This is a genomic window from Ruegeria sp. CF5 (assembly GCF_056537325.1).
In genome coordinates this window covers 222,595-279,285 of the sequence record NZ_JBQFRI010000002.1, presented here as the reverse complement: position 1 = coordinate 279,285, position 56,691 = coordinate 222,595, and the positions used below count along the sequence as shown (strand labels likewise).

Sequence of the window (56,691 nt, the reverse complement as noted above, 5' to 3'; positions counted from 1 at the left end):
CGCGCCAGATTCGAGCGCGTAGATATAGGCATGCGTCAGGTAAAAACCCCGCGCAACATCATCGGAAGCCGCGTTTGCGGCTTCCTCGTAAAGCCTGATCAAGGCTGCCTGGTCGGCAGCCTCATGCGCACGTAGCAACCGCGCGTCCAGATCGCTCATTCAGCCGCCTGCGGCGTTCGATGGGTCTGCAGTTTCCCGGCAATCCAATCATGAAACAGGTGCGTCGGTCCGTCCATCACCGGTGAGAACCGGCCGCCATCAAAGCCTGGAGCGGCGCGCCCTCGCTGCATGCCCTCGACCACAAAAACATCTTCTTCAAAGACCAGCTTCCACTGTGCCGAGTTCTTCTGGCGCAGTTCCTCGTCGGTGTCGGCGGTCGCGTAGAATAGGTGAATATGTTCGGAAGTGCGATCCTGTGCCTCGGGAACAAGAATGATCGCAAACGCATGATCGCGATGGACGCCCAGCAGGACATTCGGGAACACCGAGATATATTCGGCGGCAGTGTCCCAATGGTCGCTCAGATTTTCGAAGTCGGGGAACACACTGCCATCTTCGGCTTTCAATTGACGATAGACGAGCGTTCCCTGACCAGAATACAGGCCCCGCTCTTCAATGTGGTAATGATCTTCCAGCCGGGAATAGCTGTTCAGACCGGGATGTACCCAGGGCAGGTGATAGCTTTCGCAGTAGTTCTCCACTGCCAATTTCCAGTTGCAGTTCACGTCCAGCCGAAAGGCGCTTTCCGGACCACCGTGATACAGTGGCTTGTCAAACTCGGCCCAACGCTTGATCAGATGCTCGTTCTCCTGCTCAAATTCCGGTGCACTGCCCGAGATGTTGACCCATACGACCTCGCGCCAGATATGACTGCGCACTTCGATCAGTCCAAGTTCCGAGCGCTTGATGCCCTCATGTGAGTTCTGTCCCGGCCCGCCCACATGCGGTGTCGCGACCAGTTTGCCTTCGGTTGAATAACACCAGCTGTGATACGGACAACGGATTGCACCTTCGATCTTGCGCGGTTCTTCGACCAGTATCATGCCCCTGTGGCGACAGATGTTCTGGAATACCCGCACCTGACCCTGACGATCGCGAAGCAACAACAGGGGAATACCAAGAAATTCAATGGGTTTGGCGTCGCCCGGTTCAGGCACATCCGCTGTCACCGCCAATCCGGCCCAGCCATCTTTTAGCAGAACCTGACATTCCTCGGAATGAACGGCTGCGTCGGTATAGTGTTCATTCGGTAGCCCATGAGCGTTCTCGATTGGCTGCCGGACATCTGACAAACTGGTGGTGCTATCGGACAATGCTCTCTCCTCCATACGAAGGATGCTAGCCACATCTGACAACCCGGCGCTTGGATTTCCGCGACTTTGACATTTCTCACAGCGACAAATTTGTTTGCGGTAATCGAATTGTCCCAAGCTGAGGGGGCACCTTGGTCACGTTTGAATACGCGCGCCAAATGCCGAGTATTTGCCGAAACCAAAAAATAGATGGCGCCACTAATTGGGATTAGCCGCCTAAGCCCAATCATTGCTGCTGAGGCGCCGGGAAGCCGCGCTGGCCCGGCGCCGCAAGGCGGCAGCCGGGCGTGTAATGTTTGGCTATTCGCCGCGCAACAACGCGGCAACGCCAGTGCGTGCGATTTCCACCAATCCAAGAGGGCGCATCAAGTCCGCAAAAGCATCGATTTTGTCTGGTGCACCGGTGATTTCAAAGATGAAGGAATTCAGCGTGCTGTCCACAACATTGGCACGGAATATATCGGCCAGACGCAGCGCCTCGACCCGTTTGTCTCCTGCGCCGACAACCTTGATAATGGCCAGTTCGCGTTCGACCGAAGGGCCTTCAACGGTCAGGTCATGTACGTCATGGACGGTTACAATCCGACCCAGCTGGGCCTTGATTTGTTCGATAACCTGCGGTGTGCCCTTGGTGACAATGGTGATCCGGCTGAGGTGGCCGGTATGGTCAACCTCGGCCACGGTCAGGCTTTCGATGTTGTAACCGCGGCCGGAAAACAGGCCGATTACACGGGCCAGAACGCCCGGTTCGTTTTCTACCAGAACGGCAATCGTGTGCTGTTCCTGCACATCGGAAAACGTTGGACGTAGGTTATAGGCGGAATGGCGGGTGGAGCCTTTTTTGATATGTAGGGCAGACATTTATGTCCCTTTCATCATCCTGAGAGTGTCGGGCGCATCGGGCGCCCGACAAAATTCGTCGAATTTTGTTAAACCAGAACCGCGCCGCCGGACTGAATCACGCCCTGCGTTTCGGCCTCGCCCAGAAGCATCTCGTTATGGGCTTTGCCTGACGGGATCATCGGGAAGCAGTTTTCATGCTTTTCAACCAGACAGTCGAAAATGACCGGACCGTCATAGTTGATCATTTCCATGATGGCGTCGTCCAGATCAGCCGGATCGCTGATGCAGATACCCTTGGCGCCAAACGCTTCGGCGAGTTTAACGAAATCCGGCAAGGCTTCGGACCATGAATGCGAATAGCGCTCGCCATGCAGCAGTTCCTGCCACTGGCGCACCATGCCAAGGCGTTCGTTGTTCAGAATGAACTGCTTCACGGGCAGGCGGTACTGAACGGCGGTGCCCATTTCCTGCATGTTCATCAACCACGAAGCTTCACCAGCGACGTTGATCACCAGCGCATCCGGATGTGCCATTTGCACACCGATCGAAGCCGGGAACCCATAGCCCATGGTGCCCAATCCGCCCGACGTCATCCAGCGGTTCGGATCCTCGAAACCAAGAAACTGCGCCGCCCACATCTGATGCTGCCCAACCTCGGTCGTGACATAGCGGTCATGACCTTTGGTCAGCTCTTCCAGCCGCTGCAAGGCATATTGCGGTTTGATGGACTTTTCGCTGTTGGTGTAGGCAAGGCAGTTCACCTTGCGCCAGTCCGCGATCTGCGCCTGCCATTCCTTAACGCTGGTCGCGTCGGTCTTGCGTCCGCGCGATTTCCAGACCTTCAGAATGTCCTCAAGCACATGTGCAACGTCGCCGACAATCGGGATATCCACACGGATCACCTTGTTGAGCGAGGACGGATCGATGTCGATATGCGCCTTCTTCGAGTTGGGTGAAAAGGCGTCGATCCGGCCGGTAATCCGGTCGTCGAAACGGGCGCCGACGTTGATCAGCAAATCGCAATCGTGCATCGCCATATTGGCCTCATACAGGCCATGCATTCCCAGCATACCAAGCCAGTTTTCGCCCGATGCCGGATATGCTCCAAGCCCCATCAGGGTTGATGTGACCGGAAAACCGGTTGAGTCTACAAGCTCGCACAGAAGCTGGCTGGCGGCCTTGCCCGAATTGATCACGCCGCCACCTGTGTAGAACACGGGCTTCTTTGCCGTTTCCATGGCCGCGACAAGTTCGGTGATCTCTTCCAGGTCACCTTTGACGACTGGTTGGTAGTGCGAAACCGACGGCTTCGGAGAGGAGTATTCGCCGGTCGCGAACTGTACATCCTTGGGGATGTCGATCAGAACCGGGCCGGGTCGACCTGCGGTTGCCACGTGGAAAGCCTCGTGAAGCGTCTCGGCCAGAGAGTCGGTGTCCTTAACCAGCCAGTTGTGCTTGGTGCAGGGGCGGGTAATGCCAACGGTGTCCGCCTCCTGAAAGGCGTCGGACCCGATCATGAATGTCGGAACCTGACCGGTCAGAACCACGATCGGGATCGAATCCATCAACGCGTCGGTCAATCCGGTCACCGCATTCGTCGCGCCGGGGCCGGATGTCACAAGCGCCACGCCGGGTTTGCCGGTTGAGCGGGCATAACCTTCGGCTGCGTGTACCGCACCCTGTTCGTGGCGCACCAGAATGTGACGGATGTCGTTTTGCAGAAAGATCTCATCATAGATCGGCAGCACGGCGCCACCGGGATACCCGAATACCGTGTCCACGCCCTGATCCTTGAGGGCCTGAACCACCATCTTTGCGCCGGTCATCTCACGTGTCATCTGCTTTGCTCCGTTCGCGACATGTGTCTTGCATTCAGCATAAAAAAAAGCCCCCGATTTTTCGGAGGCGCATGGGTTCGATTATGGTTCACCGTCACCGGCCCATGCGCGAGGTTCCTACGATTACGACTAGCGTGTTCATCGCCAGAGGCTCCTTTTTGCTGGAGGGGACATTATGAGCGGGGGCAGGGGGCGTCAACCGTCAATCGTGTAAATTTCCTGTCTGGAGCGGTGGATTTTGCGACATTTTATTGCGCAGATTGCCGCATGCTGGGAATATCCGGGAAATGACCCCTCGTAAATTTGATCCGGGAATGCCGCGATGGTTCAAAACCGTCAGCGCAATGTCCGAAATTGACCTGAAGTTACCGCTCACACAGTTCACGCTGATCCGAGATTGGTTGAATATGGAGTGCGGATTATGATGCAGGACCTTATTGATTTGGGGCGTTATCCAATCGACAGGCTAGGTTCGCCGGCCTATGTCAGGCTGATCGCTGACCTGAGACGCGAACTGGAAGATGATGGTTGTGCTGTATTGCCCGGTTTCGTGCATGAAACAGGTGTCGGGCAGCTAGTCAAAGAAGCCGACGCTGTCGCGTCCAAGGCGCATCGATCTTTCAACCGGACCAATGCATATTTCAGCAAGGATAATCCATCGCTGGCGCCATCCCATCCGGTGCGCCAGTTCTTTGACCGTTCAAATGCTTTTGTTCCCGCAGACAATTTCCCGAAATCCAGCCCGTTGCGGCGAATCTATGAATACGAAGGCTTTATGCCGTTCATCCGCACCGCGCTGGATGAGCCCGAAAACCGGTTCTTTCGATATGATGACCCGTTGGCGGATGTCATTATCAATGTCGTAGAAGAGGGGCAGGGGTTTCCGTGGCATTTTGATACCAACAACTTCACCGTGACACTGGCGATCCAAAACGGAGAGGAGGGGGGAGAGTTCGAATATGCCTCAAACCTGCGCAGTTCCGAGGACGAGAATTTCCCTGGGGTGACCTCGATCCTGCAGGGAAACATGGCAAAGGTGCGCCAGCTGACCCTGAATCCCGGCGATCTGCAGATTTTCAAGGGCCGCTACGCGCTGCACCGGGTCAAGCCGGTTTCCGGCGCCCAAAAGCGGTATGTTGGTATTTTCTCGTTTGTTGAGACGGAAGGCATGTGTGGCGGGGTCGAGAGGACCAAGCAGCTTTATGGTCGCGTGCTGCCCCATCATTATGAGCGTGAAGGGTTGCGCGGAGATCAACTGTTGGATTGAGCCGCGTCAGCCCGTCACTGATCGTTGCTGTGAAGTGCAGGCGAAGGTGTCGCTGTTGATTGCCAAACGAATGGGCGGGTCAGAATCCAACGCCTGTTCCCTGAAGCATTCCGTGCTCCATCGCATAGCGGGTCAGACCGGCCGTCGAAGAAATGCCCAGCTTCCGCTTGATGTTCTTGCGATGGGTTTCGACGGTACGCACCGAGATATCGAGTGCATTCGCCACTTCCTTGTTGGATTTGCCCTGTGCCAGTTGCAGCAGGATCGTCTGTTCGCGGCCCGTCAATGCCTCGCGTGTGCTGTCGCCTTTGGGTTCAAGTGAGCCGCTGGCCCCGGTGCACAGGTACCGCTCGCCCTGCATCACTGCATCAATGGCCTGTTTGATTTCCTCGGTAGGAACGTCCTTGAGAACATAACCTTTGGCGCCATGGCTGAGCGCGGTCGAGATATATTCGGGACTGTCGTGCATCGACAAAATCAGGATGCGCGTGTCGGGCAGGCGTTCAAGGATGATCTCGGTCGCGCTAAGGCCGCCAAGGCCGGGCATGTTCAGATCCATCAGGATGACGTCCGGGCGCAGCGCCTCGACCTGATCCACCGCTTCCTGACCGGTGCCAAGGGTTCCGACGACCCGGATGTCATCATAGCTTTCCAGTATCGACTGAATACCCTCGGCCACCATCGGGTGGTCATCAACGATAAGGACACGAACCGTATCGGACATCATGAACCGGCCTTTCCTTTGGGTGTGGCATCTTCCTGCGGCGGCAGAAGGCGGCTTAGCGGCAGGCTGGCCTCGATTACCGTACCACTTTGCGCGCCGCGTGATGACAGAATGCGCAGCGATCCGTCAAGCTGTTCGATCCTTTCCTGCATGTTTCGCAGGCCGATCCCCGGAGTGATTTCTCCCAGCCTGCGGCGTAACCCGCGGCCGTTATCGGTGATCCGCATGGTTGCGCCCCTTTTGTGGCCGCGCAGATCGATCGTGACACGGGTGGCGCCAGAGTGACGTTCGATATTCGTCAGCGCTTCTTGTGCAATGCGGTAGAGCGCAATCTTGGCGTCCTGATCCAGCCGGTTGCGGAATACGACGGTAGTGAATTCGGTTTCGATCCCGGTGCGTTCGCGAAAATCGTCGGTCAGCGCCTTCAACGCAGGACCCAGTCCCAGATCGTCCAGAACGCCGGGACGCAGGTCGCGGCTAATGCGGCGCACCTCGGTGATGGCCGAGCCCAGATTGTCGATCCCCTTGTCGAGAGGGTCACGCGCACCACCATCGTCCCCGCGCTGTAGTCTGCGGCGGGCATTGTCCAGCGCATAGCGTACGCCAACCAGAATCTGGCTGATGCCGTCATGCAATTCACGGGCAACGCGGCCCCGTTCTTCTTCCTGCGCATCAAATACGCGCTGGGTCAGTTCCTTGAGTTTGGCGTCGGCCAGTCTGCGCTCGCGGAAATTCAATAGCATTCCCGAAACGAACACGATCAGAAGCGCGGCCAGAACGATGCCGCCGATATAAAGGAACGTGCGCCGCACCCGCGCCTCGACCTCGGCGCGGGCATTAGCCACGGTGGCCACGATGTCGTCGATGAAAACGCCTGTCCCTACGGCCCATCGCCAATCCTGCAACCCCACCACATAGGCAATCATCATCGCCTCGTCCCCGGTCGAGGGCTTTTGCCACATGAAGCTGTGCCAGCCTGCGCCTTGCCGTGCCAGACGAAGAAACTCATCCACGACCGGTGTACCGTTGCTGTCGGTCAAACCTTCCCAGTTGCGGTTGATGAATTCGGTCTGGCGGGGGCTGACAAGGTTGGTGCCGTCATAGTCGTAGACAAAAAAGAACCCGTCCTTGCCATAGATCATCGCCGAAAGGATTTGCGTGACAAGGTTCTTGGCGATCTCATCATCCGGCGCGGCGCGACCATAGATATAGGCAAACCCATTGCGTGCCTGGGTCACATAGTTTCGCAATTCTTCTTTCTTGGCTTCGATCAGCCTGCGTTCCAGCGCCTTGATTTCGCGGTCAGCAGTGGCGCGGGCTTCGTAGGTCACCATCACAGCGATGGCAGCCACCGCAGCCACCAGCGGAATCGCAGCCACAAGCGACAGCTTCTGGGCGTATGTGAGTGAAATCATATCGCGGAGTGGACGCATGTCCGAATCGTTACGCAAGCCGGGGCGAAATTGCAAAAGGAATAGATCACGGCGACCATTCCGCGTGAGTGTTGCATCGTAAGTCCGGGAAAAATGGACATGGTTCATTCGTTTCTGTCAAAAAACCGATCCGTCTACGCAGTACTTGGTATTCACATTCACGACTCCGTCATTAGGCTGGCGCGCACTGGAAACGACTGACCCGGAGCACATCCGGGCAATAGAATTGTGTAGGGGAGGATCACTCACATGGATCGTCGTTCATTTTTGAAAACATCCGCAATCGGCGGCTCGGCTGCTGCGGCGACCTCGCTGGCCGCTCCGGCGTATGCGCAGGGTAAGCGCACGCTGACCATGGTTACGTCCTGGGGTCGTGGTCTGGCCGGGGTGTTCGACAGCGCGCAGCGTTGCGCCGACAGCATCACCACCATGTCGGACGGCAACCTGACCGTTGATATCAAGGCTGCAGGCGAACTGGTTGGCGCGTTTGAAGTGTTTGACGCGGTGTCGTCGGGCCAAGCGGATATGTATCACGCGGCCGACTACTACTTTGTTGGTCAGCACCCGGGCTATGCCTTCTTCACCGCTGTTCCGTTCGGCATGACCGCGCAGGAAATGGTCAACTGGTACTATCATGCCGGTGGTGCAGAACTGCATGATGAACTGGGTCAGATCTTTGGCCTGAAATCATTCCTGGCCGGTAACACCGGTGCGCAGGCTGGCGGCTGGTACTCGAAAGAGATCAATGGCCCCGAAGACTTCAACGGCCTGAAGTTCCGTATGCCGGGTCTGGGCGGCAAGGCACTGGGCAAACTGGGCGCGTCGGTTCAGAACATTCCGGGTTCGGAAGTGTATCAGGCGTTGTCGTCCGGCGCGATCGACGGAACCGAGTGGATCGGTCCGTGGGCCGACGAAAAAGCAGGCTTCCAGGAAATCACCAAGACCTACTACACCGCTGGCTTCCACGAGCCGGGTGCAGGTCTGTCGCTGGCGACCAACCGCGAAGTATTCGAAAGCCTGACACCTGCTCAGCAGAAGATCATCGAGATCGCGGCTGGCGAATGCCACCAGTGGAACCTGGCACAGTTCCTGGCCAACAACGGTGCAGCCCTGCAGCGTCTACAGGCGGGCGGCGTCAAGGTTCTGGAATTCCCGGACAGCGTCTGGGATGCGTTCGGCAAGGCCAGCCAGGAAGTTCTGGACGAGAACATGGGCGACGAGCTGTTCAAGAAGATCAACGACAGCGCCATGGAATCGATGGCCGCGTCGTCTGCTTGGCTGAACATGTCGTCGGGTGTTTATACCGGACAGCGCGACCGCGTTCGCGGCTGATCGCCGATCTTGTAGCACTTTGGTTCCCCCGCAACCGCGGGGGAGCTTTTCCTGTTGCACATGCACGGATTGGAAAAGTCCGCTAACATAAGCATAGCAACTGACGAACCGGGGACAAAATGCAGGACGATAACGGTATCTCCTTCTTCGGCGCCCTATGGAACGGACTGATCTGGTTCGTTCAGAACATCGCCGAGGCCTTCTATAATTTCGGATACGCCATCACGCATCCGCAGCTCTGGCTGAACTGGTCGGACAAAGAGGCGATCATGCGCTTTGTCTACTATGGCGGATCTGTCGAGTTCTTCTTTGTGGTCTTCACCCTGTTTCTGGTTCTGACGGCCATCGGCCTGTACTATCGGAATTTCATGTGGGGCATGGTCCGCGGGCTGGAAGGATTTGCCAACACCACCGGCCGCTTTTTCGCATGGGCGGGCCTGTTGATGGTGATCCAGCAAATCGTCATCGTTTTCATGCAGCGTGTTTTTGCCCGGCCCGATATGGCATTTGGTCTGGGTATTCCGTTCCAAATGGACATCAGCTGGTATGCCGAAGAACTGAAGCTGTACAATGCCATGGTCGTTTGCCTGTGCGTCACCTACACCTTTGTTCAGGGCGGCCATGTTCGCGTCGACCTGATCTATGCGGGGCTCAGCCACCGGGGCAAACGGGTGGTCGACATGCTGGGGTCGGTGTTCTTCATGATGCCCATGGCTGTGCTGACATGGATGTACGGTTGGTACTTCATGTGGCGGCACCTGATTGTGCCGAAACCATCCGCAAGCGATACCCTGGACCGGCTGGTTATGAAGTCCCGCGCGTTGCGCTGGAACGTCGAAACCATCGGGTTCAGCCCCAACGGCTTTAATGGCTACTTCCTGTTCAAGATACTGCTGGTGGCGTTCGCCGGCATGGTGTTCCTGCACGCAATTGCGTTCCTGTACCGGTCGTATCTGGAATATGTGGAAGGGCCCGAAAGTGCCGGTAAATACCTCGACAAGGATAGCCTTGGCGAGGGCGAAGAAGCCTATGAAGGCGCACATTAAGGACGGAGACCAAGACAATGCTATTCGGACTTGATGGCGTCGAAATCGGCCTCATTATCGTATTTTTCTGCCTTTTCGGCGGTATCCTATCCGGGTTCCCGGTGGCTTTCGCCATCGGCGGTGCCGGGATCATCTCGTTCGGGATTATCGCTGCACTGGACAGCGCCGGGCTGCTTATACATCAGGCGATAGACACGAGTTCGCAGGCCTATCGGGATGTTGTGAATTCGGGCGTCAAACCAGATGTCATATCCGTGTTCCGATACCCGGATTTGCCAAGAATAGCCGAACCGGTATTCGTGTCGGGATGGGAAACCGCGCTGGACCGCAACGTATCGTTCATCGTGAACCGTATGAACGAACGGGTGCTGGCAGGGCAATCCATCGAGACACTTTTGGCGGTTCTGATGTTTGTTCTGATGGGCATCACGTTGGAACGGTCCAAGATCGCCAATGATCTGCTGACGACAATGGCGCGTGTATTTGGCCCGCTGCCGGGCGGTTTGGCCGTTTCCATTGTGGTCGTGGGCGCGTTCCTTGCGGCATCGACCGGCATCGTGGGCGCGACCGTTGTCACGATGGGTCTGTTGGCCCTGCCGACGATGTTGCGCAACAACTATTCACCGGAACTGGCAACCGGGGTCATTGCCGCGTCAGGTACGCTGGGGCAGATCATTCCACCGTCCATCGTTATCGTTCTGCTGGGGACGCTGGCAGGCGATCTGTATTCGACGGCGCAGGAAACCCGCGCGGTCGAGGCGGGATGTTCGGATGCGCTGACCTATCTGGGTGAGCCTGCGGTTGTGTCCGTGGGTACGCTGTTTCAGGCCGCGCTGCTGCCGGGCATCATGCTGGCACTGCTTTATGCGCTTTACGCCTTTGGCTATGCGATGCTGAACCCGGAAAAAGCACCGGCAGTTGCCATGTCCGGCGGCAGTGGTGAGCCGATCACCCGCGCCGAAGGGCTGACATGGTTGCTGGCTGCACCCGTGGGCCTGATCGTTGGCGCAGTTCTGATGGGCAGTGTCGGTCTGATCGGCAGTCAGGATGTCTCGGTTTCGGGGTTCTCGGACATTTCCGAAGGGGCATCCCTGCGCACGAACGTATCCGCTGAATGTCAGGCGTCCATGATCGAACTGCACGGTCAGTCGGCCTGGGATCAGGCCGTGGCCGAGCAGGAACAGATCGACGCGGCGGGCGGAGTGTCGCAATCGCAGAGACTGAGCGAGGAAGAAATCACGGCAGCCCGTGAGGCAAAAATTGCCGGAGCCGCACCGATTGGCACAGGCGTTGCCGTCTTCGTCGTATTGCTTGGTCTGACGCTTGTTCTCGGCCGTGGCATCGCCCCTTCGCGTTCACCGCAACCGCTTATCTTGGGCGGTATCGGATTGTTGCTGGTCCTGCTGGCCGACATTCTGCTGGTGACACCGCTGACATCCTCGGGTGCTACGTTCGTTATTCTGGCGTTGCCTGCCCTGCTTGCGCTTTATGGCTGCAGGGAAGCCGCAGCCCGTTGTGCAACGAATGATCTGATCCGTGTCGTCTTTCCGCCACTGGTCCTGATCATTGCCGTTCTGGGGTCGATCCTGGGCGGTATCACCAATCCGACGCCTGCAGCGGCGCTTGGGGCAGGTGGGGCCATCATGCTGGCAGCGTATCGCAAGCTTCAGGATCAGGGGCGTTCGGGCAAGGTCATCATCTGGTCTACATTCGCCATCATCATCTGCTTGCTGATCGGGGTGAACTTTGACCTGCGGATCAATCAGGGCGGCGTCACGGTCGAAACGTGGATCGCGTTCGTACTGGCCTATGCCACATATCTGTACGCTTTGTTCGGGCTGATCTTCGGGTGCTGGGTGCTGTTTGCAAGTGGTGTTCTGACGCCGGTCGTACGTGAAACCGCCAAGGTCACGTCGATGGTCTTTACCATTCTGATCGGGTCGCAGCTGCTGAACCTTGTGGTGATCTCTTTCGGGGGAGAGCACTATATCCAGCAATTCCTGAAGAGCTTTGACAATGAGTTCACGGTTTTCCTGATCGTGATGCTCGTGCTTTTTGTCCTTGGCTTCGTGCTGGATTTCCTCGAGATCATCTATATCGTCATCCCGATTGTGGGACCGGTCATCTATGGCGGGTCGTTTGATCCGAAATGGGTGACGATCATGGTTGCGGTGAACCTGCAGACTTCGTTCCTGACACCACCGTTCGGGTTTGCGCTGTTCTATCTGCGCGGTGTGGCACCCAAAGAGGTCACGACCGGGCATATCTATCGAGGGATCATTCCTTTCGTGATCATTCAGGTGGTCGGGATCGCGATCCTGTGGTTGTTCCCGACAATCGTGACGATCGTTCCCGAGTTGATTCCGAACTGATCTGGGATCGCTGATATCAAATTGAAAAGGGGGCCAGATGGCCCCCTTTTTTTTCGTTTGGGCGCGAAGGGGCGCTGCCCCTTCTTGGCCTGATGGCCAATTCATCCCCGGGATATTTTGGGCGAAAGGAAGAGTTTCAGGCGAACTGGATCAAATCCCAACGGTTACCGAAAGGGTCGCGCCAGACTGCGACCGTACCGTAGGGCTCGTGGCGCGGTTCCTCCTCGAAATGAACACCTTTGGCCAGCATCGTAGAGTGATCGCGGGCGAAATCGTCAGTGGACAGGAAAAAACCTACGCGCCCTCCGGTTTGATTTCCGATGGCTGCCTGCTGATCAGCCCCGTCAGCCAGTGCCAGGATCAACGAGCCATTGCTTGATCCCGGCGGTGTCACGCGGACCCAGCGTTTGCCGCCGCCAAGGTCCAGATCCTGATCCAGTGAGAAATTCAGTGTCCCGACATAGAACGAGATCGCGTCGTCATAGTCCGGCACTACCAGAGTGACGGCGTAAAGGCTTTGCTGCATGCGGGATCAGCCTTTGGTTGGATGTCTGTCAGGGAGTTGTATGTTGGCGACCTGCTCGGCAATAGGTGCCGTCGAGAGCGGGTGGCTGGAGGTGCGGGAAAACCTTTCGGGATTCGGGACGCTTTGCCAGGCGTTGTTCATATAAACTTCAAGCCCGGCGAACTTTGCCTTGTAACCCATCTTTGGGCTGCCGGGCACCCAGTAGCCCAAATAGACGTACGGCAGCCCGGCTTCGCGGGCGATGTCGATGTGGTCCAGGATCATGTAGGTGCCGAGTGAATTCTGCGGCTGTAGCGGGTCGTAGAAGGAGTAGACCATGCTGAGGCCGTCCTCGAGTACATCGGTCAGACTGACGGCGATCAGGTCGCCGGTTCGGGTGTCGGAATACTCCACGACGCGGCTGCGGATTGGTGTTTCTTCGATCATTGCAGCGAACTCGAACACGTCCATATCCGCCATTCCGCCGTCAGCGTGGCGGACATCTAGATAGCGACGGAACAATTCGAACTGATCATCGGTGGCCCAAGGCGATGTTGCGCGCCGTTCCAGATATGCGTTGCGTCTGGCTGCGCGTTTCTGGCTTTTGGTGGGGCGGAATTTGGACACGTCAATCCGGGCGGACAGGCACGCCGCGCAATCTGCGCAGGACGGGCGGTAGAGAACATTCTGAGATCGTCGAAACCCTTGTTGCGACAAAGAGTTGTTCAGTCGTTCCGCACCTTCGCCCTGTAGTGCCGTGAACAGCTTTCTTTCCATCCGGCCCTCAAGATAGGGGCAGGGCTGTGGGGCCGTCACATAGAATTGTGGCGCTATTGGCAGCGTGTGTCGCATGCAGATCCCGTGTTTCCTGTCAGGATGATAACAACGGTTTCGGGACCCGCCAAGTGATTCACATGCCGGTTCAGGCTATAGCGCGTTGATTTAACATGACGGTACCAAGGAAGGCGTCTGTCAGCCCCTGGCATCGCGCGCTTGTCATCATCATGATCACCGAGACCACCTGAATGACGGGAAACGCCATGCTGATAAAATACCCGGCAGTGTGAGCGATGGCCTTGCCGGTGTCCATGCGAGCGCCAAAGGCGTCGCGGAGTTCGATCCCCATGAACCGCATACCAAGCGTTGCCGAGCCATTGGCAATGGTAACAACGCGATAGGTGAAACTAACAACCATATAGATGAGGGCTACGAAAAACAGGCCCAGCCCTACGGTCATGATGACGGCCACCACGCAGAGCAATGAGATGAACGCGACATCGAAAATCCAGGCGAAGAAGCGTTTGAACGCGACAGACTGGTAGAATTCGGGCTGGCGATCGGGGTCGGGCAAATGCCTCATGTCAGATAGTCCGGTTCTGTATTTGGGAAATGCCCTGCACCGGGGCGGGGCAGGGCGACTGTTTATCAGGCGTCGTCTTTGCGCTCACCTTCATCTTCGTGGTTCGCACGCGCGCGCTCTTCCATGAATTCGTCGAATTCGGCCTTGTCCTTGGCTTCACGCAGACGGCGCAGGAACGCTTCGAACTCCTGTTGTTCGCGCTCGAGCCGGGCCAGAGTATCCGACTTGTAGGCGTCAAATGCGCTGTTGCCGGATGGCTTCATGGCGCTCATGTGGCTTTGCCAGGATTTGCGGCGGCTGCAGGACTTGCTGAACATACGTTTGCTCCAGATCATATAGGCAAGAAGGGCCAGACCGACGGGCCAGAAGAATACAAAGCCGAGGACCATCGCGGCGATCCATGCGCCTTTGCCCTTGCTGTCAAGCCAGGCTTCGGAACGATAAAGCCATCCCGGATTTGCAGGAGTGGCAGGTTCGGACAGTGCGGTCATTGGGTTTCTCCAGGTTGATGTAAATGCCTTTCACATTGATCTAGATGGGGCGCGTGGTTTCAGGTTGCAAGGGGTAATGTGAAAAAGATTTACATTGTGGAATGGCGCAGCTTTGACCAGAGCTGGCAGGGATCGGGTGCATTTTTGCCGGAAGTAGCGCTGGGGCTTCTTTCAAAACCTGATACCGATGTTTGCAGCCAGCCAGTTCAGAATTCGAATTTAGTCTGAACAGGTGGCGTATATTGTTCCAGCAATTCCTGGCCTTCCGCACCCGATTTGATCGGCTTTACAGTATGATACTCGAACCGGCCTTCGTATTTCGTTCCAAGTGTTTCCTGCGCTTCCGTTGGGGTTGTGACGCCTTTTAGCCAATTTTCTATCTCTTCGGGCGTCAAAATGACCGGCATCCGGCTGTGGATGTGAGCGATCTGAGAACTGGGCTTGCGGGTCATAATGCTGCAACTGTGGCTACCGTCCTTTGTCCGATAGAATCCCGCAAAGAACATCGTAGGGGAATTGCGCTTTACTGTTACGAACACAGGGCAATCGTGGCCCTGATCCTTTGGCCATTCATAATAACCAATTGCAGGGATGAGGCAGCGACCGTTGTCCCAGTAGTCACGCCAAAATTCAACGTTCTCGATTTTGGAATTGATCAGGGGCTTCTTGCTACGAGGGTCTCTGATTTGCCAGCGGGCCGATGTAAGCTCGGCGCTATTGCCATCCCAGCGGACCATACTGACCTGATTGGTGGGCGAAACATTGTATCCTCCTGAAGGAGGGGGATTGGGCAGATGAGGAGAGATTTTCCCGTCCAGAAAATACTCCAAAATCGCCAGCATTTCGCGCTGTGTCAGGTGTCCGGCTGCATACTTTCCACACATGAACAAAGCCTATGCAGATTGGGGTGGTTGAACAAGAAGCAGGCAGAATATTAACAGACAAATGGATCGCACTTTGGCGTTTTACCGCGCTGGCAGGACAGACACTCAAGCCATCCCATATAGCGTTGTCTCCAAAGAGACGGCGCGAGGTCTTCAAGCAACCTCTGCTGTAGTTTCCTCAATGATCTGTTTGTCCCGGGATTTGCATTGTTCGGGCCTATAGATATTCCGATATTCCCGATAACGCCGGTTTAAAGGCCATTTGAAACGCAATAGGTTGAATGAGGCTAGAATCGCAGGAGTTTCCGTTGAAACCTTATCGTAAACACCCGCCTGCGTGCTTCCTACATCATCCGGCCTGTTCAGGGTTACTGTAACAATAGGTGTCAAATGACAATGGATATCAGTGACTACAAAACCGCCCCGTCAAACGACGAAATCCTCAAGCTTGAAAAGCGGGTGTGGAGGGCGCTGGTCGAAGGGGATGCGACCACCGATCGTGCCTTGCTTAGCCCTGATTTTCTGGGTGTCTACCCCAGCGGGTTCGCCAACAGGGACGAACATGTAGGGCAGTTTGCCGACGCGCCTACAATGGCCGAATTCCGGTTAAGCGAGACAAAACTGAGGGTCCTGTCGGCAGACGCCGTACTTTTGTCTTACCGGGCGGACTATCTACGTCCGGGTGCCAGTGAGTGGGAAACCATGCTCATTTCCTCGCTTTGGGAACGACGCGGAGAGCATTGGCTGAATACCTTCAGTCAGGATACGCCCGTTACCGAAGGATGACAGGTTTGCCCCATTGACGTTGCAGTCTGGCAATGCACAACCTGCGGGCATGACCGGATATCTTGCCATTTCCCGACTGCCGCGCCCCTTCGATGTCTCGCTGGGAGAAGACGCGCGCAAATTGGTACCAAATCTGACACCCGAGCAGAGTGAACTGATAGCTGGTGCAGCTGGATCAAGCCCATACCTCAAAGGACTGATCGAGCACGAGGCGGCGTGGCTGCCCGAAGCTTTGGCGCAGCCGGACTTGGCCATGGCGGCGGTTATGGAAGCGGCCCGGGTGTTGCCGCCGGAGCAGTTGAAACCGGGGTTGCGTCAGGCGAAACGTCGGATGGCATTGCTGACGGCACTAGCGGATTTGGCGGGTGCATGGCCGCTGGAGAAGGTGACGGCGATCCTGACTGATTTCGGGGCCTTAGCGGCGGATGTGGCAGCCAAATCCGAGATTGCGAACCTGATCCGGCGCCGCAAGTTGCCCGGTTTGACCGAAGAAGATGTCGATACTGCGGGCGGTATGGTGATCCTTGCCATGGGCAAGATGGGCGCGCATGAGCTGAACTACAGCTCGGACATCGATCTGATCGTGCTGTTCGACGAGACCCGGTTCGATCCCGATGACTTTTACGAAGCGCGGCAGGGCATGGTGCGTGCGACACGCAATTTCTGCGCAACGCTAAGCGACAAAACGGCTGATGGTTATGTATTCCGCACTGATCTGCGACTGCGCCCCGATCCGGCAGTAACTCCGGTCTGTCTGGCGACAGAAGCAGCGGAACGTTACTATGAAAGTCTTGGGCGAACATGGGAACGCGCCGCCTATATCAAGGCGCGCCCCTGCGCGGGTGACCTCGCGGCCGGGGCGCGTTTTCTTGAGGCACTGCGCCCGTTCGTATGGCGTCGGCATCTGGATTTTGCAGCCATTCAGGATGCTCATGACATGCGTCTGCGCATTCGCGAGAACAAAGGAACCGGCGGGGCGTTGTCGATACCGGGCCACGACATGAAGCTGGGGCAAGGCGGGATACGTGAGATCGAGTTCTTTACCCAGACCCGCCAGTTGATCGCAGGAGGCCGCGACCCTGATCTGCGCGTCCGGGGGACCGTGGACGGGCTGGCTGCGCTGGCCGGAAAGGGGTGGGTGCCGGAAGACGTTGCATCGAAGCTAACCGATCACTACCGCGCTCATCGCGAGGTCGAACACCGCATTCAGATGGTGCACGACGCGCAGACGCACAAGGTTCCACAGTCCGAAGACGGGATCGAACGGATCGCGTGTTTGATGGGCACCGACCGGGAAAAGCTGATAACCGATCTCAAGCATCGTTTGACCGAAGTTCATGAGCTGACAGAAGGCTTTTTTGCCCCTGGTCCAGGGCCCACACCCATTCCGGCGCAAGAGGTGACCTTTGATGCAAGCGTTCTTGCGCGTTGGCCAACCTATCCGGCCCTGCGTTCGCAGCGTGGCGCGCGGATATTCGAACGTCTGAAACCAGAGTTGCTGTCCCGGCTTGCAAAAACCGCAAAGCCAGACGAGGCATTGCTGGCCCTTGATGGCTTCCTTGCGGGGTTGCCTGCGGGGGTACAGCTGTTTTCACTGTTCGAGGCCAACACGCAACTTATCGACCTGCTGGTCGATATCGTGGGAACCTCGCACGCACTTGCGGCACATTTGTCACGCAACTCGTCTGTCTTCGATGCAGTGATCGGCGGTGGATTTTTTGCCGATTGGCCGGGGCAGGTGACCTTGCAGTCCGAGTTGTCCGAAGCACTTGCCGCAGAACAGGACTACGAAACCCAGCTGGATATGGCCCGGCGCTGGTGCAAGGAATGGCACTTTCGCATCGGTGTGCACCACTTGCGCGGGCTTATCGACGGGGCCGAGGCCGGCAGACAATATGCCGAGCTTGCACAGGCCGTTATTGCTGCTGTTCTACCCTGTGTGGTTGCCCAATTTGCTCGCAAACACGGGCCAATGCCTGGTCGCGGGGCCGCGGTTCTGGGAATGGGATCGCTCGGGGCCGGGCGGATCAACTCGCAGTCCGATCTGGACATGATCGTGATTTATGATCCGCTGGATCAGGATATGTCGGACGGTCCGCGCCCGCTTGCAACAAGAACCTACTATGCACGGTTCACCCAAGCCCTGATCACGGCGCTTTCGGCGCCAATGTCTCAGGGGCGGCTGTACGAAGTCGATATGCGGCTTCGTCCGTCCGGCAATCAGGGGCCAGTTGCAACCAGCTGGGCCAGCTTTACCCACTACCAGCAGGAAGAAGCCTGGGTTTGGGAACATCTGGCCCTGACGCGGGCGCATGTGGTCGCCGGGGATGAGGGGCTTGCATCGGATATCGAAGAGTTCCGCGTCAGATTCCTTTCGCGCACGCGGGACAAGCATAAGGTTCTGCGCGAAGTGGCCGAGATGCGCGACCGTCTGGCCGCCGCAAAATCGCCGGCAGGGGTTTGGGATGCCAAAACCGGCTCTGGCCGCTTGCTGGACATCGAATTGATCGCCGAAACCGGAGCCCTGTTGGCTGGCCGACCCGAACGTGACGTTCATTCCGGTCTGGATGGTGCGGTCGCAGCCGGGCTGTTTGACGTCGCACAGGCTCAAACCCTCAAAGACTGCTATGATCTATGTTGGTCGGTACAAAGCGCGGCACGGCTTTTGTCCGGCAAGGTGATCGAGGCGGACAAGATCGGCGAAGGGGGGGCGGCCTTTTTGTGCAGGGCCACCGGCTTCGAACGTATCGAAGAGCTTCAGGTGGCGCTGCAGGACAATTATACCACGGCGGCCTCACTGATTGAGGCAGCGGTTGAGGAGGGCAGAAATGGCGCGCAGCAATGATCCCAACGATCCCAAAGGGTTGATCCGCGAGGCTTATCGCATCGAAGGAATCGGCGCGCCCGAGTGCCGCAGCATTTTTCTGGACTGGGCGCTCAGCCTGCCGGATGACCGGGATCAGTCCTCTGCCCTGAAGGATCTGCATCTGGCCTATTCCGCAGAGGCGCCGGACCATCCGATGACGCAGGTTCTGAGTGATGGAATGCAATCGGCCAAGGCCCCAAAACGTCGGGGTGGATGGCGATCGCGCCCGCGTGGTTAGTAGCGTGACCCAAGCAGGGGGTTTCGCATCGGCTGCATCAGGACTATGAGAGCGGCCATGACCGAAGCACCTTCCATCGAACGCCCCCGAGTCCGCCTGAAACCCAAGGCCAACGCGCGCGGTGTGCGCCATGGCTTTCCGTGGGTTTATGCAAACGACATTGTGACGGATCGTCGAACGCGCAAAATTCCGGCGGGTGCGTTGGCTGTGCTCGAGGACGACAATCGTAATCCCGTTGCGCTCGTTGCCGTGAATCCGACATCCAAAATCATGTGCCGCGTTCTGGACCGTGATCCGGCCGCAATCCTTGATGCCGACTGGTTCGAGGCTAGGCTGGCGCGGGCTTTGGAAATGCGTGAGCGCTTGTTCGACGCGCCATACTATCGCTTGATACACGCCGAAGCAGATGGCTTTCCGGGCGTCATCATCGACCGCTTTGGGCACGCGTGCGTGATACAGCCCAATGCAGCATGGGCCGAAACACATCTTGAACAGATCGTAAACGCACTGGTGAAGGTCACCGGGGTGACCGTCGTCCTGAAAAACGCATCGGGACGAACCCGCAGCCTGGAAGGGCTCGATGACCTGAGCTTGACCCTGCATGGGCAGGCACCACAAGAGCCGCTGCCGGTCCCAATGAACAGAGCGACATATTTGGCCGATCTGACAGGCGGCCAAAAGACGGGTTTGTTCTACGACCAGCGTCCCAACCACGCCTTTGCCGCAAGGCTGGTGCAGCCGGGTGCGCGGGTGCTGGATGTTTTTAGCCATGTGGGCGGGTTCGCCCTGGCCATGCTGGCAGGCGGTGCAGGGCAGGCGATCTCGGTAGATGGATCTGCCGCCGCACTGGAATTGGCCAACAAAGGCGCCCAGGAGTCTGGTTTTGCCGATCGTTATTCCACCCGACAGGGCGACGCGTTTGATGTGCTTGCGGCATTGGCAGACGAGGGCGAGACATTCGATGTCGTAATCTGCGACCCGCCTGCTTTTGCACCATCCAGACAGGCACTGGACGCCGGCCTGCGCGCGTACGAACGTATCGCGCGCCTAGCCGCGCCGCTGGTCAAGCCGGGTGGATATCTGGGGTTGTGTTCCTGCTCACATGCCGCGGATCTTGGGCGTTTTCGCGATGCCTCATCTCGGGGTATCGGTCGGGCTGGGCGTCAGGCGCAACTCCTTCATACCGGGTTTGCGGGACCTGACCATCCTCAACTGCCGCAGCTGGCGGAAAGCGGTTACCTCAAAGCGGTGTTCTTCCGCCTGTGAAAGCCGTTCTGGATACCTGTGTCATCTATCCGACCGTCATGCGGGAAATACTGCTGGGTGCGGCTCGACAGGGCTGTTTCACCCCCATATGGTCTGCCCGTATCCTCGAGGAGTGGGCGCGCGCAGCAATCAAACTCGGGCCCGAGGGCGAGGCGCAGGCACGGGCCGAAATTGCTCTGATCCGCGCAAACTGGCCTGAGTCCGAGGCTAAACCCAACCCGGGTACCGAGGCGCGCCTGTGGTTGCCTGATCCCGCCGATATCCACGTTCTGGCTACGGCCGTCGCAACTTCGGCAGATACGATCGTCACGGTGAACGCCAAGGATTTTCCACGCCAAATCCTAGCCGAAGAAGGGCTGAAGCGGATCGACCCGGATACATTGCTTCACGGCTTCTGGCTGCAAGAGCCTACAAAAATCGCAAGCCTGGCCGATCAGGTCCTGTCCGAAGCCAACCGTTTGTCCGGCGATCAATGGACCATACGCGCCTTACTCAAAAAGGCCCGCCTGCCGCGACTGGCCAAGGCACTATCTGCCTGACCCATTTTTCCTCTTGCTGAAATATCCCGGGCAGTGCGAAGGGTTGACCCCTCGCCACGTGCTTTCAGACCTTGCTCCAACGCTGCTCAAGCTTTTCCAACGCGGCAATCCGCTCATCCGTTTTCGGGTGGCTCATCAACCAGGCGGGAACGACGCCCGCGCGCTGTTGAGTCAGATCTTCGAGCTTGTGAAACAACGACTTCTGCGGGCCGACACCAATTCCGGCTTTGGTCAACAACGCGGCGGCGTATTCGTCGGCCTCGTATTCATCCGCCCGCGACAGGCGCGAGGCAAGCAGCGCTGTCAAACCATTGGCAATCCAAACGCCAATTAGCGGTATGAACCGGTTCAGCAGGATGATGAGCGCAGTTCGTAAGGCGTTCTGACCAGAAAAATCAATCATCCGGCGGCGCGCGTGACCCAGTGCAACATGCCCAAGCTCATGCGCGATGACCGATGCCATCTCTTCGGCCGACACTTCACCACTTCTGAATTTGCGATAGAATCCGCGGGTGATGAAAATCCGACCATCCGGGGCCGCCAATCCGTTGACCGGATCAATCTCATAGATGTATACCGGTATCCGGGCGACATCCAAGGCCGCCGCAAGACGGTCTGTCATGCGTTTCAAGGCGGGGTCAGCAAGCTCTGTCGACTTGGCATCCAGTTCCCTGTGGGTGCGCCAGACGGAAATCCGGTACATCACCACAGCGTATAGAACCGCCAGAAGTATCGGAGTGATGCGCAACATAAGACAGATATGGGGCGCATCTGATGGAAGGGCAACCCATGTCACACGCCATGTGTCTTTGAACCAAGATATGGCGTCAATTTCTTGACAAATCGTTGGGCCACTTCAAAAATTGAAGCAGAGGTTTTTCGGGGTTTCAGAATGAATTTTCTTTTCAGGGGTACAGCTTCGGTTTTTGTACTTACCAGTACCGCTTTCAGCACTTCTGCACAGGAGCGCATTGAAATTTCCGAAGGAGGGATGACGATTTCGGCACCGTCCTCTGTGTCCTGCGAAAATCCACCCGAATTCACGCTAGAAGGCGCCGGAGGGGCGCTGTTCTCCAGCGAACGTTCGGCCGTAAACTCCATCGTTTCTCGAATGGCAAAGGGGTTGGCACAAAGCTGCCCCGACGTTGATACCCTTATGGTTTCCGGCGAAGACCGGGGCATTCGCTTTTCTTTTGAAATTCTGCGCGACAACGAGTGGATGCTGGATGCGCCATCGGAACCGCCAAAAGAACCCGCGAAGGAAGAAGAGGTTTCACAGGATCAGGTGGCCGCGAAAAGCCCAGCGCCAACGCCGCCTCCTCCGGCACCGCCAAAGCCTGAAATCAAACCCGGTATACCGATTGAACAGTTCATGCAGATTTTTGGGCCGGTTGCCACAGTGCGCGGGTACCTGCCATTGGACAATCGCGAACTCTGGCCGCGGGTGCTTGCGGCGCGCGCATTTGCCGAACGGCCGGAACTGCTGCAGGACGATGTCATCGCGCTAGAGCTTGTCGAACAGTTGCTGACGCCGGTGGAAATGCAGCAACTCAAGGGACCACTGGCCGGCAAACACATGAACCAGTGGTCGGTGTTCGAACGCAGGGACCTTGCCAACAGGATCCGCACACAGCTAGCGCCCGGACTAGAGGGGCGCCGCCAGACCGGACCCATCAACGTGTATCATTCCGTTCCGATCCAGCTCGGTGAATATGACTTCAGCACAAGTTCCTTTCCGCTCGATTCGGAAAGGGTGCGCCAACATCCGTCACCCCGATGGAAAAACGTACAGATCACAAACGCATTTGACTCGATCGTGCTTCCTACCAGTCTTGCGGCCAGTGTCGAACAGGCCAGACAACTGGATAATTATCTGAGGCAGCGAAACGACAACAGGTTGTACCTTGCCGTTTTTGCCGAGATTGATCCGGGTGTTCCGCCATCGATCACGCATCATTCCAATCAGGGAAAGATGAACGGGCGGCCTAAGGTGAAGCAGATCGCGCTTTTCGCTGATCAGGGGTTAACGCAGATACTGTTCGACTACACCCCGGTTCTGGCCGATCTTCAGGCCGAGGCTGATCTGGCGTTCGACTACTTGCAGAGCCCGATTTCCGGAGGCGAGGATTTCGTGCGCGCAATCGGTACTCTGAATGACAGCGACGCAGCGGCGGTTGCGATGGCATTGGCTTACGAGCGCAGTGGGCATCATCCGCCCAAACCGGCGGCTCAGGTGCTGGCTGAATTTGGTGAAGTTAAAGGGCCGACACGGCTGAAGTTTGGGGGTAACGCCAGTTTCGGAACCTATGATCCTGTCCGAAAGGTCCTGCCGATACAGAACTATTACCCTCAACACGGGCAGTTTCAGACCATGGATATGGGGTTTAGCGCCGAGGCCGGGTTTTTCCCGCAAGTGACGGAAATACCTATGTCTCAGGAACAGGCCAATGCGATTCAGCAGGCGGCGGCGCAGTATCACCAGTTGGAGCTTCGGCTTGAGGCGGACATGACCTCGGGCAGTCACATGCCTCAGTCTGTTGATTATCTGCAGCTCAATACGACGTTCCGCCCGCATCGCATCGTTGTGTTCTCGGGTCGCCGTGGAGAGCCATCGGCCAAAAGACTGGTATTGGCCGACATCGTTCTGCCCGAGACCAGTGGGGCGGTTCCATCACTGATCGAGAGTCTGAGAATCGACCAGTGATGGAACAAAGGCCTGAGGGCTTAGCCTTCAGGCGCGTACCATATCGGTGAAGTATAGGCGCGCTCCTGTCCGGTCAGGGTAGCACCTTCGGGGATTTCGGCACCCAGACGCAGTTTGTCATAGAGAACCCAGCGCGGTGTCGGAATCTCCAGAACCCGTGCGTAATAAAAGGCCTGCTGGTTGGCATCAAAGGCAGGGTCGCTCCAGACAGCGGCCAACTCGGATGCGCCGATTGTGTTCGTAAAGTTGGCAGCGTCCAGGTCTACCGTGTTGCCAACCGCAGGTATCTTGCCGTCAGCATCCAGTTCGCGTGCGTCTGACCACGCGACATCGAAGACCTTTTCCTGCAGGTTGCCATCGCCATCGACCCAACCTTTCACGATCTGGATGCGGTCCAGATTGGCGCCAATCGGATCGCGCAGGGCATAGACCATGAACGTGGGCGCGTCTGACGCAGCTCCACCAAGATCGCCACCCATCGGCACACCTTTTTCATAGCCCACGAAGGCAGGCTGGCGGGATCTCAGATCGTTTTCGTTAAACTCCCAGCCACCGAAAAATCGCACGGCAATGCGCGGGCCGGTTGTTGCGTAAACCTCGCGCCGCACCATGGCGTCCCACAGGGCCTCGCGCGTGTTTTCCTTGGCCCACACGCCTGTGTATCCTGATGCAACCAACGCCCATCCGGGAAACTCGCCTTGATCGGTTTTTGTAAAGGGATGGGTTGCACGGGTTTGAGAAGGCTCTGCATTAGAGGCCTTGCCAAAATAGTTGTCGCTGTCAGCGGTGGCCAGCGACGTGTGACTGTCCGTGGCACCGGAAAACCCGAATTTATACGGGTTTACGCCAAACTTCTGTTCCAGCAGCATACCTTGCTTCAGCGCCTCGCGGGCGTACTCGCCCTTGAGCATGTCGTCCGTTTTGGCGGCTGTAAGATCAAGGTTTCCGGCGTCCCAGCTCTCGTAATCGGCAAATTCGTCATCCGGGGAAAGCAGGGGATGTGCCTCGCCATCACCCTTGATCTGGGTGATTTCGTACAGCGGTTCCCACTCCGCCCGGGCCATTACATAGTCTTCGTCGACCGGGTCTCCGGTAAAGCGGGTCTGGGTCGGAAACATGACCCCGTTGGAGAGATTACCGTTATGGGCCAGTGCAAACACCTGACCGCCGGTGGTGTCCTCGTAGTTCTGCATCCACTCGTACAGCTTCATCGGATCGTTGCTGCCGACAGGCGGCTGCGTGACCATCGGCTGAACCTGCAAGGCGCGATCGGCGTTGTCACGGAAAATCACGTTGCGGTGCAGGTTGTTGCCTTTTTCCAGCGAGGTCCATTCGTAACCGATAAATGCGGTAAAGCGCCCCGGTTCGTTGAAGGTTTCTGCGGCATCGACCAGATCCTCCCAAACCGAACCGTAAATCGGCGAACCTGGCGAATAATCCTTGATCAGGTTGGGGTCCATCGTGCCTTGCGAGAAATTCGTGATCAGGTCCAATGCCGCCTCGGCCGACGCGTCGCCCCCTTGATTGATCGCCTCGCTCCAGCGCTTGCCCTGTTCGGATTTCAGGATGTTGGGCGCACCATCCTTGAGGTCGAAGATCATGCCCATACCATCGGAATGCTCGGTCAGGACAAGCCAGTCCAGCGGGCGGGCCAGCTTGACCGGTTGGCCTGTGGCCGATGTCACTTCTTCGCCGCGCGCGAATTTATACGCGATATCCGGGCCTGTCGTATTACCGAACAGCCCTGCGTCCATGGAGTATCCGGTGTGCAAATGAGTATCGCCCCAGAAAACCTGACTGGGAAACGCGCGTTGAGCGTAGGGTGAATACGCCTTGCCGGGGTACAGGCCGCTCAGGGATTCACTGGACGGGACAAACTGTGCAAGTGCAGGAGAGGCAAGGGAAGCAGTAAGCGCAACAAAGGATACCGTGCGTAGCATGAGGGTGACTCCGAAATTTATTGCAAATATTCGAATTCACTATTGCATCATGTAACGGTTCACCAAAGTGAATTTTTTCAGCGCGTAAGCTCTCGCATGCCCTGTTCCAAACCCGCCAGCGTCATGGGAACCATGCGGTTCTCGAATATTTCGCGGATCATGCCGACCGAGTGCGTGTAATCCCAGTATTTTTCCGGCACCGGATTGATCCACAAGTTCGACGACCATTGCTCGCGCGCGCGCTGCAGCCAGACCTGACCGGCCTCCTGGTTCCAGTGCTCGTTAGCCCCGCCGGGATAGGCGATCTCATAAGGGCTCATCGACGCGTCGCCCACGAAGATACATTTGTAGTCGGGGCCGTAGGTGCGCAGCACTTCGAGTGTTGGCGTTTGCTGGTCCCACCGTCGCAGGTTGTCGCGCCAGACGCCTTCGTACAGGCAGTTGTGGAAGTAGTAGTATTCCAGATGTTTGAATTCGGCGCGTGCTGCCGAAAACAGCTCCTCGACAACCTTGATATGCGGATCCATCGACCCGCCGACGTCCAGAAACAGCAATACTTTCACAGCGTTATGGCGTTCGGGTCGTGTCTTGACGTCCAGATAGCCATGTTCGGCAGTTGCGCGGATCGTGCCGTCCAGATCCAGTTCTTCTGCCGCACCTTCGCGCGCCCAACGGCGCAGACGCTTCAGCGCCACCTTGATGTTGCGGGTGCCCAGTTCGACCGTGTCATCCAGATTCTTGAATTCGCGCTTGTCCCAGACTTTGGTAGCGCGCTGGTGGCGGCTTTCCTTTTGCCCGATCCGCACCCCCTCGGGGTTATATCCATATGCTCCGAAGGGCGAGGTTCCGGCGGTTCCAATCCACTTGTTTCCACCCTGATGGCGGCCTTGCTGCTCTTGCAGGCGTTCGCGCAATGTCTCCATCAGCTTTTCAAAGCCGCCAAGCGCCTCGATCTCGGCTTTTTCCTCATCCGACAGGTGTTTTTCCGCCATTTTCGCCAGCCAGTCGGCAGGGATATCCACGGCTTCGAGAACCTGTTCGAAACTGATCTCTTCCAGGCCTTTGAAACTGGCGGCAAAGGCGCGGTCAAACTTGTCGATGTTGCGTTCGTCCTTAACCATCGAAACGCGGGCGAGGTAATAGAACGCTTCGACGTCATAGGTGGCCAAACCCTTCTTCATCCCTTCCAGAAAGGTCAGGTATTCGCGCAGCGAAACCGGAATGCCTGATTTTCTGAGGTTTTCGTAGAAGGGTAGAAACATGAGGTCACACCATCGTTCTGTGCAGCAACAACGTCGCGATCATGCCAAGCAACCCGAACGCGATTGCATATACCACCGCGTACTGAGCGATATCGGCGCCCGAGCCCTTTCTTTTACGCGCAGTCAATCCGCCCAAAATTGCACCCAGCAGAGCCATCGCCACAACTATCATTCCTACGTCATCCGCCTGTTCTGTTGCGGGGGTTCAGCAAGGCAATGTCCTGCATTACCGATCGAACCGCCCAGTCCGATCCGAACCCGTAGCGCGCCCATCCGATACTGTCCAGCCTGACCGAACGTGCCTGTTCGGGGCGTCCGGTCAGCTCCAGCGCCTCGGCCTTAAGCAACATCAGAGTGGACAGCATGGCCGCATTTTCTGCGCGCGTCATCGCGTCGATGGCGGGGTTGATCTGTCTGAGCGCCGAGGCCCCGTCACCGCGCGCTACGGCGTAGGCTGCGGTTTGCGTGGTGACATAGGCACGATGCAACTCGGTTCCGGGTGTGCGGGACAGATAGTGCAGGGCAGTGCCGAAATGCTTCTGAGCTTCTTCCGGGTCCTCAAACTGCGTCATGCGGCCGATTAGATAATGGGGGAAGGCACGGCGCTGGTCGGTCCATCCATGGCTTTCCCCGATGCGGGCGGCCTTTTGGACAGCCCGCTGGCGCTGAGCCACGTCCGCGTTTGGCCCCAACGATCTCTGAATGGCATCAATCCAATTGCGAGGAGTCTCGGATACGGGCTGCGCTGCGATTGCATTGCCCCGCGGATTGTACCGGCTGAGAATACCGGGAATCACGGCAGCCACCTGTGGCCGCGTCATACCGTTTCGAAGCTCTGGTGAGTAGGTTGCCCGCAAGATCAGCATGTCGAACCCGGTCAGAACGGTGTGCACGTTATCATCGTTGAACACCGAATCTGGCAGACGATACAGATCGTTGAGCGGCCCTAGCGCCTGTGCCAGTTCCTCGTGCAGACAATCCCGGATTTCCTGTGGGCTTACGTCATAGGGAATGAAAATTCCCAACCGTTCACGGCTGCGCAAAAGCGACCAGTTGCTTTTGCTTTTGCGTCTGTCACGACGGTACTCGGCCAGACTCGAGGCATTGGGAACCACAAAGCAAGCGGCCTGCGGCAGCGTGCGACGAATCTGATCGCGGCTGACCGCCTCGATGGTAATGTTGGCGTTGTCGGTCGAAACCTGCTGAATGTCGATACCAGCCTCGCGCCGCAATCTTGACAGCAACCGGCTCAGATCCGCCTGCATCGTGGGCGGCGGCGTGCCGGTCAGCCGTACGGTGATCGGCATTTCGAACCGGGTGAACACCTGCAACTCGCGGCCGCTTTCCAGTTCGAAATGCAGCGACAGGAAATCCGCAGCGATATTGGCATTCGACCGAACCGGCGGCGAGGGCCGGGCGGTGGTGAAGGTTTTCATCGGTGGCAGCGCAGTTTCGGAAAACTGTGCGCGCGTCGGCACTTCGACCGTTTCAACGGTTGTGCAGCCAGCCAATGCCAATGCGAGTATCAGCGCGCCTATTCTGATCATGGCCTATTGTACCTGATGAATGGCGTCAACTTTCCGATGCGATCATAAAGCTTACGCGCCGCATGATTGAAATCCTGCGTCAGCCAGTAGACACCCGGTGCGCCCATGCGATCAGCCTCGGCATAGACTGCCTCGATTAGTGCGCGGCCAACGCCTGTTCCGCGCGCTTCGGGACGGGCAAACAGGTCCTGCAGATAACAGACGTTTTCAACTTTCCACGCGTGACGATGGAACAGGTAGTGCGTCAGTCCGATCAGTTTGCCATCCAACTCGGCCACAAAGCACGAAAAATCCTGCGGATCATCGCCCAACAGGCGGTCAAAGAGGGTGTCATAGACCTCATCCGTGACAGAGGTTTCATAAAACGCCAGATAGTCGCGCCACATCTCGGCCCATTCGGGCCTGTCCTCTGGGCGCAAACCCCGGATGACAACCTTGTCACTCAACTGACTATCTCCTGTTGCGGCAATCGTACATGCGGGTTGGCGAGCAATCGAACATTGCCCACATGGTTACACTCAGACCTGATCAAAGCAAGCAGCGAGCTGTCCGTAACTGAAGACCGCTTGTGTCACCTCAGCGTTTGCCGCGTGCCATGAAGGCAAGTCTTTCGAACAGATGCACATCCTGTTCGTTCTTCAACAGTGCCCCATGCAGTTTCGGCAATGCGGATGAACCGTCACGCTTGAGGTCCTCGGCCGTCAGGTCTTCTGCAAGAAGAAGCTTGAGCCAATCCAGGACTTCGGATGTGGACGGTTTCTTTTTCAGCCCCGAGGTTTCGCGGATTTCATAGAACTGGGTCAGGGCGGTCGTCAGCAGTGCTTCCTTGATGCCCGGATGGTGGACGTCAACGATTCTGCGCATCGTCGCCTCATCCGGGAAGCGGATGTAGTGGAAAAAACAGCGGCGCAGGAATGCGTCCGGCAGTTCCTTTTCGTTGTTCGAGGTGATGATAACGATAGGGCGGTGCTTGGCACGGATCGTTTCGCCGGTTTCGTAGACGTGGAACTCCATCTTGTCGAGCTCCTGCAGCAGGTCGTTGGGAAACTCGATATCGGCCTTGTCGATCTCGTCAATCAGCAGAACGACCTTTTCGTCCGCTTCAAACGCCTGCCACAGCTTGCCCTTCCGGATGTAGTTCGACACGTCGTGCACGCGCTCGTCGCCCAGCTGGCTGTCGCGCAGGCGGCTGACGGCATCATATTCGTACAGTCCCTGCTGCGCGCGGGTCGTAGATTTGATGTTCCACTCGATCATGGTCAGGCCCAGTGCACCGGCTACCTGTTTGGCAAGCTCGGTTTTACCTGTGCCGGGCTCACCCTTGACCAGCAGCGGCCGTTCCAGCGTCACCGCCGCATTCACTGCAATGGTCAGGTCGTCTGTTGCGACATATTCGGCGGTACCTTGAAAACGTGCGGTCATATGAGTCTCGGGCCATGGTGTTGTCGTTGAAGCTGTGCAGACGGGTTATATATGGGGCAAATAAATGGCAAGTAAGCCGCTGCGTCGTCCGATTTTGAAATTATTCAATGACAACAACCGGCTTGGCATGATTCGCGGCGGCGGCACTCTTCTATTGGTTGCGCGCTGCCTTAAAATGGCCCGGTGAATTTCACAGAAAAACAAGGTTTTGCTGAATAAAGTCTCTTATTTAGACTAGTTAGAGCTTTGATCTGGCGGGGCTACGTTTGTGTAGTGACATTCGCGGTCCCGTCGGATAAACGCTCCGCAGAAGGGGGTGCCGAATGTCAGGTGAAACAAGTGCGACCGACGTTTCAGGCCATACCGAGGGAGCAAATATGAAGCAGGAAGTTTTTCTGCCGGAGGATTATCGCCCGGCCGAAGATGAACCTTTCATGAATGAACGACAGCTTGAGTATTTCCGCCGCAAGCTGATTGATTGGAAAAATGAACTTTTGGCGGGAAGCCGCGATACGATCGAAGGGCTTCAGGACAATACCCGCAACATTCCCGATGTCGCCGACCGCGCGAGCGAGGAAACCGACCGGGCGCTTGAATTGCGTACGCGGGATCGTCAGCGCAAACTGGTTGCCAAGATCGACTCGGCGCTGCGTCGGATCGACGAGGGCGAGTACGGGTATTGCGAAATGACGGGTGATCCGATTTCGCTGAGACGTTTGGACGCCCGCCCGATCGCGACCATGACGCTTGAGGCGCAGGAACGTCACGAACGCCGCGAAAAGGTTCACCGCGACGATTGATCGCTGGATCAAACGAAGAAATTGGAAACGCCGGGCCTGTCGTCCCGGCGTTTTTACGTTAAGCCGTTCCCATGAATATCGACGGTCTGAAGTTCTGCGTAATTGGCGCGGGTATCGGTGGTTTGGCGGCGGCATTGGCGCTGCGCCTGAAGGGGGCGCAGGTCACACTGTTGGAACAGGCTCCGGAAATCACCGAGGTTGGCGCCGGATTGCAAATCAGCGCCAACGGGATATCCGTTTTACGTGCGCTTGGCGTGGTCGGTGATGTGCCCGAAACGGGGCAAAGGTCATACGGCACCATTTTGCGAGACTACAGAAACGGACGGTTCATCAGCCGTATTTCCGAGCCCGCCGCGGGACCGACCTATTATTACCACAGGGCAGACCTGATCGATCTTTTGCACAAGGCTGCCATTCGGCAAGGCGTCGACATTCGTCTGGGCGCGCAGGTGCAATCAGTGGCGGATAAGGCCGATTGCGCGGTTGTTGATCTGAGCAATGGCGAAACCTTGATTGCAGATTGTGTTGTCGCGGCAGATGGCGGTCGCAGCAACACGCGTCCACAGTTGAACGGTGAAGAACTCCTTGGCTTCACCCAGCAGGTCGCCTGGCGCGCAACAATTCCCTGGACCCGCAAATCCGACGAGCCGAAGGCGCATCTGACAATGGGGCCGGGGCGGCACGTCGTGACCTATCCGCTGCGCGACCAAAGCCTTCTGAATATCGTCGCGATCGAAGAACGCTCGGACTGGCAGCAAGAGGGGTGGCGCCTGAAGGGTGATCCCAACGATCTGCGCGCGCGGTTCGCGGATTTCGGCGGCAAGACTGCGGAGGTTCTGCAGGATGTGACCGAAACACATCTCTGGGCCCTGTTCTTGCGCCCTGTGGCGCGTAAATGGCAAAACGGCCGGATTGCGTTGTTGGGGGACGCGGCGCACCCGACCTTACCTTACATGGCGCAAGGGGCCTGTCTGGCGCTTGAGGATGCATGGGTTTTGGCGCGTTCCTTTGCGGATCCGGATGTTCTCAGCGCGCTGAGTGCTTACGAAGCGTCCCGGCTGCCTCGTGCGGGACGTGTCGTCGCCGCCGCTTCGGCAAATGCACGCAATTTCCATTTACGCGGACCGATGCGGATTGCCGCTCAGATGGCGCTTACTGCAATCGGGCCGAGGCTGGGACGCCGTTACGAATGGATTTACAGCTATGATGCAACTGCCGAAGACTGACTAAACGTCCAGCTCAACCCAGACCGGGACGTGATCCGAGGGCTTTTCAAGGCCGCGCACGTCGGCATCAATCCGGCAATCCCGCATCAGATCGGCGGCCTGTGGCGACAGCAGGAAATGGTCGATGCGAATGCCGTCATTCCTGTTCCATGCACCTGCCTGATAATCCCAGAACGAGTAATGTCCTGACCCCTGGGTTTGCGCCCGAAAGGCTTCGGTAAAACCCAGGTTGAGGATTTTCCGGAATGCCGCACGGCTTTCCGGGCGAAACAGCGCATCTTCCCGCCATGCATCTGGCCTTTTGGCATCTTCAGCCTGCGGAATGATATTATAGTCTCCGGCCATGAGCGCAGGCTCTTCCGTCGCCAACAATGCACGCGCGCGGTCGTACAGACGCTCCATCCAGGCCAGCTTATAGTCGTATTTCGGACCGGGAACCGGGTTTCCGTTGGGCAGATAGAGGCCGCAGACGCGCAAGGCCTTTTTGCCGACGACAGTCGCCTCGATCCAGCGCGCCTGTTCGTCACTGTCGTCCCCGGGAAGACCACGTGTCACGTCTTCAAGCGGCAGCTTCGACAGGATGGCAACGCCGTTAAAGCTCTTTTGTCCATGGGTTTCGACATTGTATCCACGTTCCTCGAAAATCTCGCGCGGGAACAGGTCGTCTACAGATTTGATTTCCTGCAACAGCACCAAATCGGGTTGTGCATCATCCAGCCAGCGGGGCAGGGCTTCGGCTCGCGCCTTGATGCCGTTGATGTTGAACGTGGCGATTTTCATGCGCGGCCCTCCGAACTTCTTGTGAGAACCTATCGCCTAGATTCCAACGTGCAGCAAGAGGAGCAGTTCAGGATATGCGAGGCTCTGCCTCGCGCTCCGGAGTATTTGGCGTCAGATGAACAGGGGATCCTTTATTCATCTGGCAAAAAACTCTGGGGAAGGCGCGGCAGGGGCAAAATCCCCAAAATGCAGGGCGCCGTTGGAGATTACATCGAAAATGACGTGCCGCAGCCGCAGGATGACGTCGCATTCGGATTTTCAATCACGAAACGCGCACCGATCAGTTCTTCGGTGAAGTCTATCGTCGCATTCTCCAGAAAGGGCAGTGAAATCGAATCCACAACGACTTTCTGGCCCTTTCCTTCAAGAACCAGGTCGTCATCTTTCGGGGCGTCCAGCGCGATTTCGTATTGAAATCCGGAACATCCGCCACCCTCAACAGCGACACGCAGGGCCTGACCCTGATCCGATGCACCTATTTCGGCAAGGCGGTCAAAAGCGCGGTCGGTGACTTTTGGAGGCAGGTTCATGCCGTACTCCGATGGTTTCTTTCCAAAGCATTATACCATATAGAAAAGACAAGGACAGGCGACAAGGACAAGACCTTTGGAAAGAGCGGGTTTTGCCTCGGACCCAGGCCGCGCGAGGGGGCGGCTTGTGCCAGAGGAGGAAAGCAGTTTCCGGTCATGCTTTCAGCGCGACCGCGACCGGATCATCCATGCCAGTGCGTTCCGGCGTCTCAAGCACAAAACGCAGGTGTTTGTCGAACATGAAGGTGACAGTTACCGCACACGTCTGACACATTCGATCGAAGTGGCGCAGGTGGCGCGGACGATCGCGGGTGCGCTTGGATTGAATGGCGAACTAACCGAGGCGGTGGCGTTGGCCCACGATCTGGGTCACACGCCATTTGGTCATACCGGAGAAGATGCGCTGCATGAACTGATGCAGCCCTATGGCGGTTTTGATCATAACGCGCAGGCGATTCGCATCGTGACCAAGCTGGAGCGGCATTATGCCGAATTCGATGGTTGCAACCTGACATGGGAAACACTGGAAGGGATCGCCAAGCATAACGGTCCGGTGGTAGGAGAGCTGCCCTGGGCGTTGTCCGAATGCAATGAAGCGTTCGATCTTGAGCTTCACACACATGCGAGCGCCGAGGCCCAGGTGGCCGCTTTGTCGGACGATATCGCGTATAACAACCACGATCTGCACGACGGATTGCGGGCCGGGTTGTTCACGGATGACGAGATCGCGCAACTTCCCATTGTTGGTGATTGCTATGCAGAGGTAGACCGCGCCTATCCGGATATCGACCCCTACCGTCGCAGGCACGAGGCGTTGCGGCGGGTTTTTGGCGTCATGGTGTCCGATGTGATCGACACTTCGCGCACTTTGTTGCGTCAATCGGGTGCACAGTCGGTCGAGGAAGTGCGTGCAATTGGCTACCCGGTCATTCAGTTTTCGTCAGATCTTTGGGCCAGCCTGAAGGAAATCCGCTCTTTCTTGTTTACGCGAATGTACCGCGCACCGTCGGTGATGGCGGTCCGAGAGCAAGTTGCAAAGGTGGTGGAGGAGTTGTTTCCGGTCTACCTGAGCGATCCAAAACAAATGCCTGCGCATTGGCACGCCGATATCGAAGCTGCGCCAGACGAAACTGCGCTTGCACGGATCGTTTCGGATTATGTTTCGGGCATGACTGACCGGTTTGCGTTACAGGATCATGCCCGATTGACAGGTGTTGGCCAAAAAAGGGCCTGATTATTCAATTCCGATATAGGCCAGCGCCCAGACCTGCTGACTGGACTGTGTCTCTCGCAATTCATCGTCATCAGTTGGCGGGAACACAATCATGGTTGGGCCATATGCGCCTATCCCCATAGGTTTGCCGTCCGCATGGGTGGCCAGAATGGGATTGTGGTCCGATATTTCCTGCCACGAAATCTCGGCCTGATAGCCGTCCATGGCCATTGGTCTGGCGGTTTTACCTGCAGCGCCCGCCATCTCCATAACGGCGGCCAGATGAGGACCGGAGAATGTGGTCGTTCGCTCCTTTCCCTCGGGGCCGTAAGGAATGGTGATTTCCATCTGTGGCAAAGCATCCAGCATGGCGGCATCGAAACCGGCTGCGGCAGGGTGATCAACTTCGAGGAAGCTGAAAAGACCGCCGTCATCGACACCCCTGGCGGGCAGGTTCGCGTCGGCTACCGCGCCGCCGAGCGTGATCAGCACATGGCCCTTAGGCGAGGCGATTTCTGCAGATACGGACAAAGGAGCGAGCAGGGCAAGGCAAAGGGGTAGGGCGAGGCGCATCAATATCTCCGAGTATCAGCGGTTCGCCCAACCCTACACAGGACGAGCGACCAGCCAACCCCAAACTGACGGGCTGCATTGACCTTACCGTCTTGCGTGATAAACCGCCGGGCAAGCAAAAGGACGCCAAGATGAACCTGTTTTCTGAGATCCGCAGCCTTGTTCTGGATGCACTGGGGCAAATGCAAGCCGAAGGAGCCCTGCCTGAAGGGCTGAGCTTTGATAACGTTGCGGTCGAGCCGCCGCGTGACCCCGCCCATGGTGACATGGCGACCAATGCGGCGATGGTTCTTGCGAAACCGGCCAAAATGAAGCCACGCGATATAGCAGAAGTGCTGGCTGAGAAACTGGCGGCGGATGCCCGGGTGACCAGTGCCGAGGTGGCAGGGCCGGGCTTTTTGAACCTGAGGCTTGCGAATTCGGTCTGGCAGGGCGTTCTGGCGACCGTTCTGGAAAACGGCACGGAGTTCGGTCGCTCGGCCATGGGGCAGGGGCGGAAGGTCAATGTAGAGTACGTCTCGGCCAATCCCACCGGCCCGTTGCATGTCGGGCATACACGGGGCGCAGTTTTTGGCGACGCGCTGGCAAGCCTGCTGGCCTATGCCGGATACGATGTGACCCGCGAATATTACATCAACGACGGTGGTGCGCAGGTCGATGTACTGGCCAGGTCCGCTTATGAGCGGTACCGTGAAGCAAACGGGCTGAGCCCCGAGATTGCCGAAGGGCTTTATCCCGGTGACTATCTGATCCCGATCGGTGAGGCGCTGAAGGAAAAGTATGGCGATAGACTGATCGACCAGCCGGAAAGTGTGTGGCTGGAAGATCTGCGGAACTTTGCGACCGATGCGATGATGGATCTGATCCGCGCCGATCTGAAAGAGCTGGGCGTTGAGATGGACGTTTTCTTTTCTGAGAAATCGCTCTACGGCACCGGACGGATCGAGGCTGCGTTGCAGTCGCTGACCGACAAAGGTCTGATTTACGAAGGTGTTCTGGAACCGCCCAAGGGTAAGAAGCCCGAAGATTGGGAACCGCGCGAGCAGACGTTGTTCAAATCGACCGAGCATGGCGATGACGTGGACCGCCCGGTCAAGAAGTCAGACGGCAGCTGGACCTACTTCGCGCCCGATATTGCCTATCACTATGACAAGGTGACCCGTGGGTTTGACGAGCTGATCGATGTGTTTGGCGCAGATCATGGCGGTTACGTCAAACGGATGAAGGCGGCGGTCTCGGCGCTTTCAGATGGCAAGGTGCCGCTGGACATCAAGCTGACGCAGTTGGTGAAGCTCTGGAAAAACGGCGAGCCGTTCAAAATGTCCAAGCGGGCGGGGAACTTCGTCACCCTGCGCGACGTGGTCGATCAGGTTGGTCCGGATGTGACCCGTTTTGTTATGCTGACCCGCAAGAACGACGCATCGTTGGACTTCGACTTCGACAAGGTGCTTGAGCAAAGCCGCGAGAACCCTGTGTTCTATGTGCAATACGCCCATGCGCGTGTCATGAGTGTATTGCGAAAGGCCGCGGAAGCGGGAATTGCGGCCGATGACGAGACCCTTGGCAAAGTGGATTTGAGTAATATTAGCCACGAAACTGAGATGGTCGTTGCCAAGAAATTGGCCGAGTGGCCCCGTCTGGTCGAGATAGCGGCCCGCACCAACGAACCGCATCGTGTGGCCTTCTACCTCTATGAATTGGCAGGAGATTTCCACGCACTTTGGAACAAAGGCAACGATGAAACATCGCTGCGATTCATTCAGGATGGCGATGCTGCCACAAGCCAGTCGAAAATCGCATTGGCCCGGTCCGTTTCTGTTGTGATTTCCGCGGGCTTGGGTATTCTTGGCGTCACTCCGGCGCAGGAGCTGCGTTAACAAGACAGCCAAATCGCCGGTCCGAGGCAGACAAGAAATGACCCGCGCGCCAATTGTTTAGGCGCAATCGGGCAGTGAGGCGGATATGGCGAGTTATAATTACTCGGGGCACACAGGCCCCGGGGATACGCATTACCAGAATCAGATGCATCCACAGGATGCCTATGAGTTTCAGAACGATCCTGAAGGATATGACGACCTGCCGCCACGCAGTGCGGGCGGGTTCGGTCGAATAGTCAACGTTCTGGGTGCGGCGGCTTCGCTTGCATTGGTCGCCGGTATCGGCGTCTGGGGTTTTAAACTGGTGATGCGCGATGTCAGCGGAGTGCCGGTGGTGCGGGCCGTTGAAGGGCCGATGCGTATTCAGCCGGAAAGCCCCGGTGGAACACCCGCCGACCATCAGGGACTGGCCGTAAACGCCGTCGCCGCCAAAGGCACAGCTGCACCGCCCGCCGATCGCCTGATTCTGGCGCCAAAGCCCGTGTCACTGACCGACGAAGACACACCGATGTCCGCGCTGAAGCCCACAAAGGCCGTGCACGTGGTGGAAGAAGAAATCTCGAACCAGGAAGCAGCGGATTTACGGCAAAATGCGGTTGATGCGCTGGTTGCAGAGTTGGCGGGCGAGAGCATTGCGGACAGGGGTGAACAGGCTGAAGGCGTGCAACTGGCCTCACTTACCACGCCCGAAGAAGAACCGGCGATCGATCCCGCCGACCTGATGGCGCAATTGCCTGACCCGGCCTTGCTTGAGGCACCCGGTGTCCGGCGTTCGCTGCGCCCAATTGATCGGCCCGCTCGTGCAACGCCGGTCAAGGTTTCCGAAGATGCAATCAATGCGGCGGTGAAAGCTGCTGCCGGACTTGATGTCGATCCGGATACACTGCCTGTTGGAACAAGGCTGGCGCAGCTTGGCGCCTTTGAAAGTGCCGAAGTTGCTCAGGCTGAATGGAGCCGGATCAATGGTCAGTTTGGTGAATATCTGGATGGAAAACAAAGGGTAATCCAAAAAACCTCAAGCGGCGGACGAACCTTTTACCGACTGCGTGCCCTTGGGTTTGAAGACCTGAGCGACTCGCGCCAGTTTTGCGCCGCTCTGGTGGCGCGCGGGGCTGATTGCATCCCGGTAACTGTCCGGTGAAGTTCGGCGCGGTCATCACTGATGCAGCAGGATTGCGGCTGACATCCGAGGAAAAGGCGCTGTTTCGCGATATGAACCCGTTCGGGTTCATTCTTTTTGCGCGCAATGTTGAATCCGCGGATCAGGTGAGCGCTTTGTGTGATGACTTCCGCGAGGCCGTCGGGCGCGATTGCCCGATCACCATCGATCAGGAAGGCGGGCGCGTGCAACGACTGCGTGCGCCACTTGCCCGGAACTGGCTGCCTCCGCTGGATCATGTGGAGCGGGCGGGGGCGAACGCCGAACGATCCATGTACCTGCGTTATCGGCTGATCGCGCATGAGCTGCATGCGTTGGGGATCGACAGCAATTGCGCGCCAATGGTTGATGTCGCTCAAGAGGGAACGCATCCGTTCCTGCTCAACCGTTGTTATGGCCGCGATGCCGAGACGGTTGGACGGGTTGGCCGGTCCGTGGCACAGGGGCTTCTGGATGGCGGCGTGTTGCCGGTAATAAAGCATATGCCGGGACATGGACGTTCAACGCTCGATACACATTTTGACTTGCCGCATGTTGATTTGCCTCTGTCCGAGCTGAAGCAAAGCGATTTTGCAACTTTCCGGGCGCTGAACGACCTGCCGATGGGGATGAGCGCGCATTTGGTCTTTGATCAGATTGACAGTTTGCCCGCGACAATCTCGGCCGTGATGATGACAGTGATCCGGGAAAACATCGGCTTTGATGGTTTGATCATGACCGATGACATTTCAATGAAGGCGTTGAGCGGCACAGCCAGCGAACTTTCACGGAAAGCACTGGATGCTGGTTGCGATGTGGCTCTGCATTGCAACGGCTCATTTGCTGACCGCAAAGAGGTTCTGGAGGTTGCCGGTGAGATGACGGACGTTGCACAACAACGTGCCGAGCGTGCATTGGCCATGCGCAAAGCGCCGCAGGAACTTGACATCCACGCCGCTGAAGCGGAACTATCTCGCCTGATGGGCGGGCAGGTGTATGACGGATAACCTTTTCAGCGAAGATCCCATTTCGGTCGCTGATCGCCTTGCGGCTGAGGCGCTGATTGTAGACGTGGATGGTTTTGAAGGTCCACTTGATGTTCTGTTGACTTTGTCCCGGACACAAAAGGTCGATCTACGCAAAATCTCGGTTCTGGCTTTGGCTCAGCAATATCTGGCTTTTGTTGAAAAGGCGCGGGCGTTGCGGATCGAACTGGCCGCCGACTATCTGGTGATGGCGGCCTGGCTGGCATTCCTGAAATCCCGTTTGTTGCTACCGCCTGATCCCGATGAAGAAGGACCAACAGGTGAAGAACTGGCCGCGCACCTGGCGTTTCAGCTTGAGCGTCTGCAGGCGATGCGTGATGCCGCTGCACGGTTGATGGCGCGTGACCAATTGGGGCGCGATTTCTTCAAACGGGGGCAGGCCGAGGATGTCACCCGCATCAGAACCGTTACCTATTCGGCCACGCTGCTGGATCTTATGCAGGGATATGCGCGCATCCGCACACGTGACGAATTCCGCCCCTTTGTGATGGACCGCGACTCGGTGTTCACGATGGAGCAGGCACTGGACCGGATGCGGCCGCTGATCGGGTTTGCCGGGACGTGGACCGACATGGAAAGTTATCTTCCGGATGGCTGGCATGCCGACCCCATGCGGCGACGCTCGGCCACGGCCGCAACTTTTGCCGCCTCGCTGGAACTGGTAAAAGAGGGACACATGGAGATCAGGCAGAGCGATACCTTTGCGCCGATCCATTTGCGCAAGAGGACCGAAAAACGTGACTGACGCCACCCAAGACGACGGCACCGGCACTCTGTTCGAGGCACCACCTCTGGCCGAACAGGAACGAATGGTCGAGGCAGTCCTGTTTGCCAGTGCAGAACCCGTGAGTGTTGCCGACCTCGAAGCGCGTATGCCGCATGGTAGCGATGCCGGGCAAGCGCTTGAATTGCTTAGGAAACGGTATGAGGGACGCGGCGTTCGCGTTGTTCAGGTCGGTGAGGCTTGGGCCATTCGGACCGCCCCTGATCTGGGGTTTCTGATGCAGAAGGAAACCGTCGAAACCCGCAAGCTAAGCCGTGCGGCCATCGAAACACTGGCCATTGTTTCCTACCATCAGCCCTGCACGCGTGCCGAGATCGAGGAAATCCGCGGTGTTTCGGTTTCGCGCGGCACAATCGACCAGTTGTTGGAAATGGAGTGGATACGCCTTGGCCGCCGCCGCATGACGCCGGGCCGCCCGGTGACCTTTGTCGTGACACCACAGTTTCTGGATCATTTCGGTCTGGAAAGCGCGCGCGACTTGCCGGGGCTCAAGGAACTGCGCGCAGCTGGTTTGCTGGAAAACCGCCCACCACCGGGCGCGATGCCATTGGCCGAGGGGCGTGACGAAGGCGAAGACAGTGATGATCAATCGGAACTTTTTGAAGAAGAGTGATCGGTGATGCCTTATTATTTCCTTTTCCATCGTCCATATGACTGTGAGCAACCTGGAGGCTGAAATGAACGCAAACCGGATGATCGACATGATTGTACGTCAGGTCATGCGCCGACTTGTGACTCGGGGTGTCGACAAAGGATTTGAAGTAGCAGGCCGCATGTCACAAAAAAACGATGGTAGCCCAAGCAACAAAAAGCCTGTGGCCACATCTGGCCAACAGAAAAACACCCGGCAAGCACAGCGGGTGGTCCGCCAAATGCGCCGATTTATTCGGTTTTAGTTCAGCGGGTTACGAAGGAACTCTAAAGTGTTTGGACAGTTTCAGCCCCTGTCCCTGATAGTTCGAAGCAATGCCCGCACCGTATAGCTGTGTCGGCATTTCCGCCATTCTTTCATAGACCAGCCGGCCTACGACCTGTCCGTGTTCAAGGACAAACGGCGCTTCGTGGCACCGCACTTCCAGAACGCCACGCGATCCGGCACCACCAGCGGCGGCGTGGCCGAAACCGGGATCAAAAAAGCCTGCGTAGTGAACACGAAACTCACCTACCATGGCCAGATAGGGGGCCATCTCGGCCGCATACATGGGCGGAATGTGCACGGCCTCTCGGCTGACAAGAATGTAAAATGCACCGGGGTCCAGAATGATGCGCCCGTCGCGGGTTCGCACTTCCTCCCAGTATTCCTGTGGATCGTAGGCACCAATGCGATCCAGGTCGATCACCCCGGTATGCGGCTTGGCGCGATATCCGACCAAATCGGTATTGGGAAGGCGCAGATCGACGGAAAAGCCCAGCCCGTCCTGTATGACCGCCGGCCCGTCAACCAGTGGCATTTCCTGATGCAGGGCCGACAGTTCAGAATCGCTTAGCACTGCTTGTCCCTGACGAAAGCGAATCTGGTTCAGACGCATTCCGGGGCGCACCAGAACTGAAAAGGATCTTGGACAGATCTCGGCGTATAGCGGGCCGGAATATCCTGCGGGAATGCGATCGAACTCGGCCCCGCCATCGGTGATTGTCCTTGTCAGCAGGTCCAGCCGGCCGGTCGAACTTTTTGCGTTTGCCACTGCGCTTGTGTCCTGGGGCAGGGCCAGCGATTCCATCAACGGAACCAGATAGACGCAGCCTTTTTCCAGTACGGCGCCATCGCTGATGTCGATCCGATGCATCTCGAACTCGGAAAGCCGGTCGGATACGGAACGCCCTTCACCCGCCAGAAATGAGGCGCGCACGCGATAAGCCACTGTTCCAAGGCGTAAATCCAAGCTGGCAGGTTGGACCTGCGCGTCAAGTATATCGGGGCTCGCGGTGATCTCACCACGCTCAATCATCGCTTCGATCTGCTGGTTCGGACACACGCCTGTCATTCTGATCCCCCTCCGCGCCAGAGGATCTGGCCTGTCTTCCGGATACGTCGGTGTGATTTGGTCGGGCTAGCAGGACTCGAACCTGCGACCTTCCGTCCCCCAGACGGACGCGCTACCAGGCTGCGCCATAGCCCGACGTTGGGCTGTTCATAAAGGTTTTCCCGGCAGGGGCAAGAGGAAAACATTGCCTTTTTTCTTATCCCGCCGGTCGATTTTCGACCCGGTTCAACCAAGCCCGCAAGTCCTTGGCGATCGGCTCGATTTTACGCAGAACCTCGTCGTCGAAATCCGTTGTTTGCCAAGCCTGTGAAGCGATTCCGCCAAACAGTGGGGCGGTGCTAATCTCTTCCAGCTCGGGCGTTTCCTCGGCCGGATGATCATTTGATTCACTCGCAGGGTCGGCGCCGTTCACTTTCTGTGCGGGTGGTACATGCAGATCCATGTCGAACTGGCCGCTGTCAGAAGATGCAGGTTTGGGCGAGAAGGGTACCACCGTCTCGTCCATCACCGGCTGGACAGCAGAGGTTTCATCAAGGCCTTGGGACAGGGACGATACGTGACCGACGCCTTGTTCGCGCAGTATCCGCTGCACGCCTTTTATGGTTATACCGTCGTCGTGCAGCAGCTTTTTGATGCCACCCAGCAGGCGCATGTCATTCGGGCGGTAATAACGGCGTCCGCCCGCGCGTTTGACTGGTTTTACCTGACTGAATCGGCTTTCCCAGAATCGCAGGACATGGGCCTGAACACCGAGCCAATCCGCAACTTCACTGATTGTGCGAAACGCGTCGGGGGACTTGCTCATATCCGCGCGACCTCAGACTTACTTGCGATTCCCGGCGGCAACACGATCCTTCATCAGATGCGAAGGACGGAAGGTCAGCACGCGACGCGGCTGAATGGGAACCTCTTCTCCGGTTTTGGGGTTGCGGCCGATACGGGCTGTTTTGTCCCGAACGCTGAACGTACCGAAAGAAGATATCTTTACCTGCTCGCCGCGCACCAAGGCGTCGGACATGTGGTTCAGAACGCTTTCGACCAGTTGCGCGCTTTCATTGCGTGACAGACCAACCTCACGAAAGACGGCCTCGCTCAGATCCATTCGGGTCAGTGTTTTTTCGCCCATACCATTTCCCCTGTTGATATCAGAGCATAGGGTGAGGGGAAATTCACTGTCAATATCAATGAATTGCAGTCGCCTCTGTAAGCTGGAATGCGCCAGTTACCAGCGCAGGACAACCGCGCCCCAGGCCAGGCCACCACCAATTGCCTCGGTTACGATCAAATCGCCGTCCTTGATCTGACCACGCTGCTTGCCCACCGACAGGGCGAGTGGAATCGATGCCGCCGAGGTATTGCCGTGATCCTGAACCGTCACGACAACCTGTTCCATCGGCAGGCCCATTTTCTTTGCTGTGCCCTGAATAATGCGGATATTGGCCTGATGCGGTACGATCCAATCCACGTCCGATGCGCCCAGCCCGGCCTTATCCAGCGCGGTTTCGGCCGTTTTGGTCAGTTTTTCTACGGCGTGACGGAATACCTGATTGCCTTGCATACGCAGATGCCCCGTTGACTGGGTCGAAACACCGCCGTCAACGTACAACAAATCCTTGTATCGCCCATCCGAGTTGAGATCAGTGGACAGGATACCGCGATCTTCCGAGGTACCATTGCCCTCCTGCGCTTCGAGAATCAGCGCACCTGCGCCATCGCCGAACAGAACGCAGGTTGAACGGTCGGTCCAATCCATGATCCTGGAAAAGGTTTCAGCGCCAATCACCAGTACTCGATTAGCCTGACCAGACAGAATCAGCGCGTTTGCATTGCTCAGCGCATAGACGAATCCGGCACACACGGCCTGAACGTCAAAAGCAAAGCCCTTGGTCATGCCCAGTTGCGCCTGAACCATCGTCGCTGCCGAAGGAAAGGTCAGATCGGCAGTCGATGTCGCCAGCACGATTGCGTCGATGTCATCGGCTGTCAGGCCGGCATCCTCAAGCGCCGCTTCGGCAGCTTTGGTGGCCAGATCCGATGTTGTTTCATCATCGGCCGCAAAATGGCGGCGTTCGATTCCCGAACGCGAGCGTATCCATTCATCGGATGTTTCGAGAGTTGCCTCGAATTCGGCATTTGGGACTATGCGCTTTGGCAAATAATGTCCAACACCTACAACGACTGAGCGGCCTGCCATTTTTGGTACTGCCTTTATTGTTATTTTTCGGTCTGCGACGCAGCTTGCGCGGCATCTTGGGCAAGCTCGGTCGTGGATGCAACCCGTGCGGCCAATTTTTCGGCAAAGCCGGACTGCGCCAGCGTGAACGCAAGCTTGACCGCAGCACTGACGCCCGTCTCGTCGGCGCCACCGTGGGATTTAACCACTGTTCCGTTGAGGCCAAGGAAAACACCGCCGTTCACACGGCGGGGGTCAATACGTTTTCTGAGCCGCTGCAACGACGTAATTGCCAGCACAGATGCCAGGCGGGAAAGCGGAGAGTATTTGAATGCCTGACGCAGCAGATCGCCAATCAGACTGGCGGTCCCTTCACCGGTTTTGATAGCCACGTTTCCGGTAAAACCGTCGGTCACAATCACGTCAGCCTTGTCGCCGGGGATGTCACTGCCTTCCACAAAGCCGACAAACTCGAAATTTGCTGTGCTTGCAAATTCCGCGATCATGCCATGTGCTTCCTTAAGCTCGGCGCGGCCCTTGTGTTCTTCCGTGCCGACATTCAGCAGGCCGATCCGAGGCCTTGCAAGCGCCAGACCATTGCGCGCGTAGGATGCTCCCATCAGCGCGAATTGCAGAAGATCCTTGGCATCGGCGCGTACGTCGGCGCCGACATCAAGCATGACGTTGAAGCCCTGCGGGTTTCGGGAGGGCCAGAGAATGGCAATAGCAGGCCGGTTCACGCCTGGCAGCTTGCGCAGGCGCATCATCGACAATGCCATCAGCGCACCGGTATTGCCGCAGGATACAGCCCCGTGGGCCTCACCCACGCGCACTGATTCCAGTGCCGACCACATAGAGGTCTCTTTGCCGTTGCGAACCACCTGGCTGGGCTTGTCCTCCATCGTGACGACGTCCGGAGAATCGCGAAAAACGACGCGTCCATCCAGGACACGCCGTTTTGCTACAAGCTTGCGAAGCACATCTTCCTTGCCGTGAAGAATGAATCCGATTTCCGGGTTCTTCTTCGCGGATTGCGCAATGCCAGCCACAACGACCGAGGGACCCGCGTCCCCGCCCATGGCGTCAACCGAGATGACAATCTGTCCGGTCTGATCGGGCTGTGCCGTCATGCCGTGGCCTGCGCTCGAATGGGCTTAGGCCGCGTCTTCGTCCAGGTCGATTTCGTCGGCCTGTGCGACGACTTCGCGATCATCATAGTGGCCGCAGGACGCGCATACGTGATGCGGGCGCTTCAGCTCACCGCAGTTCGCACACTCGTTCGGGTTTGCAGCAACCAGAGCGTCGTGCGCGCGGCGGTTGTTGCGGCGCGACTTGGAAACTTTGTTCTGTTGGACAGCCATTGTCTCAACCTTTGTCTGACTGGGGCCTGCGGATTCGCCGCCGGGCCGGGTTACATTCTTCGTTTTTCTCGTGGCGTGACGCGCGTTTAGGGCACCGCCCACGCTATGTCCAACCTAAAATCCGATGAGCGCGCGAAAATACTGCGATTCTCGACAGGTTCAAGAGATTTTTCTGAACGCGTGCTATGACAGGAAATCTGGCCTCTGTCACTCGTCTTTTTTCAGGGTATCGCGCAATCCCGCCAACCCGGCGAAGGGTTTGGTTTCCTCATCCGTCATCGGCTGTTTGCCGGGTTCGGTATAGATCGCCTGACCCAGATCCGCGCCGTCTTTACGCGGGTATTGCGGCAGAGCCAGGGACAGAGCTTCGGCCATGACCGCACCGGGGTCGATTTCCGGACCCAGGGCTTCGGTTTCCTCATCTTCCGGCATTTCCACCTCGGCCTCGTCCGGCTCGGTCCATTTCGCGAGGTAGACCCTGCGAACCTGTGTGTCGATGCGGGTAGTGACGGGTTCCAGCGTGACGACACAGGGCTGAATCACCGTCGCGCCCAACCTGCCGGTCAGAACCCAGTCCTGTTTACCCTGTCCGGTGATCTCGCCCACAAAGCTGACCTTTCGTAAGCCCAGCAGATCGAGTTCTTGCCTAAGCGTGTTCAATTGATCAGTATTTGGGCGCAAATCAAAGGTGGTCGGCGTGTTTTGGGGCAGATCGGCCACCCGGAACGCGGAACTGAGTGTCATGCGGGGTCTTTCGTGTGTTGAACCAAAGCGGCGGTTTCTATAATCGGATAGAAGCCGATTGGCGGCAACGCAAGAGGATGTAGATGTTGAAGATCGAAGACAAGTTGAAACCGGCGGTCAGAATTATTGCGTTCGGCACATGTCTTGCGGCTGCGGCGGCCTGCACTCCGATCTACAGAAACCACGGATATGTTCCGACATCGGAAGAACTGGCCGAAGTGAAGGTTGGTGTGGATACCCGCGACAGCGTGATCGAAACGATCGGAGCGCCGAGTTCTTCGGGTGTACTGAAGGATTCGGGATATTATTATGTCGCATCCCGGATGCGCCACTATGGCCCGAAAGAACCTCAGGTTGTCTCGCGTGAGCTTGTGGCAATCAGCTTTGACCAGCGCGGAGTGGTCCGCAATGTCGAGCGCTATGGGCTGGAAGACGGAATCGTCGTGCCGCTTGAGCGTCGTGTGACCAGCTCCAGTGTTCAGGACAAGACGTTCCTGCGTCAGCTTCTGGGCAACATCGGTACGTTTAACCCGGCGACGGTCACCGGCAACTGATACCGCATTCTCTCACGGCTCGTCACACGCTGGTCACATCTTGTATGCTAGGCGTGCGGTCACTAGGGTACCGGATGCAATCTGCGGAGGATCAGACCTTGGCAGGAACAGTGTTGCTGAAAAAGGGTCGGTATCGCGCCCGAGTGGCGCATACTGCAAAGGATGTAGAGGCAGCTCAGGCGCTGCGTACATTGGCCTTCGGAACACCTGATACTGATCGGGACAGGTTCGATGATCTGTGCGCACATGTGCTTGTCGAAGACCTGCAGCAGGGGCGGCCGGTGTGCTGTTTCCGGATGCTGACCCTGACGGATGGCGGCGACATTCAGCGCAGCTATTCCGCCCAGTATTATGACCTGTCGGCAATGGCGGATTACCAAGGCCCCATGGTCGAGATGGGGCGTTTCTGCATTCATCCGGAATGGAAGGACCCTGACATCCTGCGTGTCGCCTGGGGGGCAATGACGGCTTATGTGGATCGCAACGGGATCAGGATGCTGTTTGGCTGCTCTTCATTTGCCGGGACCGAGACCGGTGAATATCTGGATGCCTTTGCCGTGCTCAAAGACCGGCATTTGGGGCCAAAGCAGTGGTTGCCGCGGGTGAAGGCGCCGGACGTTTTCCGTTTTGCGGCGCGTCTGCGCCGCCGGCCAGATATGAAAAAGGCGATGTTGCGGATGCCACCATTGCTGCGGACCTATCTGTTGATGGGGGGCTGGGTCAGCGACCATGCGGTTGTGGACCGGCACATGAACACGCTTCATGTGTTCACCGGGCTTGAAATCGGGGCGATCCCCCCGGAACGCAAGCGTTTGCTGCGTTCAGTGGTCGGGTAGAGCCGGTATTTGGAACGAGAAGAAGATCAGGGCGTTGACGCTTCGTCCCAGCCGGTTTAGCTGGCGGGCATGGCTCGAATTCCTTTGCTACAGATGTCCGACATTTCCCTGACTTTCGGGGGTGATCCGGTGTTTTCCGAACTTGAACTTGTGGTCCAGCCCGGTGACCGGGTGGCGCTGGTTGGCCGAAATGGATCGGGAAAATCCACCCTGATGAAGGTTATGGCCGGATTGGTCGAACCTGATAAGGGCGATATTGTCATTCCGCCGGGCAAATCAGTGGGATACATGGAGCAGGACCCCGGTATGGAGGGGTTTGCGACGCTGGGCGACTACGCCTCCAGCGGTCTGGAGCCGGGCGAGCTTTACAAGGTTGAACGCGCTGGAGAAGGATTGAAGTTTGACCCTTCGCGCGCAGTCGGGACAGCCTCGGGTGGAGAGCGGCGCCGCGCGGCATTGGCCAAGCTGATGGCCGAAGCGCCCGATCTGATGCTGCTGGACGAACCCACCAACCACCTTGATATCGAAGCGATTTCTTGGCTGGAAAGGGAATTGGGCGCCACCCGGGCGGCCTTTGTTCTGATCTCACACGACCGGGCCTTTTTGCGGGCGTTGACCCGTGCGACCTTGTGGATCGACCGTGGTGTGGTGCGGCGGCAGGAGAAGGGCTTTGAGGCCTTTGAAGCGTGGCGTGACAAGGTTTGGGAAGACGAGGATATGCAGCGGCACAAGCTGGATCGTCTGATCAAATCCGAGGGGCGATGGGCGGTTGAAGGCATCAGTGCGCGGCGCAAGCGAAATCAGGGGCGGGTTCGGGCGTTGCAGGCGCTTCGGGCAGAGCGGGCCTCGCAGATAAAACGGCAGGGTTCTGCCGCCATGTCATTGGAATCCGGTCCGAAATCCGGCCGAAAGGTGATCGAGGCGAAAGGACTGGCCAAGAGTTTCGATGGCAAACAGATTGTTCGGAACTTTGACCTGTTGGTGCAGCGTGGCGACCGTGTGGCGTTTGTCGGGCCCAACGGAGTGGGTAAGACGACGCTGTTGAAAATGCTTCTGGGTGAGGTGGCGCCGGATGAGGGTTCGGTGGCGCTGGGAACGAACCTCGAGACAGTGGTGTTCGATCAGGCGCGCGCTCAGTTGGACCCCGAGATGAGCCTTTGGGACAGTCTGACCGGTGATCCCACGATGCGGGTGTCAGGCAAGGCCGATCAGGTTATGGTGCGCGGCCAACCCAAGCATGTCGTTGGTTATATTAAAGAATTCCTGTTTGACGAGCGGCAGGCGCGGGCACCGGTGCGGTCTCTTTCAGGGGGTGAAAAGGCGCGTTTGCTGTTGGCAAAACTGATGGCGCGCAGTTCGAACCTGCTGGTTCTGGATGAACCTACGAACGATCTGGATGTCGAGACGCTGGACCTGTTGCAGGAATTGCTGGACGACTATGACGGTAGTGTTCTGCTGGTCAGCCACGACCGGGACTTTCTGGACCGCGTGGCAACGACAACTATCGCCATGGAAGGCAACGGGCGCGCTACGGTTTATGCGGGCGGATGGTCCGACTACATTGCGCAGCGTGGCGACGCGGCCGCTAAAAAGGACGAAAAAACAAAGCAGTCTAAGCCGAAGGTAAAGCAGGAGGCGAAGCCGAAAACCGGTTTGTCCTTTTCGGAAAAGCACCGGCTGGAAAAGCTGCCTGCCGAGATTGCACGACTGGAGGCCGAGATCGGTAAACTCGAAGAGCTGATGTCTGATCCCGAATTGTTCACCCGCGAGCCGGTCAAGTTTCAGAAGGCTACCGACGCGTTGGTAGAACGGCAGGAAAAACTGGCCGCCGCTGAAGAGGAGTGGCTGACGCTGGAAGAGAAGGCTGAGGCCGAAAAGTTATGATTTGTACATCCCGAACGGGGGTGTTCGTCTGGTTTGTACAAAACCTCGGACCCTTCGGGCGCGACATGTAACTGTCCAAAGCGCGGATCGGAGCCACCTCGACCGGCTGCCATCTATAGTCACGATGTCAGCCGGAACCGGTGGAGGAACTACCGCATCCGCAATGCGCCGTCGATGCGGATGACCTCGCCGTTCAGGTATCCCATTTCGACGATGAACCCGGCCAGACGGCCGTATTCGCGCGGATCACCAAGGCGGGCGGGGTTCGGTACGTCGGCTGCCAGTTGTTGTTGAACCTCTTCGGGCAGACCGGCCAGCATCGGCGTCATGAAGATACCGGGCGCAATGGTCATCACCCGGATACCGCTTGAGGCCAGATCGCGGGACATCGGAAGGGTCATGCCGACGACACCGCCTTTGGAGGCAGCATAGGCGGCTTGCCCTTTTTGACCGTCGAAGGCGGCGATCGAAGCGGTGTTGATGATGACCCCACGCGCGCCGTCCGCTTCGGGTTCGTTCTTTGCCATTTCGACGGATGCAAGGCGCGAAACGTTGAAGGTGCCGACCAGATTGATGTCGATTGTGCGCTGGAAGGCATCCAGAGGGTGGGGGCCGTCCTTGCCGACAGTCTTGATGCCATAGGCGATCCCGGCGCAGTTCACGGTTGCAGTGATCTTGCCCATCTTTTCGCTAGCCAGCGCGACTGCGGCAGCAACCGAGGCTTCATCCGTCACGTCGGTTTGCGCGAAATGTCCGCCGATTTCCTTGGCAACCGCGGGGCCGCGTTCGGCATCACGGTCAAGGATTGTGACCTGTGCGCCGTTTTCGGCAAAGTAGCGGGCGGTGGCCTCACCCAGCCCCGAAGCGCCGCCGGTGATGATTGCGGCTGTGGTGGACAATTGCATGGCGGGTTCCTCTCCCATAATATGAACATGTGTTCAAATAATATATTGCCAGTACGTATGTCCAGCCGTGTGAAGACAGGACCATTCTCTGAGTGTTTGCTTTTCACCAACAGTGACGGAAGGTGTGGCCGCGAAAATGCGACTTACCCTGCTAAGAAAGCTGCGCCATTGCCCCTGGCTAGGGTGCTGAAGCCTACACGGGCTGAACTAGCCGTGCCGGATATCCCCCCAAGCCTTGTCCCAACGGCCATTGGCCAAGTCTGCAGGTGAAATGAACACGCCGAGACTTGAAACATCGCCCCACATCCAGCCCACAAGATCACTGCTGGGAACTTCCAACAGAAACACCGGGTCCGTAAGGCTTGAGGAAGAGAATCCGCCATCCAGATTGCCCCCCATCGTGAGATATTCGCTCGTCTGATCTGAGTGCCACACCGCCTCATAGAGTTTGCGAGTGGCCTCGGGAACGCTGCCCGGGTCACTGAACATTGCGTCTTTGACCATCATCTCGAACGCCACCATAGCCTCGGAAGCGAACCAATAATCGTCAAATACCGGACGTGGCGCGCCCAGCTTTTTTTGTCCGCCGCCTTCACCGGTGAATTCGCTGTCCTGGAACCTGATGTTGTCGAGCTCGGCCAAAAGGTCGTCCACGTCGGACGGACCAAAAATCATGTCCGGCTCAGACGCCAGCCGCGCCGCGATTGGTTCAAGCAGGCTTATGGCAGCCAAGCGCGAGTCCTTCACTTTCTGGGCAAGCGCCATGCGTGCAGGGGCTGCCGCTAAGGCCCCGCTGGTTTCGGGTTCCTTCAGCGCGCGTTCGCAATTCGAGATTGTACTTTCCTGAGATTCTATCCCACGCGCCTGCGCTGCAATAAGAGCAGACACAAGAGCCCGTGCGCCAGACCGATTGAAGGGGCGGAATTCTGGCGATCTGGGATCATAGTCGTTATAGATCGCCGCCCGCGGGCGCTCAGCGGGTACACTGGGATACTGAGACTCGTCCGTCCTGTCATTGGGCTGAACTTCCAGAGAAAAACGGGGTGGATGCGGTGCCACTGAAAGACCAGCCCGGGCCAGTACCTTTCTTGCCCCGTCGCCAGTGGTGCCAAAGTAGAATGTGCGATCAACTTCTGGCCAGGGGCGCGTGGCGACAGGGCCGCTGAAATGAAAGACCTGAAAATTATTGTCGATGCCACCTTCGGTCGGAACGAAGAAAGCCAGCCAGCCTTCGCGCGGACCGAGGCCACCCCATATGCCTGCCGGTAGTTCCTCCAACGCAATCTGGGCGATGAACCAACTTGGTGATCCATTGACCTGAGGCCAGCCCATGACCGAGGGCAGCATGGGCGCCCCTCCAATCCAACTGCGTCCGCTGCCGGATTGCCCGGGCAGGAGCGGCACCAACTTAACCTGATCTGCATGGTAGTCTAAGAATCCCGCGCCTTCGAACTCGGGCGTTTGGTCCTGCAGCGCAGGTTCACCGGAGGACGAGATAGGTGTGGACAGGGGATCGTTGCGGCTTGTCCCGGAGCGTGAGGCTGAGCGGCGGCGGTCCATCCCCATCAGCTTTGCCATGGGGTGATCTTTTCGCGGTTTGAAGATGAACGACAGGATCACAAGCGGAATACTCTGCTGAATCAGTGTCCAGTTCACCGGATCCGATTTTGCTCCGATAACGATCATGATGATGCCTGCAATTCCGACAATGGGTGCGAGGTATTGGGCAATGTTAAATAATTGGCGCATAACTCTGGCTGTTCTTCCAGTTGGCGAATATTTTATACGAATGTATCGGCCGTTAGGCCGTTGTTTCTGCAGCAAAACAGACCTTCCAACGAGGTGCAACCAAAGTTCGCAAAGTCCGCTGGGCAGACGATTGCTTTAGCAGAAAAAGATGTTGAAATAGCAGCGACCACAGAGAGGAAGATCACCTGTCCGGCCTTGGACCTACACGTGGTGTGCAGAGCGTTTCAGGATTTGGCGGCCAATGTGTTTTCCGGGGCGGGCGTGTATTCCTCGCCACGCAGCAGGTTGCCGGTTTCTCCCTTAATATAACGTATCCAATCCCCGGAACCGACCCATCGGTTCCATTCAGGGGTATGGTCACGGGGTGTTTGTTCGCGCAGGGCTTCCACGTCAGCGGCCGGACCGCAATACGCGACCAGTGTTTTGTGCTGGTTTCTCCAGACGGCGCAATCCCTGTCGGGCCCGCGTGCATGTTGCAGGAAAACCTCGAGCCCTTGGATGTGGGCAACGTCGAAATACCACATCGAAAACACCAGCCACAATTTGTCGTGCTGCGCGATAGCCGCGGATGCTGATCGGTAATATTGAGGCAGCATACCCGTGTCGTCCTCAACCCGCGCAGGGAGGACCCAGCGCCGGTTGCTGCTTTCATGTGGCAAAAGCCCGTGAATAGGGACCTCGTCACGGTCCATCCAGCCCGGGCGAAGCGTGCGGAGGATCGGTTGCGCCCCGTAATAGGCCCAGACCGGGTCGCCGGATTCTTCGATTTTGTCAGCCAGTCGTGCAACGGCGCTGTCCCCGCGCAGAGAGCCAAAGAACGATAAAAGGACTGCCGTAACCACAAGCCCGGATATGATGGCATTTACTGCCTTTGGAGCCGATAGCTTACTGGCGATCCACAGAATACTGCTTGTAAATCCGATGACCACCACAGGCACGACAAGAGGCGCTGCAAACAAGTGCTGGCGCACACCCGAAAATGGGAAGACCTGGGCGAGATTTAGTGCCAGCGTTAACAGCGGCGCAGCGATGGCGGCGGTGACCCAGAACGGCGATCTTTGCCAAAGGCTGACGATGCCGGTGACATAGAAAATCAGGACAGGGATGGTGAAGGGCAAATAGTCCCTGAGCCAGGGGGACTCGAATTCAATTACATTTATCTCGACGAGTTTGAACAGGTAGGTTGAATACTCCAACGCGTTTCGAACTGATTGCGGGGAGAGCAAGTTGTTTATCTCAATGTATTTTTTAGCGTCCCGCTCCGAATAGGCCGCCAGATCATTCACTGTGACGATACTGGTGTAGCCAAAGTAAAATACGGCGGAAATCAGGATCAAGACCGCGCCCACGGCCAGCGTGCCTGCCACGTGCCTCCATATCTGTTGCGGGGAAGTCCGGTGAGTATTGAACTGAATGGTTTGGGCAGTCAGGGTGGCAATTCCAACCGACGCAATGATGATCGGCGTAACAAAGGCGAACAAGGCCGCGAACGTGCCGGCGGCAATCACGCCCATCCCGCTTTGCAATCCCGGTCGTCGGATATAGTGCAGCGCAGCTGCAATCATCATGATGGTTGCCGCGAACTCGAACGCGTAGTGCTTGGAGTTTACCGCAAAGGTAAGTGCGGTCGGCGAACTGCCGATTACGGCAACAGACAGCATGGCCTCGGGCATGGTCACAAATCGACGAAGCAGAAAATAGAGCCACAACAGCGAGGCCGAGAAGACAAGGATGGTCAGCAGCCGGATCGCATGGACGCGCGCCATGTCTTCGGGACCGAACATCTTTGCAAGCCCATCCATGAGCACGCCGTGGCCAAGTGTTGTGGTCTGTTCGAAATAGGGAAGCGGTCTGAACACATCAGTCGGATGTTCAAGAGGGAAATTGGACAGAAGCATCGACTGGTCGTAGGCCGGATCAAAGCCCGTTGCGAGCAGGGTCAATCGCGCTACTACCATGGCGAGAGTAACGCAAAAAAGGAATACGAGCTCCTTCCTTCTGGAATTTACCTGCCCCATCGTACTTGCTGAACCACCTGGTGATTATGGCTTGTAACTAAAATTCAATCGTCCTGATCCGTCAGGATTAAACATCAGGATGGGCAAGTTACCCCGGTTTCGGCAAAGGTTTGCAGGAGTGAACGGCTAAACGCGCATAAGTTGTGTCTAATTTGTAACTATGTATCGCATTGTTGAGGGTTCGGAAACAAACGTGAGTAAGGGTGGCTTTGGCTGTTTGCCCACTATGGGTTGCATTGCAGCGCAATAGCCAACCATGAAACAACGGATGCCCCATGATTCAATCAGCCTGACTACGCCTGCGCCCACCTGTTCGCAAAGTCAGGCGGATGCAGGCACGCGGCTGGTGGCCGACTGATCGAAAACCCGGGTGCGCTCCGTTAGCCCAGTTGCACCAGCGCGTGGCGCTTTTTGCCTGCGCTCAGCTTGATCGTTGAAGACAGCGCACCCGCGTCAAGCATCAGGCCTGCGTCGGTCAGCGGAGCGTCGTCCAGTCTGGCGCCGTTTTCCGCGATCAGGCGTTTTGCCTCTTTGCCCGATTTGGCGAGGCCGGATTTGACCAGAACCTGAACGATAGAAATCGGCAGATCATCCGCACTGAGTGTCAGGGTGGGCAGGTCGCCACCGATACCGCCTTTTTCGAATACTTCGCGGGCTGTGGCCTCGGCGTTCACCGCAGCTTCGGCCCCGTGCAGCAGGGTGGTGACCTCGTTGGCGAGGCGGATTTTGGCCTCGTTGATCTCGGACCCTTGCAGCGCGCCGAGGCGATCGCATTCGTCTACCGGCAGTTCGGTGTAGAGTTTCAGGAACCGGCCCACATCGGCGTCCGTGGTGTTGCGCCAGAACTGCCAGAATTCATAAGGCGAGCGCATGTCGGCGTTCAGCCAGACCGCGCCGTCCTGCGATTTGCCCATCTTCTTGCCGTCCGATGTGGTCAGCAGGGGGGATGTCAGGCCATAGATTTCGTGATCCAGCACGCGGCGGGTCAGGTCGATACCGTTGACGATATTGCCCCACTGGTCGCTGCCGCCCATCTGCAGGATGCAGCCATAGCGGCGATTCAGTTCGAGAAAGTCATAGGCCTGCAGGATCATGTAGTTGAATTCGAGGAACGACAGCGACTGTTCGCGGTCCAACCGCGATTTCACCGATTCAAAGGCAAGCATCCGGTTGACCGAAAAGTGCCGCCCGATATCGCGCAGAAAATCGAGGTAGTTCAGGCCATCCAGCCATTCGGCATTGTTCAGCATCAGCGCCGCGTTTTCGGCACCGCTGTCATAGTCGATATAGGCGGCGAAGACCTTTTTGATGCCCGCGATGTTGGCGTCGATCTGTTCCGGCCCAAGCAGAGGGCGCTCGTCGGCGCGAAAGGACGGATCGCCCACCTTGGTGGTGCCGCCGCCCATCAGGGTGATCGGTTTGTGACCGGTCTTTTGCAGCCAGCGCAGCATCATGATCTGAATGAGGCTACCGACGTGCAGCGATTTGGCGGTTGCGTCAAAGCCGATATAACCCGGCTGGCACCCTTTGATCAGCGCCTCGTCGAGGCCCTGATAATCGGTGCAGTCGGCGAGAAAGCCGCGCTCCATCATCACTGCGATGAAATCCGATTTGGGATGGTAAGCCATGGTTGATGCTGTCCGTCTGTCAGGTGCCCTTGCCGGAAGGGGAATTGATGTTTTGGGCGTTTCGGGATCTGTAGTTGCAGCCCGGCGCACGGACAGAGGGACTGTCGCAAAACGGGCGGAAAGTCCAGAGGTTCCTTTGACTGCAGGAGCTTTAGCCCGTGGCAGGGCTGGAATTGCCGGATCGGGGCAGCCTGAGGCCTGCCAGAACCGCCAGCCCGTTCAGCGCAACCAGAACGAACAGTGGCGTGACCGGGTCGTGCAGGTGGGCAAGCAGGCTGAGCACTGCGGCAAAGGCCATGCCGACCATCCCGGCGGTGACATCACCCATGGCGACAAGATAGGGGCGTTCGGACTTGTTGGTCATCTCGATCAAATAAAGGTAGCGGCCATAGATGACGCCGTTGCTGCCAAAGGACAGCAGCAGGATGACCAGCGCATAGGACCAGACTTCCTGCGCCATTCCGGTGAACGTGAAGGCAAGCGCCAGAACCGCGGAAGCGGCTGAAACGATGCAGCCCAGAACCATTGACAGGTTCACCGAGTAGCGGCCGCTGATCCAGTTCCAGACGAGCGATCCAAATACGATCCCCGCGCTTGAGGCCATCACGAAATAGCTGAGCGCGTTGTGGGTGCCGATGTGAAACGTCGCGGCGTGAATGGTATAAAATGGCATGGCCAGTTCGACGGATATGAATGCAACCCGGGTCAGCAGGAACTGTCGGAACCAGCCATAGGCCATGCCGGTTTTGAAGCCCCTTGCAAGCGCGTCGAGAGGGCGGGCCGGAGCCTCGGACGCAGGTGAGGACAATCTGCCTTCCAGAAGCTTCACGCCGACAAAACTGAGCCCGGCAACTGTCAGCGCCAGAATACCGCACCACAGGACGACGATATGCTGCTGCATTGGCTTGT

The 56,691-nt window shown here is 57.4% G+C and carries 55 protein-coding genes and 1 tRNA gene (2 of these 56 cut by a window edge); 22 read left to right on the top strand and 34 right to left on the bottom strand.

Going from position 1 to position 56,691, the window contains the following annotated elements; genetic code table 11:
* The 4 genes from ACR0NW_RS07605 to ACR0NW_RS07590 all read right to left on the bottom strand — a co-directional run.
* On the bottom strand, positions 1-159 hold the 5' portion of the coding sequence (locus tag ACR0NW_RS07605; RefSeq protein ID WP_480449848.1) for a hypothetical protein. 60 nt of this gene lie to the left of the window's left edge; 159 of the gene's 219 nt are visible here — the first part of the coding sequence; the start codon lies at positions 157-159; its stop codon lies off the left edge, out of view.
* The gene (locus ACR0NW_RS07600) at positions 156-1,313 is read right to left on the bottom strand and encodes an aromatic ring-hydroxylating oxygenase subunit alpha (protein ID WP_480449847.1); all 1,158 of its coding nucleotides are present in this window, start codon (positions 1,311-1,313) and stop codon (positions 156-158) included. Before ACR0NW_RS07600 ends, ACR0NW_RS07605 begins: the two co-directional genes overlap by 4 nt.
* A 300-nt stretch (positions 1,314-1,613) precedes the next feature.
* Positions 1,614-2,174 (bottom strand): acetolactate synthase small subunit, encoded by a 561-nt coding sequence (gene ilvN, locus ACR0NW_RS07595; protein WP_170652027.1) that lies wholly within the window; start codon positions 2,172-2,174, stop codon positions 1,614-1,616.
* A gap of 68 nt (positions 2,175-2,242) precedes the next feature.
* Positions 2,243-3,994, bottom strand: a complete 1,752-nt coding sequence (locus ACR0NW_RS07590) for an acetolactate synthase 3 large subunit (RefSeq protein WP_480449846.1) — start codon at positions 3,992-3,994, stop codon at positions 2,243-2,245.
* Between the two features lie 421 nt (positions 3,995-4,415).
* On the opposite strand from ACR0NW_RS07590, the gene ACR0NW_RS07585 reads away from it, so the two are divergent.
* Positions 4,416-5,261, top strand: a complete 846-nt coding sequence (locus ACR0NW_RS07585; RefSeq protein WP_480449845.1) for a HalD/BesD family halogenase — start codon at positions 4,416-4,418, stop codon at positions 5,259-5,261.
* Positions 5,262-5,340: 79 nt separating this feature from the next.
* On the opposite strand, the gene ACR0NW_RS07580 is transcribed toward ACR0NW_RS07585, so the two are convergent.
* Both ACR0NW_RS07580 and ACR0NW_RS07575 read right to left on the bottom strand, forming a co-directional pair.
* On the bottom strand, positions 5,341-5,985 hold the full coding sequence (locus ACR0NW_RS07580) for a response regulator transcription factor (RefSeq protein WP_170652033.1): 645 nt from the start codon (positions 5,983-5,985) through the stop codon (positions 5,341-5,343).
* The gene (locus tag ACR0NW_RS07575; protein WP_170652035.1) at positions 5,985-7,418 is read right to left on the bottom strand and encodes a cache domain-containing protein; all 1,434 of its coding nucleotides are present in this window, start codon (positions 7,416-7,418) and stop codon (positions 5,985-5,987) included. Before ACR0NW_RS07575 ends, ACR0NW_RS07580 begins: the two co-directional genes overlap by 1 nt.
* Positions 7,419-7,667: 249 nt before the next feature.
* Here ACR0NW_RS07575 and ACR0NW_RS07570 point away from each other — a divergent pair, with 249 nt between their 5' ends.
* The 3 genes from ACR0NW_RS07570 to ACR0NW_RS07560 all read left to right on the top strand — a co-directional run bounded on the left by ACR0NW_RS07570 (position 7,668) and on the right by ACR0NW_RS07560 (position 12,168).
* Positions 7,668-8,750 (top strand): TRAP transporter substrate-binding protein, encoded by a 1,083-nt coding sequence (locus ACR0NW_RS07570; RefSeq protein WP_170652037.1) that lies wholly within the window; start codon positions 7,668-7,670, stop codon positions 8,748-8,750.
* 119 nt (positions 8,751-8,869) lie between these two features.
* A complete protein-coding gene (locus tag ACR0NW_RS07565) occupies positions 8,870-9,796 on the top strand; it encodes a TRAP transporter small permease subunit (RefSeq protein WP_170652039.1) in 927 nt (308 codons plus the stop codon).
* Between the two features lie 17 nt (positions 9,797-9,813).
* Positions 9,814-12,168, top strand: a complete 2,355-nt coding sequence (locus ACR0NW_RS07560) for a TRAP transporter large permease subunit (protein WP_170652041.1) — start codon at positions 9,814-9,816, stop codon at positions 12,166-12,168.
* 136 nt (positions 12,169-12,304) lie between these two features.
* Here ACR0NW_RS07560 and ACR0NW_RS07555 read toward each other — a convergent pair whose 3' ends face one another.
* From ACR0NW_RS07555 to ACR0NW_RS07535, 5 genes are all read right to left on the bottom strand, one after another.
* Entirely contained in the window at positions 12,305-12,694 is a 390-nt protein-coding gene (locus ACR0NW_RS07555) for a VOC family protein (protein ID WP_480449844.1), read from the bottom strand.
* A 6-nt stretch (positions 12,695-12,700) separates the two neighbouring features.
* On the bottom strand, positions 12,701-13,525 hold the full coding sequence (locus ACR0NW_RS07550) for an arginyltransferase (RefSeq protein WP_480449843.1): 825 nt from the start codon (positions 13,523-13,525) through the stop codon (positions 12,701-12,703).
* Positions 13,526-13,595: 70 nt separating this feature from the next.
* Positions 13,596-14,033 (bottom strand): RDD family protein, encoded by a 438-nt coding sequence (locus ACR0NW_RS07545; RefSeq protein ID WP_480449842.1) that lies wholly within the window; start codon positions 14,031-14,033, stop codon positions 13,596-13,598.
* Between the two features lie 65 nt (positions 14,034-14,098).
* Positions 14,099-14,524 (bottom strand): DUF2852 domain-containing protein, encoded by a 426-nt coding sequence (locus ACR0NW_RS07540; protein ID WP_170652049.1) that lies wholly within the window; start codon positions 14,522-14,524, stop codon positions 14,099-14,101.
* A gap of 206 nt (positions 14,525-14,730) precedes the next feature.
* Positions 14,731-15,408 (bottom strand): SOS response-associated peptidase, encoded by a 678-nt coding sequence (locus ACR0NW_RS07535; protein ID WP_480449841.1) that lies wholly within the window; start codon positions 15,406-15,408, stop codon positions 14,731-14,733.
* A 390-nt stretch (positions 15,409-15,798) separates the two neighbouring features.
* Between ACR0NW_RS07535 and ACR0NW_RS07530 the strand changes: the two genes are divergently transcribed.
* Genes ACR0NW_RS07530 through ACR0NW_RS07510 form a run of 5 tightly spaced genes read left to right on the top strand, consistent with a single transcriptional unit; the run spans position 15,799 to position 21,103 of the window.
* Complete coding sequence (locus ACR0NW_RS07530) at positions 15,799-16,194, top strand: DUF4440 domain-containing protein (RefSeq protein WP_480791517.1); 396 nt, start codon at positions 15,799-15,801, stop codon at positions 16,192-16,194.
* Between the two features lie 49 nt (positions 16,195-16,243).
* Positions 16,244-19,039, top strand: a complete 2,796-nt coding sequence (locus ACR0NW_RS07525; protein WP_480449840.1) for a [protein-PII] uridylyltransferase family protein — start codon at positions 16,244-16,246, stop codon at positions 19,037-19,039.
* The gene (locus ACR0NW_RS07520; protein ID WP_480449839.1) at positions 19,023-19,298 is read left to right on the top strand and encodes a hypothetical protein; all 276 of its coding nucleotides are present in this window, start codon (positions 19,023-19,025) and stop codon (positions 19,296-19,298) included. The genes ACR0NW_RS07525 and ACR0NW_RS07520 overlap by 17 nt, the downstream gene beginning before the upstream one ends.
* A gap of 57 nt (positions 19,299-19,355) precedes the next feature.
* Positions 19,356-20,564, top strand: coding sequence for an RSP_2647 family RNA methyltransferase (locus tag ACR0NW_RS07515; RefSeq protein ID WP_480449838.1), 1,209 nt, complete (start codon positions 19,356-19,358; stop codon positions 20,562-20,564).
* A complete protein-coding gene (locus ACR0NW_RS07510) occupies positions 20,561-21,103 on the top strand; it encodes an RSP_2648 family PIN domain-containing protein (protein ID WP_480449837.1) in 543 nt (180 codons plus the stop codon). The genes ACR0NW_RS07515 and ACR0NW_RS07510 overlap by 4 nt, the downstream gene beginning before the upstream one ends.
* 64 nt (positions 21,104-21,167) lie before the next feature.
* Here the strand turns inward: ACR0NW_RS07510 and ACR0NW_RS07505 are convergent, their stop codons facing one another.
* The gene (locus ACR0NW_RS07505) at positions 21,168-21,854 is read right to left on the bottom strand and encodes a M48 family metallopeptidase (protein WP_170652605.1); all 687 of its coding nucleotides are present in this window, start codon (positions 21,852-21,854) and stop codon (positions 21,168-21,170) included.
* A gap of 240 nt (positions 21,855-22,094) precedes the next feature.
* On the opposite strand from ACR0NW_RS07505, the gene ACR0NW_RS07500 reads away from it, so the two are divergent.
* Entirely contained in the window at positions 22,095-23,807 is a 1,713-nt protein-coding gene (locus ACR0NW_RS07500) for a hypothetical protein (RefSeq protein ID WP_480449836.1), read from the top strand.
* A 20-nt stretch (positions 23,808-23,827) separates the two neighbouring features.
* Here ACR0NW_RS07500 and ACR0NW_RS07495 read toward each other — a convergent pair whose 3' ends face one another.
* The 6 genes from ACR0NW_RS07495 to ACR0NW_RS07470 form a co-directional block, all read right to left on the bottom strand.
* On the bottom strand, positions 23,828-25,747 hold the full coding sequence (locus ACR0NW_RS07495) for a DUF3604 domain-containing protein (RefSeq protein WP_480449835.1): 1,920 nt from the start codon (positions 25,745-25,747) through the stop codon (positions 23,828-23,830).
* A 77-nt stretch (positions 25,748-25,824) separates the two neighbouring features.
* A complete protein-coding gene (locus ACR0NW_RS07490; protein ID WP_480449834.1) occupies positions 25,825-27,009 on the bottom strand; it encodes a vWA domain-containing protein in 1,185 nt (394 codons plus the stop codon).
* A 4-nt stretch (positions 27,010-27,013) separates the two neighbouring features.
* Positions 27,014-27,181 (bottom strand): apolipoprotein acyltransferase, encoded by a 168-nt coding sequence (locus ACR0NW_RS07485; RefSeq protein WP_170652067.1) that lies wholly within the window; start codon positions 27,179-27,181, stop codon positions 27,014-27,016.
* A gap of 7 nt (positions 27,182-27,188) precedes the next feature.
* Positions 27,189-28,556: a DUF2927 domain-containing protein gene (locus ACR0NW_RS07480; RefSeq protein WP_480449833.1), complete on the bottom strand. Its 1,368-nt coding sequence runs from the start codon at positions 28,554-28,556 to the stop codon at positions 27,189-27,191.
* A complete protein-coding gene (locus ACR0NW_RS07475; protein WP_480449832.1) occupies positions 28,553-29,002 on the bottom strand; it encodes an N-acetyltransferase family protein in 450 nt (149 codons plus the stop codon). Before ACR0NW_RS07475 ends, ACR0NW_RS07480 begins: the two co-directional genes overlap by 4 nt.
* 130 nt (positions 29,003-29,132) lie before the next feature.
* A complete protein-coding gene (locus tag ACR0NW_RS07470) occupies positions 29,133-29,978 on the bottom strand; it encodes an AAA family ATPase (protein WP_480449831.1) in 846 nt (281 codons plus the stop codon).
* A gap of 64 nt (positions 29,979-30,042) precedes the next feature.
* Here ACR0NW_RS07470 and ACR0NW_RS07465 point away from each other — a divergent pair, with 64 nt between their 5' ends.
* The 3 genes from ACR0NW_RS07465 (at position 30,043) to ACR0NW_RS07455 (ending at position 32,004) form a co-directional block, all read left to right on the top strand.
* Complete coding sequence (locus ACR0NW_RS07465; RefSeq protein WP_480449830.1) at positions 30,043-30,165, top strand: hypothetical protein; 123 nt, start codon at positions 30,043-30,045, stop codon at positions 30,163-30,165.
* 190 nt (positions 30,166-30,355) lie between these two features.
* On the top strand, positions 30,356-30,778 hold the full coding sequence (dksA, locus tag ACR0NW_RS07460; protein WP_170652072.1) for an RNA polymerase-binding protein DksA: 423 nt from the start codon (positions 30,356-30,358) through the stop codon (positions 30,776-30,778).
* A 71-nt stretch (positions 30,779-30,849) separates the two neighbouring features.
* The gene (locus tag ACR0NW_RS07455; protein ID WP_480449829.1) at positions 30,850-32,004 is read left to right on the top strand and encodes an FAD-dependent monooxygenase; all 1,155 of its coding nucleotides are present in this window, start codon (positions 30,850-30,852) and stop codon (positions 32,002-32,004) included.
* On the opposite strand, the gene xth is transcribed toward ACR0NW_RS07455, so the two are convergent.
* Both xth and ACR0NW_RS07445 read right to left on the bottom strand, forming a co-directional pair.
* A complete protein-coding gene (xth, locus tag ACR0NW_RS07450; RefSeq protein ID WP_480449828.1) occupies positions 32,005-32,784 on the bottom strand; it encodes an exodeoxyribonuclease III in 780 nt (259 codons plus the stop codon). It lies immediately after the preceding gene.
* Positions 32,785-32,990: 206 nt separating this feature from the next.
* The gene (locus ACR0NW_RS07445; RefSeq protein ID WP_170652078.1) at positions 32,991-33,314 is read right to left on the bottom strand and encodes a HesB/IscA family protein; all 324 of its coding nucleotides are present in this window, start codon (positions 33,312-33,314) and stop codon (positions 32,991-32,993) included.
* 76 nt (positions 33,315-33,390) lie between these two features.
* Between ACR0NW_RS07445 and ACR0NW_RS07440 the strand changes: the two genes are divergently transcribed.
* Complete coding sequence (locus ACR0NW_RS07440) at positions 33,391-34,548, top strand: deoxyguanosinetriphosphate triphosphohydrolase (RefSeq protein ID WP_480449827.1); 1,158 nt, start codon at positions 33,391-33,393, stop codon at positions 34,546-34,548.
* Here ACR0NW_RS07440 and ACR0NW_RS07435 read toward each other — a convergent pair whose 3' ends face one another.
* The gene (locus ACR0NW_RS07435; RefSeq protein WP_480449826.1) at positions 34,549-35,100 is read right to left on the bottom strand and encodes a putative pterin-binding protein; all 552 of its coding nucleotides are present in this window, start codon (positions 35,098-35,100) and stop codon (positions 34,549-34,551) included.
* 131 nt (positions 35,101-35,231) lie between these two features.
* Between ACR0NW_RS07435 and argS the strand changes: the two genes are divergently transcribed.
* From argS to scpB, 5 genes are all read left to right on the top strand, one after another.
* Complete coding sequence (gene argS / locus ACR0NW_RS07430) at positions 35,232-36,977, top strand: arginine--tRNA ligase (RefSeq protein ID WP_480449825.1); 1,746 nt, start codon at positions 35,232-35,234, stop codon at positions 36,975-36,977.
* A gap of 85 nt (positions 36,978-37,062) precedes the next feature.
* The gene (locus tag ACR0NW_RS07425; protein WP_480449824.1) at positions 37,063-38,118 is read left to right on the top strand and encodes an SPOR domain-containing protein; all 1,056 of its coding nucleotides are present in this window, start codon (positions 37,063-37,065) and stop codon (positions 38,116-38,118) included.
* On the top strand, positions 38,115-39,122 hold the full coding sequence (gene nagZ / locus ACR0NW_RS07420) for a beta-N-acetylhexosaminidase (protein ID WP_480449823.1): 1,008 nt from the start codon (positions 38,115-38,117) through the stop codon (positions 39,120-39,122). The genes ACR0NW_RS07425 and nagZ overlap by 4 nt, the downstream gene beginning before the upstream one ends.
* On the top strand, positions 39,112-39,906 hold the full coding sequence (locus ACR0NW_RS07415; protein ID WP_170652088.1) for a segregation and condensation protein A: 795 nt from the start codon (positions 39,112-39,114) through the stop codon (positions 39,904-39,906). The genes nagZ and ACR0NW_RS07415 overlap by 11 nt, the downstream gene beginning before the upstream one ends.
* A complete protein-coding gene (scpB, locus tag ACR0NW_RS07410) occupies positions 39,899-40,558 on the top strand; it encodes an SMC-Scp complex subunit ScpB (RefSeq protein WP_480449822.1) in 660 nt (219 codons plus the stop codon). The genes ACR0NW_RS07415 and scpB overlap by 8 nt, the downstream gene beginning before the upstream one ends.
* A gap of 292 nt (positions 40,559-40,850) precedes the next feature.
* Here the strand turns inward: scpB and ACR0NW_RS07405 are convergent, their stop codons facing one another.
* The 8 genes from ACR0NW_RS07405 to ACR0NW_RS07370 all read right to left on the bottom strand — a co-directional run bounded on the left by ACR0NW_RS07405 (position 40,851) and on the right by ACR0NW_RS07370 (position 46,208).
* Positions 40,851-41,930 (bottom strand): 2'-deoxycytidine 5'-triphosphate deaminase, encoded by a 1,080-nt coding sequence (locus ACR0NW_RS07405; RefSeq protein WP_480449821.1) that lies wholly within the window; start codon positions 41,928-41,930, stop codon positions 40,851-40,853.
* Positions 41,931-41,988: 58 nt separating this feature from the next.
* A tRNA-Pro gene (locus tag ACR0NW_RS07400) sits at positions 41,989-42,065 on the bottom strand.
* A 61-nt stretch (positions 42,066-42,126) separates the two neighbouring features.
* Positions 42,127-42,735: a MerR family transcriptional regulator gene (locus ACR0NW_RS07395; protein WP_480449820.1), complete on the bottom strand. Its 609-nt coding sequence runs from the start codon at positions 42,733-42,735 to the stop codon at positions 42,127-42,129.
* 18 nt (positions 42,736-42,753) lie between these two features.
* The gene (ihfA, locus tag ACR0NW_RS07390; RefSeq protein ID WP_170564321.1) at positions 42,754-43,056 is read right to left on the bottom strand and encodes an integration host factor subunit alpha; all 303 of its coding nucleotides are present in this window, start codon (positions 43,054-43,056) and stop codon (positions 42,754-42,756) included.
* A 96-nt stretch (positions 43,057-43,152) separates the two neighbouring features.
* Entirely contained in the window at positions 43,153-44,124 is a 972-nt protein-coding gene (locus ACR0NW_RS07385; protein WP_170652096.1) for a beta-ketoacyl-ACP synthase III, read from the bottom strand.
* A 20-nt stretch (positions 44,125-44,144) separates the two neighbouring features.
* The gene (plsX, locus tag ACR0NW_RS07380; protein ID WP_480449819.1) at positions 44,145-45,233 is read right to left on the bottom strand and encodes a phosphate acyltransferase PlsX; all 1,089 of its coding nucleotides are present in this window, start codon (positions 45,231-45,233) and stop codon (positions 44,145-44,147) included.
* Positions 45,234-45,257: 24 nt separating this feature from the next.
* A complete protein-coding gene (rpmF, locus tag ACR0NW_RS07375; RefSeq protein WP_037316137.1) occupies positions 45,258-45,464 on the bottom strand; it encodes a 50S ribosomal protein L32 in 207 nt (68 codons plus the stop codon).
* 207 nt (positions 45,465-45,671) lie between these two features.
* Entirely contained in the window at positions 45,672-46,208 is a 537-nt protein-coding gene (locus ACR0NW_RS07370; protein ID WP_480449818.1) for a YceD family protein, read from the bottom strand.
* 83 nt (positions 46,209-46,291) lie between these two features.
* Between ACR0NW_RS07370 and ACR0NW_RS07365 the strand changes: the two genes are divergently transcribed.
* From ACR0NW_RS07365 to ACR0NW_RS07355, 3 genes are all read left to right on the top strand, one after another.
* Positions 46,292-46,762, top strand: coding sequence for an outer membrane protein assembly factor BamE domain-containing protein (locus ACR0NW_RS07365; protein WP_170652102.1), 471 nt, complete (start codon positions 46,292-46,294; stop codon positions 46,760-46,762).
* A 74-nt stretch (positions 46,763-46,836) separates the two neighbouring features.
* Positions 46,837-47,598 (top strand): GNAT family N-acetyltransferase, encoded by a 762-nt coding sequence (locus ACR0NW_RS07360; protein ID WP_480449817.1) that lies wholly within the window; start codon positions 46,837-46,839, stop codon positions 47,596-47,598.
* 69 nt (positions 47,599-47,667) lie between these two features.
* Complete coding sequence (locus tag ACR0NW_RS07355) at positions 47,668-49,482, top strand: ABC-F family ATP-binding cassette domain-containing protein (protein WP_480449816.1); 1,815 nt, start codon at positions 47,668-47,670, stop codon at positions 49,480-49,482.
* Positions 49,483-49,631: 149 nt separating this feature from the next.
* Here ACR0NW_RS07355 and ACR0NW_RS07350 read toward each other — a convergent pair whose 3' ends face one another.
* The 5 genes from ACR0NW_RS07350 to ACR0NW_RS07330 form a co-directional block, all read right to left on the bottom strand.
* Positions 49,632-50,387 (bottom strand): SDR family NAD(P)-dependent oxidoreductase, encoded by a 756-nt coding sequence (locus ACR0NW_RS07350; protein ID WP_480449815.1) that lies wholly within the window; start codon positions 50,385-50,387, stop codon positions 49,632-49,634.
* A 207-nt stretch (positions 50,388-50,594) separates the two neighbouring features.
* Positions 50,595-52,136 carry a DUF1963 domain-containing protein gene (locus ACR0NW_RS07345; protein ID WP_480449814.1) on the bottom strand — a complete coding sequence of 514 codons (1,542 nt, stop codon included), beginning with the start codon at positions 52,134-52,136 and terminating at the stop codon, positions 50,595-50,597.
* A 224-nt stretch (positions 52,137-52,360) separates the two neighbouring features.
* Positions 52,361-54,079, bottom strand: a complete 1,719-nt coding sequence (locus tag ACR0NW_RS07340) for a hypothetical protein (protein ID WP_480449813.1) — start codon at positions 54,077-54,079, stop codon at positions 52,361-52,363.
* Between the two features lie 455 nt (positions 54,080-54,534).
* Entirely contained in the window at positions 54,535-55,782 is a 1,248-nt protein-coding gene (gene tyrS / locus ACR0NW_RS07335; protein WP_480449812.1) for a tyrosine--tRNA ligase, read from the bottom strand.
* Between the two features lie 151 nt (positions 55,783-55,933).
* Positions 55,934-56,691, bottom strand: the 3' portion of a protein-coding gene (locus tag ACR0NW_RS07330; protein ID WP_480449811.1) for an MFS transporter. The gene runs 529 nt beyond the window's last position; the window shows 758 of its 1,287 coding nt (coding positions 530-1,287); the start codon falls outside the window, past its right edge — the gene reads right to left on this strand; it ends in the stop codon at positions 55,934-55,936.

Bases quoted from the DNA above. Each gene is read 5' to 3' on its own strand.
- ACR0NW_RS07520 (WP_480449839.1), top strand. From the start codon at position 19,023: ATGGCGCGCAGCAATGATCCCAACGATCCCAAAGGGTTGATCCGCGAG.
- ACR0NW_RS07480 (WP_480449833.1), bottom strand. From the start codon at position 28,556: ATGATCAGAATAGGCGCGCTGATACTCGCATTGGCATTGGCTGGCTGC.
- ACR0NW_RS07535 (WP_480449841.1), bottom strand. From the start codon at position 15,408: ATGTGTGGAAAGTATGCAGCCGGACACCTGACACAGCGCGAAATGCTG.
- ACR0NW_RS07405 (WP_480449821.1), bottom strand. From the start codon at position 41,930: ATGACAGGCGTGTGTCCGAACCAGCAGATCGAAGCGATGATTGAGCGT.
- ACR0NW_RS07385 (WP_170652096.1), bottom strand. From the start codon at position 44,124: ATGGCAGGCCGCTCAGTCGTTGTAGGTGTTGGACATTATTTGCCAAAG.
- ACR0NW_RS07495 (WP_480449835.1), bottom strand. From the start codon at position 25,747: ATGCTACGCACGGTATCCTTTGTTGCGCTTACTGCTTCCCTTGCCTCT.
- ACR0NW_RS07570 (WP_170652037.1), top strand. From the start codon at position 7,668: ATGGATCGTCGTTCATTTTTGAAAACATCCGCAATCGGCGGCTCGGCT.
- argS (WP_480449825.1), top strand. From the start codon at position 35,232: ATGAACCTGTTTTCTGAGATCCGCAGCCTTGTTCTGGATGCACTGGGG.
- ACR0NW_RS07505 (WP_170652605.1), bottom strand. From the start codon at position 21,854: ATGTTGCGCATCACTCCGATACTTCTGGCGGTTCTATACGCTGTGGTG.
- ACR0NW_RS07465 (WP_480449830.1), top strand. From the start codon at position 30,043: ATGGCAAGTAAGCCGCTGCGTCGTCCGATTTTGAAATTATTCAATGAC.
- tyrS (WP_480449812.1), bottom strand. From the start codon at position 55,782: ATGGCTTACCATCCCAAATCGGATTTCATCGCAGTGATGATGGAGCGC.
- ACR0NW_RS07500 (WP_480449836.1), top strand. From the start codon at position 22,095: ATGACGATTTCGGCACCGTCCTCTGTGTCCTGCGAAAATCCACCCGAA.
- xth (WP_480449828.1), bottom strand. From the start codon at position 32,784: ATGAAAATCGCCACGTTCAACATCAACGGCATCAAGGCGCGAGCCGAA.
- ACR0NW_RS07350 (WP_480449815.1), bottom strand. From the start codon at position 50,387: ATGCAATTGTCCACCACAGCCGCAATCATCACCGGCGGCGCTTCGGGG.
- ACR0NW_RS07545 (WP_480449842.1), bottom strand. From the start codon at position 14,033: ATGAGGCATTTGCCCGACCCCGATCGCCAGCCCGAATTCTACCAGTCT.
- dksA (WP_170652072.1), top strand. From the start codon at position 30,356: ATGAAGCAGGAAGTTTTTCTGCCGGAGGATTATCGCCCGGCCGAAGAT.
- ACR0NW_RS07365 (WP_170652102.1), top strand. From the start codon at position 46,292: ATGTTGAAGATCGAAGACAAGTTGAAACCGGCGGTCAGAATTATTGCG.
- ACR0NW_RS07485 (WP_170652067.1), bottom strand. From the start codon at position 27,181: ATGATAGTTGTGGCGATGGCTCTGCTGGGTGCAATTTTGGGCGGATTG.
- ACR0NW_RS07490 (WP_480449834.1), bottom strand. From the start codon at position 27,009: ATGTTTCTACCCTTCTACGAAAACCTCAGAAAATCAGGCATTCCGGTT.
- ihfA (WP_170564321.1), bottom strand. From the start codon at position 43,056: ATGGGCGAAAAAACACTGACCCGAATGGATCTGAGCGAGGCCGTCTTT.
- ACR0NW_RS07590 (WP_480449846.1), bottom strand. From the start codon at position 3,994: ATGACACGTGAGATGACCGGCGCAAAGATGGTGGTTCAGGCCCTCAAG.
- ACR0NW_RS07580 (WP_170652033.1), bottom strand. From the start codon at position 5,985: ATGTCCGATACGGTTCGTGTCCTTATCGTTGATGACCACCCGATGGTG.
- ACR0NW_RS07395 (WP_480449820.1), bottom strand. From the start codon at position 42,735: ATGAGCAAGTCCCCCGACGCGTTTCGCACAATCAGTGAAGTTGCGGAT.
- rpmF (WP_037316137.1), bottom strand. From the start codon at position 45,464: ATGGCTGTCCAACAGAACAAAGTTTCCAAGTCGCGCCGCAACAACCGC.
- ACR0NW_RS07445 (WP_170652078.1), bottom strand. From the start codon at position 33,314: ATGAACCTGCCTCCAAAAGTCACCGACCGCGCTTTTGACCGCCTTGCC.
- ACR0NW_RS07575 (WP_170652035.1), bottom strand. From the start codon at position 7,418: ATGCGTCCACTCCGCGATATGATTTCACTCACATACGCCCAGAAGCTG.
- ACR0NW_RS07540 (WP_170652049.1), bottom strand. From the start codon at position 14,524: ATGACCGCACTGTCCGAACCTGCCACTCCTGCAAATCCGGGATGGCTT.
- ACR0NW_RS07565 (WP_170652039.1), top strand. From the start codon at position 8,870: ATGCAGGACGATAACGGTATCTCCTTCTTCGGCGCCCTATGGAACGGA.
- ACR0NW_RS07455 (WP_480449829.1), top strand. From the start codon at position 30,850: ATGAATATCGACGGTCTGAAGTTCTGCGTAATTGGCGCGGGTATCGGT.
- ACR0NW_RS07530 (WP_480791517.1), top strand. From the start codon at position 15,799: ATGACAATGGATATCAGTGACTACAAAACCGCCCCGTCAAACGACGAA.
- ilvN (WP_170652027.1), bottom strand. From the start codon at position 2,174: ATGTCTGCCCTACATATCAAAAAAGGCTCCACCCGCCATTCCGCCTAT.
- ACR0NW_RS07525 (WP_480449840.1), top strand. From the start codon at position 16,244: ATGACCGGATATCTTGCCATTTCCCGACTGCCGCGCCCCTTCGATGTC.
- ACR0NW_RS07470 (WP_480449831.1), bottom strand. From the start codon at position 29,978: ATGACCGCACGTTTTCAAGGTACCGCCGAATATGTCGCAACAGACGAC.
- ACR0NW_RS07370 (WP_480449818.1), bottom strand. From the start codon at position 46,208: ATGACACTCAGTTCCGCGTTCCGGGTGGCCGATCTGCCCCAAAACACG.
- ACR0NW_RS07435 (WP_480449826.1), bottom strand. From the start codon at position 35,100: ATGCGCCTCGCCCTACCCCTTTGCCTTGCCCTGCTCGCTCCTTTGTCC.
- ACR0NW_RS07360 (WP_480449817.1), top strand. From the start codon at position 46,837: ATGCAATCTGCGGAGGATCAGACCTTGGCAGGAACAGTGTTGCTGAAA.
- ACR0NW_RS07515 (WP_480449838.1), top strand. From the start codon at position 19,356: ATGACCGAAGCACCTTCCATCGAACGCCCCCGAGTCCGCCTGAAACCC.
- plsX (WP_480449819.1), bottom strand. From the start codon at position 45,233: ATGACGGCACAGCCCGATCAGACCGGACAGATTGTCATCTCGGTTGAC.
- ACR0NW_RS07550 (WP_480449843.1), bottom strand. From the start codon at position 13,525: ATGCGACACACGCTGCCAATAGCGCCACAATTCTATGTGACGGCCCCA.
- ACR0NW_RS07555 (WP_480449844.1), bottom strand. From the start codon at position 12,694: ATGCAGCAAAGCCTTTACGCCGTCACTCTGGTAGTGCCGGACTATGAC.
- ACR0NW_RS07355 (WP_480449816.1), top strand. From the start codon at position 47,668: ATGGCTCGAATTCCTTTGCTACAGATGTCCGACATTTCCCTGACTTTC.
- ACR0NW_RS07345 (WP_480449814.1), bottom strand. From the start codon at position 52,136: ATGCGCCAATTATTTAACATTGCCCAATACCTCGCACCCATTGTCGGA.
- ACR0NW_RS07585 (WP_480449845.1), top strand. From the start codon at position 4,416: ATGATGCAGGACCTTATTGATTTGGGGCGTTATCCAATCGACAGGCTA.
- ACR0NW_RS07415 (WP_170652088.1), top strand. From the start codon at position 39,112: ATGACGGATAACCTTTTCAGCGAAGATCCCATTTCGGTCGCTGATCGC.
- ACR0NW_RS07425 (WP_480449824.1), top strand. From the start codon at position 37,063: ATGGCGAGTTATAATTACTCGGGGCACACAGGCCCCGGGGATACGCAT.
- ACR0NW_RS07560 (WP_170652041.1), top strand. From the start codon at position 9,814: ATGCTATTCGGACTTGATGGCGTCGAAATCGGCCTCATTATCGTATTT.